Genomic DNA, 55001 nt, shown 5'->3' with positions numbered 1-55001 from the left:
TTGAGATATGAAAGCCACCGATCAACTGAATCCCTCCCCGTTTTTTGTGGAACGTTCTGCGCCATGGGGATGTGATATGGAGGAATGGGAGGTGCCCCAAGGGAGCAGCTCAAACCACGAACCCTTTTCCCCTTTAAATACTTGCTCAAAAGATATTCGTTAATGATGTAGGCAGAAACGACTATGCCAATGGCGATGAAGATGGCAAGACTGATGGAAGACCCTGCCTCTAGCACGTAGCTAGACAGTTCTTCTGTTCCATTCCATGAGCCATCAAATAGCCCATAGAGCGTTAGGCAAAACCACCAGAATGAAGTCACCAAGGCAACGGACTGGACAAGTTTGTAGCGCATTCCACACAACCCGAAAAATGAAAAAGGGGGCCTAGCCGATAAACCGGCGCCCCCTTGTCTCAAAACCAACCTTTCTCAAAGCGTATCGAAAAGCGCTTGCGCCTCTGCGTCACTCACTTCGGCCACCGGAGACTGCTTCGAACCGCCCCCGGCCAACAAGGCTGCCTTCTGTTGCTCAATCCGGCGAGCTCGCGCTTCCGCGCGTTGGCGCTGGGAGTCCTGAAGCTCTTGGCGCATCTTGACCATCCACTCCGGAGTGACCTTGATTTCATTCTTGGTCGTTACCCCAGGCGCGGTTGTACATTCAATGAAATGGATTTTCCGTACGGGCTCAATGCCCGTTTCAGGATCAATCGGCTCTCCCGTCCTTTTCACGTCGGCCAGTAGCCGGCCAACGATCTCACATGCGGCGCCGCGCATCACGCGCTCATACACAGCCGATGCCAAACGCCCGTAGTAGCGAACCGGGATCAGTTGAGACTCATCCTCTTTTTGTCTGAGCAGAATCTCGCATCGCGCTCGAATTCCCTTTTCAGGGTTCGGGGCCCGGAAGCGTGTCGCAGCGATGATGCCGGCCAGACGGACCATATTGCTCGAGTCAGAAAGCTTGTCGTCCCTGCCGCTAAAGAGCTTGACGCCGTGGTCCTCGAAGTTCGTCGTCGGGGCACCTGCCACTGGAATCTTGTCAAACGCCGAATCGATCGGCATGTCGAGAACGGTTGCCACATCGAAGCCGACTGCGGTCGCAACAACAGTCCGAATCGGCTCCTTCGTCACAGGGTCTTCGCCGATGATCTTACCGGTCAGGTTGCAGATCGCTCGAAGCGGCTTCAGATCGTGAAACTGAGGCGGGATCTCGTCGTTCTTTCGCAGAACAAGGTCGAGGTTATGGTTATCCAGGTTGGTCTGCTGGATCTGGAAGTGACGACCATCTCCTGCCTTGCGTCGCAGATACCCAGCGAACCACCCCACATTCAAGAAGCCGTCAGGGTACTGGTACAGGGCTGCGATACGTCTGCGCTCTTGTGAAAGCATGATGATTCCCTATTTCGTGGCATCGGAAGTGTTACATCTAGGATAGATGATAACTCGACGCCACCAGATTGCAAGCAATCCAGGGCATACTCGCAGGAACCAGTTGCAAACTGTGCGTATCTGTGATAATCGGATCGGCGCCGACGTCGTAACCAAACGCTACAAGCTGAAGAAAAATCCTTCCTTTCAGACGAAGGAAGGAAGCACAGAGCGCCTTTTTTGCGCATACAATGACCATGCAGAACGCAAGGTGTGATGGAAAACAAGGAACCAATGCAAGACCGTACAGGCCGTTTCCGGACGGGAGCCTGTTTTTTTGCATCGGTACTACATGCATCCCAATCCACCAAGAGAGAATTCGACCCAAAGACTTAACATCGGAAATAACATGACCAAGGATATCCCCAAGGGGAAGCCGCTGATTGACGCCATTCATAAACGTAAATGGGAGTTGGGCGTAACAACACAAGACGCCGCAGCTGCAATCAATCTTTCTCCGCCTTATTTCCAAGCAATGCTTTCAGGAACAAGGCCGATTCAGAGCATGTCTGATGAAGCCAAGCGCCTTCTTGCGGAATGGCTTGGAGTAAGTACGGTCGATGTTTATATCCTGGCCGAGATTTTGGAACCCAACGACTTCCTGATTGAGCAGGATCTTGGGGATCGGATGCGTCTTACTATTCAAAAGATAAGTGAAGACCCAACCGTAAGTCAGTTTGCTCCAAGCAAGGACGAGTGGGACATCCTTTCGGACAGAACAAAATTCTTTATCTGCATGATCTACGAAAGAATGTACGAAACTGAGATACTTAGAAAGATACAGCGAAAAGAGTGGGTTATTGAAGAGCCCAAGACAAAGAGATCTCGGACGAAGAAGAAAGACGCCGACGCAGAACAGAGCTCTTCCGGCGAATGAACCGCATATAGTTTTTATCGCGGTGCAACGAGATACCCGCAGAGCAACAAAAAACCCCGTCACAAGCAATACAGGCTTGTGACGGGGTTAGGTTTCTAGAACCAAGCTTCCTCTGCTGCACTCTGAAGCATTGCATCAGCGATTTCAATCTCAGCCTCTGTCGTTCGCTTCGTAGAAGCTTTTGCCGCAGGAGCCTTCTTCTGCAAAGTGATCTTGAATCGCTCAGAGTCATCCTTGCGGAACTGCTCAGCAAGCATAACGAGATCGATGCCGTGGTGCTCCTTCACGCTCTCGAAAAGCGCGCCGTAATCCACCGCTCCCTTGCTTGAGTACTTGGTGGCGACGATGCCGCAACCTTCGTACGACGACTCTCCATTAGCTGCAAGAAGGTTCTCGATGTCTTTTGCACGCGCATCGAGGGTTTCTTTTGCCATGTCGTACTCAAGCTTCGCTTGACGCCATGCACTTGCTGCATCGATCCAAGCATCGGTCGCAGGGATGTCATCGTTGATGACAGCCTCCCTGAAAGTCTTTGCTTCAGCGTACAAACGCTGCTGCTCCAGCGGATCAGACTGCACGGGGATCTTGATCCCCTTCCCCGCCCAATAGACCCAGAAGTCCATCGAGAGGATCTCGCCATTCGATGCAAACATCTGCCACTGCATCTGGGCGAGATAGTAAGCAGGGATTTCACCGGCTTGCGCGGAAACCCATAGCTTCGGCGCATCCCCGTAGCGGGAGTATGGGCACTTGATCTCAACGGCTTTTGTGCCCGTCAAGGTCAAACCATCGAGACTGGCAGCAACCCACGGAATGCCATCATGTTCGATGCAGCACGGCTGGGCATAATCGCCATGATCCTGAATCCAGGCAGCCAAAGCCTCATCTTCCGTCTCTACGCCATGCGCCATAGCAGGGTTCATCTTGTCTGGCTCCCTGCGGCCGGTCATCTCTTCCCACAACTGATACCTCGACTTGAAGGGCGAGATGCCGGCGATCACGGCGATGTTGCTTGCAGTGATTCGCGGGCCGTCAATGTCCTTTCCTGCCCTCCAGTCGTGCCACTCCTGGCTACGCTGGTCGAGTTTAACGATCTTCATAACGATTTCCTCCTATTAAGGTCAGTGATGCGGGGAGGAAATGCGGGTACTAAAGGAAGAAAACGTGCGGGAGGCGTCAACGCGCTGCAGGCTGGCAGGAGGCATCGCACGGAATGAGGTATTTTCCCTTATCGTCTTTGGCAAGGATGTACCACCGTTTTGTCTGGAGCTCGGGCATCCCCTCCCAGACAGGCCGAGAGAAGTTATGTCCCACATTGGCGAGGCTGATCTCACCTTCCTTTTTCGAATAGGTGATGAACACCTCAGGAACTTCCTTCTTCGCCTCAAGCGCCGACGCGACTTTTGTCCCAGCAAACGCACCGACTCCAACCTTGACGACCGCATCAACCGGCACCTTGAACCAGGGAACAAACAGTCCGAGATCAGGGTTACTTACGTCGAATTTCACCTCTTGCAGATAGACCAGGTCGCGGCCTTGTGTGTCTTTGGTCATCGAAGCGCACCCCATAGCAAGCGCAGCCAAGGCTAAAGCCAGAGCCGCTGTGACCTTAATTTTCATTTTCTGCTGCATCTCAAAATCTCCAGACGAAAAAAAACGCACACACTCAAAGAATGAGCATGTGCGTTTTGGTTATTACATCGGAAGTGAATCAGCAGCAACTTGCTGCTTTGCACCACCTTGGCGTTCAGCCTTCTCTTCACCAGTCTGAAGACTGATGAACTTCTCGCCCTGGGGACGCTCTTTGCCGGCGCCAACTTCGCGAACGAAGCCGGAAAGCCAGACTTTGCGGCCGCCGCCGACCTCAAGGTCGCCGTTGTAATACGGCACGTCGGAGTCAGGCACTGCCTTGTTGCGCGCCTTCTCGAGACGCTCCTTCGCTTTCGATCGTTCCTCTTCAGTCATCTTGAAAAGGGTTCCACGAAGCCCGCCTGCGACCGAAATAATGTAGCGGCCGTCATGGACGGCACATTCGATTGGGAGCCGACCAAAAGCACCCGGCGCGTAAGATCCGTCCTGCTGCCTCACGTCCTGAGCCGACAAATGTCCAGCCAGAACAACAGCGGCTTTGACGCCCTTACCGACAGGGATCTCGCGGGCCTTGGATTTCTCCTCAGCATTGAGGGTGAACATGGCGCCCTGAAGGGCCGAAGTGATGGTGATGATGCTCATAATATTCTCCTAGTAGGTAGTTGGACTGCACGAGTGAGATGCAGTCCGTCGATTGGTAAAAATTGAATTTCACATGCAACGCTGCATGAACCTACTTTAATCCTATCAGAATGTACAACCGAGCTAGGCACCCTCAAGGCTTTGCTCTTTCGCGATCTCCTCCATCAGCTGCTGCTTACGAGTCAGCAGCCACTCCTGAACGCCTTTCTCCAGGCGCACGGCAGCCGCGCCCCCTCTGTACCTCTTGATGAGCTCGAAAGTCGATACCCACCATGCCTGAACATCCACTTGCCCCTCGTTCTTGAGACGAAGCGCCTTCTTTGCCCACGACTTGCACTCGCAGACGTGCCTGAAGTCTTCCGAATAGGTGTCGCCCTTGTTTTCCATTTTTCGCTCCTGTTGAGACTGCACAGGAGAGATGTCAAAGGCCAGTAATGAAAAGCCCGCCGCTCACAATGTGGTTTGTGAGGGCGGGCGAGTGGGTGCTAGAACCAGGCTTCGGACACAGCATCTTCTGGCAGCATATAGTCCTCTGCCGTGTACTGAATCACTGATGACTCATCCAGGTTCCGCAAGGTGGAAAAGGAGATCTCCGCCTCGGTGCCAGCATAGTTCGAGCGGATGTTCTCGCTGAAGTACTTCCCCCTACTGGAGGACTTCTTCCAAGCGGCCCATACGTTTTGAGATACACCATCGTAGACGTAGCCGCTGCCGCTTGAGAACACAACACCCAGCCTTTGCTTGAGGACGTCGTATCCGGCAGTGGCTACCGAGCTCGAGGCCATCTTGTAGCCCTTGCTGAACTTCACCTTCATGCCACCCTCCGTCGCAACGAAGCCAGCAGCACGTCATTGATATCTCCGTCCTTGGGGCAATCGACCCATGCACGAATTCCCTCAGACTGAAGTTCACTTGATAGGTCTGCTGCTGCAGTCTGACCTGGTCCATCAGGGTCGAACTTGATGATTACAGTCCGATCTGCAAGGAGCGGATTCCATGCATGGTTCCACTGCCGGCAACCTGGAACAGCAATCACCTCGTCCTCGTACCCCATTGCCACAAGTGACAACAGGTCTATCAGACCTTCCACCAGCGCAACCGTACCCCTGCCTTCGTTCCATCGCCACGGCATGAGTACGCTCCCATGTCGCAGCGCCTTTGGCCCGTATGACTCACCAGGGAGGCGACGGAATTCAACCGCATCATTACCGGGAAACCCGAACATGATCGGTCGATAGACGATAGCAGGGAGCTTCTTTTCCGGACTAAGCAACCCGCTTGCCAACAACAGTTTATTCCCGACAGTGCGGGCCACCTGGCTTGCTGCGATTCCCACATCGGACGAGAGCATCCGGAGATACCCTTTATCGTGAGCCTCCCTCAACAGTGGCATTGGCAGCCCTCGCTCCTGAGTGAGGTAGGTGACTACGTTGTAGTCCCAGTATCCAGCCTGAGCATCCAGTAGCTTCTGCATTGCCTCAGCAACCAAGCCAGCGTCCGGAGACGAAGGAATGGCCGCTCTCCTACTATGGCGAAACGGGACAACAACCCGTGCGTCTCCGGCAAGCTTAGCTGCTGCTTCCTTGTGAGAGCAGCGGTAGTACAAAGCCGCTGCCTCAATCACATCTCCATGTGACCCACACGCGAAGCACCGAAAAAACTCTCCTTTCCCAGAAAGAGTCGTCTTTCTGGAATCGTGCTCACTTGGACCGCAGTGAGGGCAGCTGGACCAGCGAGGCCCAGTTCTTGTCTCCACCGGCTCCCCCAGTATTGATGCCAAGAACGACGACAGCGGAACTTGCTTCCTGACTTCTTCGTACATGTTTCATCTCCTTATTCAGGCGTTGATCTGCACGAAGGTAATGCGACCTCAACGATAAGAACTCGACAGGTGTGTTGGCGACCACGGCCGCTAGAGGTGAGAAACAGTTCACAGATAGCAAAAACAAGCAATGGTAAAATTCAGTAAAAATGACACCAAAATACTGATGCATCCAGCCCAGGCGCGTCGGCGCACCGACCCATTCATGAGTGCCCTTCGCAAACTGCGGTACATGCAGTCCGAGGCGGAGGTTGAGGTATTGGTTTCTGCTGCGCTGACAGTCGCCGGAATGCGTTCATGGTTCTTGATGATTGGGTCCAAGGAAACAGATGGCCTGTTCGGTGGAACCAGCGTCCTAGCCATGAGTTCAGACGCGACCGGATGGATGCCCCGGTACGCGAAGAACAACTGGGCGCTCATTGATCCGTTCGTTCTGCATACTCAGCACTCAAACACCCCAATCTTTGTGCCGTACGACGTTGATGGTGTGTCAACTGGCCAGAAAGAATTCTTGAAGGAGTTCTACGGTTCCCTGTTCCCCTACGGAGTGGTCGTCCCGATTCATCTTGCTCAGGACCGTCTGGCCCTCTTGTACGCTGGGAACAACCAAGAGCTATCACGCAAGACTCTCGAAGAGGCGGTACCGATCGTTGCAGCAATCGGGCAGGAGGCTGCGATCTGGCTGGAGGCGCAAAGGGAAGCTGAAGAACGAAATCGAGTTCTTCCCCTAACGGAAACTGAGCTTGAGCTTCTCAGCCTCGCACGGAGGGGGTTCTCTACGAAAGACATCGCGGCCATGCAGAAAATGACTACAACCACCGTGAACAACATCTTCCGCAGAGCCAACGAAAAACTTGGTACGCGCTCTAGGCAAGACGCAGCGGTCACAGCAGAGCGGCTTGGCCTCTACCGCGCCGCAATGATCTCAAAACGCATCGTCTCTATGACGAAAGTCATATAAGCTACTGTTCTAGCAGTACTTTATATAACACTTTCCTACCAAAGCACTGCGCGCAAGTCAAGAAAGGAGGCGTTGCGCTGCGCTGCAAAAATGCCCTTGTGTTTGCTGGACGAAATCCTCTGCGCATGTAAAATTCCTTTTACTAGGTACGAATTGTGCACACAGAATTTCATAGTAAAACCACAAGAGGACGACCATGCATCAAGAAGCATCGCTCACTGACGCTATCGGCAAAGCCCTCCTTGGCTTTGAGCCAGGGCAGACCGAAATGGACTTCGGCACGCTCTGCACCAGGAGCGTTACTGCGCTCGAGTCTGTTTCTGAACCTGTTGAAGCTGTCGATCTACTGATCACAGTGATCTCCTGCCTCTCGAATCGCAGCCTTGACGCAGATGAGCACAGCAAGTTCCGCGAGATGGCCGAATCCCTGGGGCGTGTCTGGACCAAAAAGGCCAACTGCTCACACTAAACAGAGATGCCGAAATTTCTCACAGCAGTAGATGCGATCAAGGCCTATCGCGCGGGAAGCCTTACTGCAGACAATTTTCTCTGCTACCTCTATCAGGATTCCCGCGCTCGTTACATCGTCAAAGTAGTCGTACGTAAAACCGGAGTGCGACCATCGCTCTCCGAAGAACTGTTCCAAGAGTCAGTTCTGGTCATCTACAAGCTCCTTGACAAGATCGACGAGCCTGAAGGCTTCTACAGCTTCTGGTACACCATCGCATGGCGTTCATCCCAGACGATACGGCGCCTTTACCCCAGCCGCGAGATCCTTGACTCCCAACGAAGCGAGAACCAAGAACCAGGGGAAGAGGATAGAATCAGCGCCGAAGAGGCTGATACAAGCCTTTTGCCGCTTGACGAAGGCAGCGCAACAGCTTTCGCGCGCTCCAAGTTTTCTGAAAAACTTGCGGAAGACCTCTTGCACAGGGAAATCGTCGCAATGACCACCAAGACCAAGAAGCCTCGACAAGTCGTCGGCTTTGTCTCTAATAGCGTCCAACAAGGCGTCATCAAAGTCGAAACGAGCGAGAAAAAACCAAGAACCGACCTCTCCCCTGAGCAGGCGGAACTAGCGGCTATCCGCGGCGAACTTGGTATCAAGATTGACGACTACGCTCTCGCCCTGAACATCCCGCGTGATCGCTTGACGAGCTACTTGTATGGCAGAGCCAATGTTCCTGCTGAGGTGCTCATCTCTGCTCGGGAACTGCGATATGCCAGCAGCGCAAACTCCGATTACCCTCAGAAGATCAAGACCCTGTTTTCAGACTGGCGTCATCGCTTGTCGATCACTCCGAACGATGATGTGAAGCTTGCAGCAGCACTTGGGATCACCGTTGAGCGCCTGAAGGCGATCGAGTCCGGCAAAGAGCCAATAACATCCCTTCAGACGGATGAGTTCAATAAGCTGGTTGAGCGTTTTGAAGTCTTTCTTGCCTGATGATTGCTCATCTCTTGGGCCTGACACCACTTCCGCAGCGCCCCTCCGCAGCTCCAGTTCGAAGAATCCTCGTTGAAGATGCCGTCCGCACCCCGCCCAGTCCAGCTCGGGCAAGTTTCAGAGACACTGTTCTTCGCGTTTTAACAGAACAGCCGCTTACGGTGCCGGAGCTCGCTGACGAGTTGAAAGTCAGCGTCAAAGTGGCCGCAGCAGAGGTCAGAAAACTGAGCCACTCCGGGTTGGTTGCAGAGGAAGGCGTTTTTTTCACAGGCAAGCGCTCTCTTCCCCTCTTCAAGGCAACGAAGACCGCTCACCTGCCCAAGAAGTGAGTTAGCGCCCTATCTCCTTCGCGCTCTCGATGTCATCGGCCCCTGCTGTATCTGCATGTCGAGCTGCGTCAGGTCGATGCGCATAGATCTCCGTTGTTGTCACAGAACTATGGCCAAGCTGGTCTCGCACTGAAATCAAGTTAGCTCCCTGGCGAATCCACCGGCTCGCGGCGGCGTGACGATACAGGTGAGGGTGCAGATTCGCCGACAGTCCCCTCGGGCTATTTTCATCGAATACAGCATCAAGGCCCGCCGCAACGATCCGCTTATGCATAGCCCGTCGCGTGATGGGTTTTTTAGGGTCCCATTTCGAACCTACAAGCGGCCAGTCTTCACCCCTGGGCTCGGGACTCAACCCGACGTCCAAGCGGTACGCGGCAAGCAACCTCAAACAGACCTTGCTCACTGCAACGTCGCGCCGCTTAAGCCCTTTCCCGACCACCGCCAAGAACCAGGCACCGTCTGACACAAAGAGATCGCTCATCCTGGCTGAGCACAGTTCGCTTACACGCAACCCGAGAAAATACAAGGCCCCAACAGACCATCGATCGGAAATACTGGCTCCTGCTTCATCATCGAGCCACTGCCTGACCGCGCTTTCGACAGACGACTCCAACTGCTTCCGCGTTCGCTGGCTACGGTTTTTTTTGCGCGCGTTCTTCTGCCAAGCACGGTAGAACTTAACCGGGTTCATGCTGACTCGCCTGCTTTCATGCAGGAACGAGTAAAGGTTCGCGATCACGCTCAGCGCCCTCTCCACCGAGGTAGAGGAAAGCCCTGCGCTGGCAAAGGGACGCCAATCTGGCGAGCCAATCGGCCGTCGAGGACCGATCAGATCGGCAGGAGGGTTCCGGAGCCACTCTTCGAAATCCTGGAGATCTTCATAGACAAGTCCATCAAGCGAAATTGACCGCGTCTTCATCCATGCCAGAAAGCGCAGTGTTTCTGCCTTGTACGCAGCCATGGTGTTTTCAGAGGCGGCGCCTACGGCGTCGAGCCAGAGGCGAATTAGCTCTTCGTCGCTGTTGGCGCGTACCAAGGCTCGAGGCAGACGATCGGGAGCGGCCTCCTCCAGCCTTGTAACCTGCCCCTTCTGAACCAGATCCACATCACCGATCATCAAGCACCTTCCTCCCGGCCGGTTTCGACCATGCAGGACCACAAATCCTCTTCCGATTCGAACCAGACCAGATCGTCACCATCCCATCGTCGCACAGCCACCATGCACCCGCCGGCGAAGAGTTTTTTTACTTCCGCAACGACCCACTCCTCACCCTCCTCGATCTCCCCTCTCGACTCCGTGGCAATCAGGATCGCTCCTGGACAAAGGAATGAGTAGAGCGGCTCGCCAGAAACTGTTTCCTCAGCCGGTTCATCCTCGAAGATCCCAGTGGCACCTGGGCCCACCTCGAGATCGGGCTTGGTCTTCTGCTGTGCAAGCCGACTGATCTTCATGAACCGCGCTTCGGCCCGCGTAAGAACAGGCAACCCATTAACCGCATCGACCCATCGCTGCTCAACTTCATCTCCCGTGAAGACGCGGCTCAGATGACGGACCGTAACCCCCCATCGATACGCAAGGTTCGAGAGCGACCAGCCTTTCGCGGAAGCTGCTTCGCGCAGTTCGTTCCTGGCCAACCGTTGCGTGCGCTCTCTGATCATCGGCGATCAACCCGCGGGTCACTGAATTCTGAACTTACGGCCATCTGTGTCACTGAATCTTGAAATCTAGGCCTCTATTTTAGACATCGGCGTCTATTAATACAAACTTAAACATTTGATTTTAATTGATTCATGGGCAATCAAAGGCCACCGCCTTAAGTGTTTTAGAACCGCCATCTTCCATGCCCCCCCCTTCCAAAGTTCCCATAATGGGGGGTTATGGGAACCAACTGACCATAACTAATAAGTTTTGGACGTTTGACGTCCGAAAAACGTTTGGAAAAATCCGATACAATCAGAGTCCTTAGCACTACAATCAGATCGAGAATCCAGTGAGCGCACTGACGCAAAATGCAGCAACCGACGAACCCAAGGGGCGACAAGGGCTGCCGGCCCTTTCCCACACACTTATCCACACAAATCTGAGGACAACGGGACGTGCGCAGCGCTTTTTCCGCTTGGCTCAGGCTAGTGCGAGCCTTCCTGCATCACGGCGCCCTGCTTTTGGCTGGCCGTGCGGTCTCGAGGCGTCCACCGACCGCTCACCGAGGCCTGTTCATCCACCTGTTCACGCTCAACGTGCTGACGCTCGCACTTGGCTCAGCCCTTCGATCCTGGCCCCTGACGGTGATGCAGCTGGTGGCCACAGTCCTGCTCGCAGCTTTGTTCCTGGTGGCGTGCGTTCGCCTATGCGAGTACCTGTGTCGCTACCTGGCAGGCAGCTCCGCGTTGAGCGATGGCGCTTCATGGCTGCTCCTGCTCACGCTCCTCCCTGCCACGACGATCGAAACGATCTCGTCAGCGCTCGGCGCATCAGTCTCTCCGCTGCTGACGGCATTGGCCCTCACCCGGCTGCCGCAGCAAATACGTGAACTCCAAAAACTCAAGGACAAGGACCCAAGCCATGACCTCTGAACAGACAGCAAACACCTATAGCGGCCTCACCGTGACATGGCACTTCGTGGCAGCCACCGTATTCGTCTTCTTGAGCACGATGCTGGCGGCGATGGCCGTGCGCGGTTACGCCCCGCTCCTGAGCGGTAGCCTCTCTGCTGCGTTCCTCGGGACCACCGTCCTAAGCGCCTTTGCGGGCTACGGCCTGCAACAGAGGAAGCGCTGGGCGGTAGGCCTGAGCCACATCCTTACAGGAGTGATCGCCATCGGCGCTTTGGCCCTGATCCTGATGCCGCACTACGCGCCCGAGATCGCCCCGCGTACCAACCTGCCCTTCTGTGCGGTAGTACTCCTCACCTCGATGGCCTGCCTTGTCTCAGGGCACCTCGCCATTCGCTCGAAAGGGGCCACTCGATGAGAGCCACCGCAGTTTCCTTCGAGGACGTTCGGAACGCCTTCTTCGAAGTTCTCGCCGAAGGAGGAAATCCAACATTCGAGGCGATCTACACCAAAATCGGCCGCAGAGGCGGCGCAGATGTGGTCAGGAAGCTCATTGCCGAGGTCAAGACAGAAGCGGCAAACCTGCACGAAAAGCTCACGCTCTCACGCATGCCAGGAGTGCCTGACCCCTTGGTCGATCTGCTCAATGAGTTCGCGCGTACATCATGGGATCTGGCCCTGGACGGAGCCACCAAGAATCTCGAGGCAGCTCGGGCTGACCTGGAGCGTAAGGAAGACGCGCTCGAGGAAGAAAACAAGGCCCTACGGGCGACCGCAGATGACTTCGTACAGAAGGCTCTACTGCTGCAGAAGGAGCTTGCCGGCCTCGAGCGTATGTGTGCTGAGCGCACAGAGCGCATCCAGGCGCTCACAGAAGAGGTCCAGCACCTCACGGAGCGCAACGAGAACCTGCACGCCGAGATCGCCCATTACCAGAGACGGATTGGCGAACTTGAGGGCAGCGTCCAGGCTGAACGCGAGCGTGGTGATCGCTTGCTCGCATCAGCGACGGAACGTCACGAGGTCGCGCTCGCCTCCCTGACTGAGCGTCACCAAGCCTTGGTTGCCGAGCTAAGGGCGGAAGCCGAGCGGCAGATGAAGCTTGCCGATGACCGAGCAGACGGCGACCGAAAGCATCTTTTGAAGCAAACAGACGACCTTCGACAGGAGTTCGTCAGGAAAGAAAGCTCGCTTAAACAAGCGCTTGAAGGCGCTCAAATAAATGAGAAAAAAGCACGGGAAGAACTGCGAGATTGCCGCAAGGAGAGCGCCGGACTGAGAGAACAGCTTGCGGAAGCCAATGGAAAAATTACAGCGCTATCAAGCATTGAGGCCTTGATCGGGTCGCTTAGGACAGCAAATAACACACCGGAACGTAAGGAGCAGGACTGATGAGGTACGACGAAATTGAGCGTTCGCTAGGGGTAGGCTCTGAGGACAGTGATCGCGTTATCGATGCCGAGCTCGTATCACCCGGGCGACTGAGGCTGATCACGATTGCATCGTTGGTCATCTCCATGGTAGCTGTGGCTACCGCTGCATGGTTTGCAGCCGTCGCCACGACTCGGCCAGCAGAGCAGAGTGCTGTCCATCAGTCCTCGCAACCCCTTGTTGATGTGGTTCGTCAGGATGCATTTGATGCGCTACACGCCTCAATTGATGACCGGGAAGAAACATACAAGGCCCTGTTCGAAGCCAACCAGGATCGCGTCTCAAGCCTCGAGGCACGCACGAAGCAACTTGAAACCGCGCTTGCCGCTCTGCTGCCGCTGATCGGGAACGCAATGAGTGCGATTGAGGAGTCTCCACGCTCCGAAGCCGCGACGAAAACAACACCTCAGAAACCTGTTGAAAAAAAACCGCAAGTAGCGATGCCTGCCAGACAAGCAGCTCCTCAACCGTCCGTAGCCACAATCGCTCCTCCTCCCCCGCGCCCGGCTCAAACGGTCGTGCCGCCCATCGCCCCTACACCAACGCAGACCTCAACAATCGACGAGACCTCGCTGCCGATGCGCGTCATCAGCAAACAGGCTGCTGGCATTCAATTCAAGGGAGAAAGCGAGATTATGGACTCGAGTGGCAAGTCCGTACGAGCTGGGCAGACTGCAGCAGGTCTCGACGGAAAGGTCCTACGAATCAGCCCAGAAGAAGGCTTGGTCATCACCGACCAACGAATCTACGTACTCGAGTGAGGCGCCCCATGTTCAAACTTCCAGGCAAAGGGAAAGACCGTAAGCAAACTTCTCATGAGACAGCCCAAGGTCTTGGCATCACTTCTCTGATCGCGAAGGGTGTGACCGTCAAGGGAGCTATGGACCTCCAGGCGGGAATCAAGATTCACGGCCGCGTGCTGGGCGACGTCACGATCGCGGACGGATCAGGCGTCGTTCTGTTGCACGCAGAATCAGAGGTCTTTGGTTCAATCCTCGCTGAGCGCGTATTTGTGGCCGGAACAGTTCAAGGTGACATTCGCGCTCGGGAAGTTCACCTGTACGGGACTGCCAACGTCACTGGGGAAGTGAGCTACGGCACGATTGTGATACACGATGGTGCGATCCTGAATGGCTATGCACATCACAAAAATGCTGACCGGTCCCTACTTCGCGAAAAGGTGCAAACCAAAGTCGTTATCGACGCAAAATAGATTCAATTTCCTTCAAAGAAGATTGCTTTGTAAAAGGATTCCGTCGACATAAGCTAACTGATAGAATCGGTAACGCGCCTTCTTAGGCCAAAAGAATACAGAAAATCAGACCGATTAGAATTTCTGCGAGAAACCATCTAGCGAAGAAAATCAGACATTGAAAACACAAAGCCCTGGGATCGAGGTACGAACTCGAGCCCAGGGCTTATGTGTACAACTTGCGATTACGTGTGATACGTGATCTGTACTTGCTAAGAAAAATCGGTTGGCGCCGATAAATCCAATCCCACAACGATGGAGCTATCTTAGCAAGTGCAAATTACGCGTCAAGGGCTTCTGTCGACTTTTTGCCAGAAAAAGGGAAAAGTCGAACTCTTGGACCGTCTTTTGTGGCCTCCTCATACTCTGCTGCCCCGCTGTCTTCACAGCCACGGCGGCTTCCCAAGCTCCTCGTCGACGCTAAAGCGCGCGTCTTCGATTCGCTCAAATTTCTAGACCTGAGCACCCTTGCCCGGCGCACGCTGTCGGGGCTCCTCACTTTCCTGAATATCAGGAAGCTCGATCAGCCTTTGTGGCCTGAAAGAGAAGTCCTACGCAAGGAGTGCCATCTGGGCAGCGTTGAAACGCTAAGTCGCGGCATTCGAGAACTCTCCGATCGCGGCTACCTGGTCAGAGAGCAATGGCGACGACGCGACGCAGCTCGCCATGGACAGTTCGCTTATTCCAAAACATGGCTGACGAATCGTTGCCTGCTTGAACTTGACCTCATCTGCCCTGCCCCACAGATCGACCCCTCGCAAGACCAGCTTGATGCTATCGAGGCATGGGAGGCCATCCAAGCAGCAGTCCCCGTCACCGATCTGATTCTGGACGCAGAAGAAGGCGCAGGAGACGACGAAAAGCATTTAGACAGCCCACCCTATCCCGACGAACCATTCGAGGCGCTAGCCGCCCCAGAATCGCGTTTTGCCACGGAAGTGCGCGACGACAGCGACGCACATTCCCTCGAAAAATTTTATCCACAGGCGCCGTCGGTCAATTTGACCCTCGGTATACATGAGAGTGAACGTCCCACTAAACCTCAACTCATAAGAGAACAACCCAGAACCGCCAGTGCAAGATCAACCGGCAGGTCATCAGGGGACTTTTCTGAAAAACTTCAAAACCAGATAGACCCGTCAAGCCGTTTACCAGTCGAGCTGACCGCCTTGTTTGACTATGGCTTGAACAAGCCGACCATTGCTTATCTCATGCGACTTGCCAGAGAGGCCGACAAGACTGGAGCCCTTGGGTCGATCTGGAAGCTTGCGAAGTCTCGAATCGATGCGCTGAAACTGCAAGGCAGATCTGTCTTCAAATACCTTCGTGCCATGATCAACAAGCCAACTGACTTCGCACGGGTCGCGTCGAATAAGGCCCAAACTGAAGCGATCAAGCGGGCGCAGTCTGAAGCTGCGCGACACGTTGAGATCAAGTGCGACGAGCTCGAGGGGCAGCTTTTCAGGGGCGAAGGAGGGACGATGATTCAAGTCGAAGCAAACGGACTTCTGCGTGTTCATAGGCCGGGAGACGTGGTGCGATACGGCCGGATGAACGCAGAGTTTCTCGAAGCACTTGCAGCCGGGCACTTACGTCGGATCGTAGCGGCTTAATTGAGAGCCAATAAGCCTCATGCATGAATCTATGTGGCGGAGTTGATCGATAAAGGCCAGTTTTCGGAGACACAGTTAAATGACGAAGAACTACCGCAGTGAAGCACTCGGCGCTATCCACGAGACAATGGAAGCGCTCTCCGAGATTGGCGCAGTCGACAAGCGCACCATGCGCGAGTTTGACGAAGCGTGCCTCACGTCCGTTGAGGCTTTGTCGCCCGATGAGATTCGTGCGTTGCGCGAGCGTGAGCACCTGTCTCAGCCGGTTTTTGCCCGCTACCTGAATGTCAGTAAGAATTTGATTTCGGACTGGGAGCGTGGCGTCAAGAAGCCGGGTGGACCGGCGCTGCGGCTGCTCACAGTCGTCAAGAAAAATGGAATTCAAGCCATCGCCTGATAGTTCGAGTTGGATCAGCACGGGCGCAGATGCAAGCGACCTTCTTCCACTGCCTGCATAAAGCGCAGGTTAGCCGGCAGCGCAACGCGGCCGCGCTTGGGATCAAACCCCTCCACGTATCCAGTTTCACCGTTTGCGCGCAGCGTCCCAATTGATTGACCTTCGGCGTTGCGAACCTGGAAGCCGTCCCCGCGTGCAAGCAAGACCGCCAGCTTCTCCGACAGCCGCGCAGTGGCTGAGGCAGTGAGTACGCCATCGATTTCGTTCGCGTACTGCTGCTTGAGCAGGTAGGCGTAGTCGCGTTTCTGGCTGAGGACTTTGCGCAGATAGGCAAAGACCGATCTGCCTCTTAGCCCATGGATGTGCTGCCAGAAGAGCTTCACTGCTGCGCCAAGCGCACCTTGCTGACCTTGGCGCTTGGCGTGGGCCATCAGGGTGCAGATCAGCGTCTTGGAGACACCAAGCTTCATGAGTGGCGTCACGTCGTGGGGCAGACGGGTGTGGGGATCGATGTTTTCAGAAGAATCCTTCAGCGACGACGGGTCGGGTAGGGATTCGCGCGTGGGAAGTTGTCCTTTTAGCTGTAGATCAAGGGTAGGTTCACTCTCTTGTATACCGTGTGTCACTGTGAGACACGGCTCCTGTGGATAAGTGGCGTACGGGGTGACGGTCGTTGGCTCCCGGGGGGGCGTGTCTGCTTCCCAGCCTGTTTCGTCATCCTCCCAGTCGGCGCGACCGTCTTCCCACGCCTCGAGGATCTCTGCCTGGTGCTGTGCCTCGCAGGTTTCAAGCGAAGCATCGATCTCGAGCAGTCCGGCGGCACTGGAGAGTGAATCGACAGAGGAGGGGAGGGCGTCGAACTCAGCGGAGGAGGATGGGGGTACTCCAACTTCTGTGTGCTGTTCGTCCTCAATCGAGGAGGCCTGCGTTGATGCGGGCGAGGTCGAGAGTATCCGAGAGCCTGCCAGCCCGAGCATCAACAATGTCTTGTCGAGGACGTAGATGTGACTTCGACTGAACTGCCCATAGGATCGACGGCCCCAGTTGCGGACTTGCTCACGACGGATGTAGCCCTTGTCTTCGGCTTCCTGAAGGCCACGAAAAAGTTTGGAGCGACTACTGAGCAGGGTTTCAGCTTGAAGCGTGTCACGAAAGGCAAAAACAGGTTGCTCAGGATGGCCAAGCTTAAAAAAGGCCAGCACACCGTAAAGCACCTGGCGCGCGGTCTGCGACAGGTCCTGGCAGTACAGGCGGTTCATCACCGCGGCTCGTGCGTTGATCAGGGGGGCAGGGAGAAAGCGCGGACGTGGTCCGTCGCAGTCCCCTCGGCCCGCATTGAGGCGAATTGGAGTAGTCACGTGAAAAAGTCCGGGTTCGCCTTTTTCAAGGCAATAGAATCCCTTGACGTTTCCCGGCTGTTTGATACCATTCACCTCAGTTGGCGGTGAGGTCTGACCGGTTGGCCCCGGTTTGGTATCAGACACCAGAAAAGCATCACCCTTTTCAAGAAAGCCCGGCTCGGTTGGCCCCGAGACCGGGTTTTTCTTTTGTCAGCAGGATGTGTCTTTGTTTTGGTCGCTACATCGCGATCTCCAGTCTATAAACGTGCGAAACCCCGCTCGGGGGCGGGGTTGCGTGATGGTCAGCAGGACTTTAGAGGCCGGGTGATGCGGGCGTCCGCTGGGGGGCGCCGTAGTATCCGATTTACCATCTCTGCTAACCTAAAAATAAAAAATCGTTAATTATCATGCAGTTGCTAGTAGCAACTCAGTCACCAGTGGCTTTTGCGTGTCTTTTGATCAGATCTTCGATCTCGGCCATCAGCGCCTCCGTGACTGATCCATTAGCGAAGTCCAGTCGAAGCGAAGATCCGGCCCTCCGAACAGAGCAGAATGTTGTATTGCCTCTTCGAATCGTGATGATCTCTGGGTCTGCTTTCTTATTTTCTTTGATCTTCCCTGAAGCCTTGATCAGAGAGATCGCATGTTTCATCGTGATCTCTTCAGAGGCGACTTTTTCAAGGGCTTGTGCGATCGCCTCAGGGGGATGGCTTTCAACGAGCTTCGACAGCTCCGAAATCGCGTTGACGCCGAATTTCTCTGGGTTCCTCTCAATGACATTCAATGCCAAAGACGGTAGTGATGCGAACGCCATGAGGCGAGAAACAATACTTTTGTTGATCCCGGCCTCTTCAGCAATCTCCGTTTGATTCTTGCCTGTCGATGCCATCCGTCCCTTGAACCCAAGATATCTGTGGTAGTCAGGGAGTTCGTTCGATAGCAGGTTCGAGTAGAAGGCTGCCCGCTCGACGCCGTCATCATCGAGATCGACGACGTGAACGTCGATCTCTGTGCGCTCGAGCTCTCGGTATGCGGCCACACGGTTGTGGCCGGCGATGATCTCGAAACGGCCGTTATCGATTGCGCGGACAGTTACCGGCGTCGCAAGAGGATTGTTCGCCAGGTTCTCCACGAGTTGCTGGTACTGCTCGTCGGTGAGCTTCCTGCGTCGGCCGGGCACTTCTTCCAGGAGGTCCAGGCTGACCTTTGCGGTTACGGCAGGGAGTCCTTCCGCGGGCCTTCCGAACTCGCTATCGGCGGGCATAGTGCGAAGCACCAGGCCGACTGGATCGCGTTGCCGCGTTTTCATTTCCTATCCCCTTTGGTTTTCGAGAGCCTGTCGACAATCTTTTCGCGGATGTAAGCCGCGAACGCCCTGTACTCGCAAGCCGATGTTGATGTCGGTTTCGTGATAGAGAGCGGCATGCTGCGCTCTTGAGAGTTTGGCAGGTCTTCACTTACAGAGATCACGTAGGGCGAAACGCTGTCGCTGTAAGTCTCGAGCTCACGCCGCATGCGGCTGATCCGACCGACATTTGTAGAGTAGTGCGTCGGGAGAATGATGAGTTCAGGCTTCAAGCTCCATTCATCCTTAAACACATGAATCTCGGAAATCATCTTGCTGATGCCCTTGATCGAAAAAACATCCATCCGTATCGGCGCAATCAGCAGGTCAGCGGCGACCATTCCCGAGGATGTGGTAGTCGAAACGGTAGGTGGGCAGTCGAGAATGATTGCGTCATAGATGCTGGTGTCAAAACCGGGGATCGCACCCTTTGCAGCTTCATCGAGCATGTTGCGCAAGAACCGCTCACGGTTTCCTGTCGCGACAAGAAGAGTCCGTTCGATGCTGCTCAGGAATGTGTCGGCGGGGACGAGATGAGGCCCGTGTTCCCCAAAGGGCTTTTTGATGAGACTTTTCAGGTCATAGGGCATCTGCCTAACGCGGCCGCCTTGCTGCGAGCTCACGTATGCCTCAAGGACATTCGCGAGCGTTTCGCGGACCACTGCCTTCTCACTCAAGCCGAAACTTTCGGCTTCCTCCATCATGATGTCAGGTTCGTAACCCATGATTTGTGTTGCGGAGGCCTGAGAGTCAAGGTCGATCAGCAGCGTCCGAAAGCCCAGTAGTTGAAGCTCAACGGCCAGCTCAACAGAGGTGACTGTTTTGCCTGTCCCGCCTTTGCACACGGTCACAGCAATGACGAACGGCTTTCCATGAGTCTGAGGAACCTTGAGATAACCCTGCATCCGTCGCCAGAGCGCAATCTCGAAAATCTGCGAGGGCTCATAGATCCGGATGGGGGGTGCCCCAGGGTTCGTATCGGAAGCTCTCCGAATGTCGAAGTTCTCCGAGTAACCCCGGAGCGTGACATCTGTGACGCCAAGCATCGCTGCCGCCTGTCGAATCCGATAGGTCACGCTTCCGATGTCTGCAAAAGTGTCTCGAGGTTGGCTCATGGTGTGTTTGTTGTCGTTGAACTATGGTTGCATTTATAGCCAAAATCGAGACTTGATGCAAATACCTTCTAAGTGAATGTTAGCAGGGCGACCTTGATCAAGGTCAGAGTGGCAGTCCTGCAGTAGCGCTTGCCCTACTGGACGACTGTTGGGATCTGCGTTGCTCGAGCAGCTTCGCCCGTTTGTTCTTCACGAGCTCCTTGTCGCCGACGATCGCCTTTTTCCCTACGGAGTCACGCACGTCGTCGACGAGCTGCTTGCACATACCCCTGACGCGCAGCATGTAGTCGCCCGGCTTCATCCCTCCGGCCGCAATCAAGCCGAGCGCATCTTCCCAGAGCGCTGTCAGGCAAGGGTCCGTCAAACGCTCGGGGAGACCATGAACCACGGCACGGCCAAATGGGGTCGAGATGAGTTCTCGGTTCTTCACTGCGACGTAGCCCCGTTCCTTGAGCGTCTCGATGATCTTCGCCTGAGTCGCAGCGGTCCCGATCCCTGAGGTTTCCTTCAGAATCGCCTTGAGCTTGGGGTCCTCGACGTACTTGGCCACGGAGCTCATGTCGTCGAGTAATGTCTTCTCGGTGTAGCGCTTCGGAGGGGTCGTTTTCCCCTTCACTACCCGGAGGCCAGCCATCTGCAGCGTTGCGCCATCCGCGACCTGAGGCAGCGGCTTATACGTATGAGGGGCCAGTGCTCGCCAGCTCTGCGCCATGTTGAGCGACACCTCGCCCTTGGCGGAGAACTCGATCTCACCGTGAGAGAACGACACCACTGTCTCTTCGATTTGGTGCGAAGGAAGCAGGCTCATGAGGAACCGTTCAGCCAGGAGCAGCCAGGCCTTCTGTTCGTCGGCGGTGAGCGTTTTGAAGTCGGCCGATTTCACGGTCGGGGTTAACGCGTGATGTTCCGTGACTTTCGATGAGTCGTAAATCGACGCTCTCGGTACTGCAAGAGAAAGCAGGGGAGCGAAGGCAGTGAACGAAGTCTGCTTGACGATGTGTTGAGCGATTGTCAGCGCGTCGTTTGCCTGCCCTGCCGGCATGTACTCACAGTCGGTCCGTGGGTAGCTGGCCAACTGGTGCTTTGAGTCGTAGAGCGACTGAGCAAGTTCGAGTGCTTTGGAGGCTGACCAGCCATAGCGCGAGTTGCACTCGCCCTGGAAGGTTCTGAGCATGAACAACCTCGGAGGGCTCTCCTTTTTAATGCCTGTAGTTACCGTTACGGTAACGGATTGTCTTTTCTTGACCTCCTCGACAATCCGCTTTGCGTCAACCTCGCTCCAGATCCGCTTGCTCTCGTCTGAAGGGTTGTAGGTCAGAACGATCGGGCCTTGAGGTGTTTCGAGGGTCACTTCAAGTGAAAAGAACTGGCGGGCGCCGAATTTCTCGATCGCTTCATCCCGGCGGACGACCAGTGCGAGAGTCGGTGTTTGAACACGCCCTACAGAGACGAGCTCGTCATTCGCCAGGAGCTTAGTCGCGGCAACGGTCAGGTTCATGCCTATGATCCAGTCTGCCTCGGACCGACATTTTGCTGCCTGGTAAAGATTGAAGAACTCCGAGTTCGGCCGCATCGAGCTCAACGCCTTCTTCACGGTTACCGGGTCTGTTGCGTTGATCAGCAGGCGCAACGTCGGCCCCTTCCACGCGCTCGACTCGAGAATCTCGTCGATGAGCATCTGGCCTTCGCGATCGGGGTCGCCAGCGTTGACGACCTCGGTAGCCTGAGAGAGCAACGATTGGATGACGCGGAGCTGCGCCTTTGAGTCCGGCTTGGGCAGGAGCTTGAAGCACTCGATAGGGTAGGGCAGGACATTGACCGCGGTGTTCCAGCTCTTCCACGCGGGGTTATATGCTTCTGGAGGCGCAAGCTCGAGGATGTGCCCGTGCGCCCACGTAACCACGTCGGTGCCTACCCGTATGAATCCGTCGTCGCGGGACTTTACGCCAGGAAGATTCTCTGCGATTGCCTTGCCCAGGGACGGCTTTTCGGCGATGTACAGGCGCATAGTCGATTCTGTTTAGTCGTGGATGGTTCGAGATCGGTCTTTGCCAAGCATCTTGGAGACCAACTCCTTTGTCTGCATGGGACGGCTAACGGACTTGAAAACGATCTCCGACTCGTCGCTGCCTGCCGAAGAAAATTCCAGATCGCCGTAGCCAAAGAGCCGGCCGACTAGAGACTGCGTAACGGAGATCGAGCGTACATGGGCGACTTGGATCTGGTGAGATTTGCGTGCGATGAGGCCGTATCGAGCGGTGATCGCATCGGGCGTCACCGTGTAGAGCGCCGAAAACTTCAGGTAAGCGATCCTGAGTCCCGCGAACCCTACGCAAGCAAAGCCAGCTGCAGCGAGGACGGAGGCCTCAACATCCGATGCCTCGGACAGCGCAGGCAGGAAAAGCACAACGGCGACCGCGAGCATGGCCAGGCCTGCCAGTAAAAGCGCCCACAGCGGGTAGATCGACCGATTGGCGACCCGTAGGGCAAGAAAACGCCCGTCGATCACTGACGAATCCATAACTTTCCTCCTAAAATTTGACTAGCATCCTTCCTTCGGTTAGAACTAACTTCGTACACCGAGGAGCCACGGGAAATGCTGCCTCGGGATCATCTCGACTCCGAACAATCAAGGGCAGGTTCGGTGAGGAGACTTTAAGTGGAACTAAGCACGGTTTTGTCCATTGGCGCTATTGCGCTGTTTTACTACTTGATCGCTAAAGTGCTAATCGCTCTTTCGAACACGTGGGTAGGTGATCTTATTCTCGGCGCAACCAATCGAAAGCCCAAACACTGGACACATTACGTCGGCGAAACCCCAGAAAACCAAGCTTTTTACGACACGCGTCACGTAACAAAGCTGGGGGTTGGCGCATTTACCCTCACCACTGACGATGATGACCTCTGAAACGAGGCCGCCAATTGGAATGGCGGCCTCGTTTTGATTTAGCGGTCAGTATTTCCTGATGGCGACGATTCGTTATTCACGCGTGTGTTTGTGAAAAAATCGTTGACGAAGTTGGAAAACGGCACACCGATATTCGAATTGTAGGCGTCAGCCGCAGATTTGATTGCTCGTTCAGGCAGGCTCAACGTCTCGTCTACCATATAACCTCCAACGCCCAACGCAGCTTGAGTAGCATTAATATCTGCACCGTGAGCAAAAACGCGGGCCTCTTCTGCTGTAAATACGCGTGCGCCCTCAGGCTTAGCGGGGGATTCATTCGCAGGTCTTGAAGGAATTTCATCGATCGGTGCAGGCATCTCTCCAGATGCCATTTTTGCAAAAGTAGGATTAACCTGCGGTGCAGACGGGCCTGCAGGGGCAGTTCCATGCCGTGCCTTGAGTTCTTCTACTGATTTTCCTTCAAGGGTTGTAACAGGACTGCCAACACCCTTGTTGCTGCCAAGCTCAGGCGTATCGAGACCTTGGGCCCCCGTGATCTGTTGTCCTACGCTCATAACGTTGTCGTACTGGCCGGACGAAAGCATCGCACCCATCACCCAGCCAAGTTGAGCATCGAATGCTTGCACGCCAAGACCTTTCTCATGGCCTTCGATTTTGTTGTAGGCCTCACGGTATCGATCGGACGCCTCTCCTGTACCGTTATAAAGCGATGCATGCATTCCCATCACTGTTTCGTACATTCCGGCCGCCATCAAATTCCTATTGATTTCACCCGCATGGCCAGAATAAGTTCCGGAAATACTCGATGCGACTTGCGTTGCCTCCTCATAGGCACGAACGGTGGAAGCCTGGCGGGAAACGCTCTCACGAATCCCCGCTGCCTCATCCTCCGAGTACCCAGCTTTGGTAGTAAGAGAGTCGGTACCCTGAAGAGATGAGTACTGTTGTTTGCTGAATTCGTTGCGAATCGCGTTTGCCCAATCCTTACCCTCCTGGGTATTCTCAACCCACTCACGCGCCTTCTGACTTACTCCAGTCATGTTTCCTGCTGCAACCCCAGTCACGCCGGTGCCCATAATGGCCCCATTTACTGAAGTCTTTAGCTGAGCACCAAGTTCGCTACGGATAGCGTCAGACACCTTGTCACCAAAAGCGCTGTTCTGGGACATCTTGTCCGCAAACGAAACGGCTTGCGCCCAAGTTTGACCAACCTGCGATACATCTGATCTAGCGATTTGTACGGCGCGATCCCATCCGCTGCTAAAGCGACCGCCTTTCGACCAGTCTTGCGTAACTTCAGACCCCACCCTAAGGGCTTCTTGTTGCTTGTCAGCGACGGACTGAGAGAGGCCATCTTGGAGGTTGTACTTGACGCGTGCGGCGCCTGTCATTTGTCCGCCGGCACCAAGCGAATAATCCCGTACTGCCGCGTTGCTACTAACCGCACCCACATTCGATAGGCTGGGGGCGGCCATCTTCTCGTCTGAATAATCCTTGCCACTCCAGCGCTCACCAAGTTTGGCTAAGGCGAAATACGAGCCTGTCATGGCAGCCAGGGTGATCAACGGTACTGCCGCAAGCAAGTCGGAAGCCACCGCGATCTTATCCATCGTCTCGGAAAAGAAGAGCGGCACCGCTTCGATGGGGAGGGCCGCGTTAGCGGGAGCTGGAACTGGAAGAAACATTTTCTTCAGGTTAGCCATGCTTTCCGTCCAGGTGTACACGATGAAGTAATTCACCATGTAGGCCGCAGGCAGCCAACTCTGCGTCCAGGCACCGAAGAGGATGTACTTACCCAAGAGAGGAAGGGCATTGGCACCGGACATCAGTGCCACGATGATTACTAGCGGTGCCAACCCAATAAAGATCGCCAGCAAGAACCCCATGGATGTGATCACTGTACGAGTGAAACCCGCGCCCGAAGCCGCTGAGTCAACCGTGAACGCTTGCTGTTGGCCCGATAGCACCTGGGTGCACTGGAAGTAAGCAGTCGGATCGCTAGAGTTGTTGCCACACTTGAAAACATCATTTGTCGTTTGGTGCATCATGATGTTCGCGCTCGTCCGCTGGGCGCTAAGGCCAGCAAGAGTGGAGTTCGTGGCGTAGAAATTCGACAGATCAGTCCACGTTTTATCGGTCGACGTAGAGTTCCTTCCGGTAGCGTCACGCATAGCGCGGTTCAAAGCCGGATTCGTTTCATTGAAATACGCGATGAAATCAGATTGGATCTGAGGGCCTGCGTCAGCGCAACTCATGACAGTCGGACTAACCGCATTGGCTGCGTAATAATTCGTGTGCCGATGTGCAGTCAAATTAGCGGCGTTAGTCAAAGCGCCATAAACACCGTCGGTACTTGATAACAGTTGCTGCGGCGATGAGGCTCCAATCATGCAGTTCCGGACAAAGCCCCCCCAGTTCTGCGTCATGTGGGGACTGTAGGATGCGGCCTGACGAACGGAAAGCATCAGCTTGAGCGGATTGACAAAGCCATCCGTCGTCAGCTCCGTAGCATTGGCGTCAGCTGCTTGAAAAGCGGTCTGCGAAAGACGGCCGAGGTCCATTGCTACAGTGGTGATGATCGAAGCGGGTACCGCTACCATTAGAGGTACATTGGCAACAGCTCGAGAACTACCTGAGTAGATGTCCTCGATCACCACAGTTGCCTTTGTGTAACCCCCAACCATCCATACGATGAACAGAACGAGCAACATCGTTGGGTTGTTACCAGATCTCCATTGACTCATCAGGCCATTCATCAGAACGGCAATCAAAGCAAACAGAAAGGCCAGGTAGATGAGGGTGCCACCGAAGTCGTCAGCATCGCCCCTGAATGCACCAGACCCAAAAATCATGGCGATGGCGTTGAATAGCCCGGCAAAGAAGCCAGCGTCGCCCAGTGTGTAAACCATCCATGATGACATGGCTATTCCTTAACGGGGGGTCGTGAACGTCAGAATCGAAGGGTCGCGCCTGGCGATCGTTCTGACGTATTCGTCAAGCGCAACAAATTCCTGAGCGTTCGCCTTCCGGTTAGTGACGATTCTCGAGTACTGATTGCCAAGCTCTCTCACTCGATCATGGATCTCGCGCGGAATGGTCGTTGATCCTTTCGTTGAAAGAACCTGCCTCGCTGCACGCAAAACCGCTTCCGATAGAACGATGTGCAGCTCCTCAGCAATCAAAGGGGCCGCTTGTGCGGCAACAGCCGAGGCTGCTCCTTCTTGACTCTGAACCTCGAGCATCATGGAGATGAAAGGAACAGAGGTCGCATTGACGAATTTCTGTTGTGTCGGAGACAGTGTGCAATCAACCGCGCATGCAGGGCTCATCTTTCCAACGATCGAATCAGCCGTGGTACTGGTTCCATCAATTGACCCAAAAAGCATACGATTGGTATAGCCAACCGTCCCCTCCCAGTCCCAAGCGACTTCATCCATCGAACGGCAGCCGCCGCGGGCCGGCGCCGAACTGCACGAGTACTTGATCTTCTGGGCACCGCTTGACCTTCCTGTCTTGAGGTCATGAAGATCAATTTTCCCTGGCCTTTGCGCCATGCGAGGAGTCTCCGATGCACTCGGAGCCGACTCAGGGTCGTAGATTGCGGTCCCCGTCATCGTCATCACAAGCTCTGCCGCGTATTTCGTTGAAAGGCCGGCGAAGTATCCTCCCCCGAGAAGTTCACCAACCCTGTTGTCGGCCATCAAATCCCAAACAACGTTGCCGCAGAACTCGATCGAGCCGGCCTCGCAAGCCTGCTTAATCTTTGCCTTAGGGGATGCTTTCACTGCTTCTTGAGACTCGAACAGATCGCCAACACCCCCCGCAATCGCTTCAAAAAAAGCAGCTCCACTTTCGGCGCTCGTGGACGCACGTTCAACGCTATTGAACACGGTGTCTACGGACTGCTTTGCGATCGCACACGTATTAGAGCTAAGTTGGTTAAGAGATTGAAGCTTCGACTGAATTGTGCTGACGAGGCTTTGAAGCTTCGGATCAATCGCAGCGAGCGCGCGCATGAAAATGAGCCCGAGCGCATTTTGTGCGATTGACCGAAATACCGCGATAAGCTGATCGGAGTCGATGAACGAGAAGCTTCCAGCAAATAGGTCGATTCCCCCACAGCCGGCAGACATTCGGGGCGGATCGAAGGACACGATGTTAACGTTCCGAATAGGACTTCTCATGGCAACGTTGCCTCCGACGAAGCCGCGTCGCGTTTGTGATTGATAAGCTACCGGATCTGTTACGTTGATGAGCATTCCATCGAGTGCTCCACCCAGACTCGCGTGCGTCGGAGTCATCATGGTGTAAAGACTCAAGCCGACAGCAAGGGCGGCGATTTTAATCTTTGGCATTTTTAGTATCTCCCTTGTAGTCGTTCTTTCAACAAGTTAACCCATTCGGCTGGATCATCAGACGCACCATCAACCATGTCTTCAAATCGTGCGACGCCCCGCATGGCAGGATTGACCGCTGCGATCATTTCATCTGATATCAGCTTCTCAGACTCAGCCACAACTAGAAGGCGATCAACGAGCCCACTTGCGGACATGGCGCCTTGAGCAACGACGTAAAAATTGTTCGGCGGGACAGCATAAACAACGGTCGGTGTGAGTTTTAGGTTGAGTGACTGAAACTGCCCTGCGTCTGGTATCCAGTTATCCATACCTGGAAGGGGCTTGCCATCAACAGATACAAACCGAGTTTCAAAACCATACCTTTCTTTAAGCATGCCAATGACAGGAAACTGCTTCTCGCAATGAGAGCAGGACGAGTCGAAGAACATGAAGATGCCACCCTTTGATGCAAGGTGCTTCGTTACTTCGTCTTTTTGTTCCTTGTTCGTAGCAAGTACTGTTTGCCTGATGAACGTATCAAGGGGCATCCGGTTATTTTCATCGAGAATGGGGTCAGTCTTGACGACGAGTTGTTGAAGATGTGCAAAATTCTGCGCCTTGTCGAGCGCGATTCTTTGGGCGTACAGATACGCTTCCATGTCTTCACGCTTTCCTGAATCCATCGCTTTCTCAAGAAGAACCGGCAAGTTATCTCTGAGCCACGCTGTAGAGAAAGGCTGAGTCCCCGTATTAGCTGCTGTTTCAGTGGCTGGAGAGGCCGAAGCTGGAGGTTCGGGTTCTTTTTCCAATTGAACGGGTTCAGCCGGAGGGGGAGGGGTCTCATACCAGAAATAGCCTTCTCCTCCCCGCTTGAAGAAGCTTTGAGCGTGAACGCTCGAGGTTGCGGCTACGATCGCTAAAGAAACAAGAATCGCCCGTACAGGCTTACCAGATCGGATAAACGACACCGACGACCTCGTCAACATTGATTGGACCCCAATATCTCGCATCGAAACTTCTCGGCTCAGTACCCATCATTGCAAGCTGTCCATCGACCAATACTTGGGTCCGGTCATAGCTACCTGGCGCGCGATTTAGCTTTTCCAGCAGATCGAGATCACCGAATTTACGCCCAGCTACGGTGACTTCATCGTTTTCTACCTTGATGATGTCGCCTGCGACACCTGCGAGATATTTAACAACAAGTATCGAGCCGTTTCCATCAAGTAGGCGTTGATTCAATTGATCAGTTAGCCTTCCGTATGGAAGGAACGCGAGTAGCTGACCCCGCTCGAAATCAATGTTCTCTGGACGGGTCATTTTGACGACAACGAGTTTGTAAGGGATGCAGCTGAGATCACCAACCAGAAGAAGAAGGCGATACTTTCCAGAGACGTGTGACGTCGCTGCAAAAAGCAAAGCGAGGAGTACCGACGCAAGGAAAACCACCCTTATAAAAAGAGTGGCCTTTTCCGGGCGAGTAGTCTCATTCGAGATTGAGGCCGAGTTCATCTGCGACGAGCTGTGTGATTTCCAACTGGGGTGCGTAACCAAGAACTGCCGTCCGGTGTACGACGACGTAGCCTGCATCGACGTATCGCTGCGTTGCGGTCTTCAATTGGTCAGCAAACCTAATGGCCGCGTCCCTTGCTGCACTCTCGTCGAGGCCCTTTCCTCGAAGGTCGTTCATGGAAGCAGTAACAAGTTTTCCAGAGTCGATGACAACGAAGGGAACACTGCTCTGCTGAGGTGCAAGGTAAGGGCTCGCTACAAACAAAGTGCCAGCGGTCAGGACAGCAGACAGTACTGCTGCCATGATGACTGGGCCAACGTTGGAACCGTCAGCTGTCTTTAAGGAAGCAGTACTGTCGCTCATTTCGATGCCTCGGCCGCGACTTCTACGCCAGCGGGACGCTCAATCGGGCGACGCGCACGACCGAAAAAGAACATGCTCCCGGAACCGAAGCAGACGCCGGATATGAGAACCAGTGGATCAAAATTGCTGAAGAACGGAATCAGAAGGATCGCACCACAATAAAGAGCAAAGACCAGGATCAAGTCTTTCTGGGTCAGGGTTTTCTGTTTGGACATTTTCAGTTTCCTTTTTCGAGACGTTTCTGCGTGTAGAAATCAATTACTTTTTCAGGGTCGGCTCCTTGTTCAATGGCTGCGATTGCTTCATCACGTTCCTCACCGTTACTTGCAAACAACGTGAACATGAATGGATCTGGCCTGAATCGAACAATCCCATAGTCTGAATCCGAGCGTTTGATCATCAATTCGGAATACTCACCAGGCACAACATGAAGAGACTTGACCTGATGAATCCCGAACGCATCCATAGAAAACTGTCCGGACGCAACGGCCGCATCGACGGATTCAGCACGCTGCTCGAGAACAATCTGCCATGCGCTATTGGCGTAAATCGCTCGGCCGTTCGGTGACTGGAAGAGATCGCCAACGTCCTGGGTGATGAAGATGACTGCCCCTGAATTTTTCCGCACTTTGCGATAAAGCGCTTCGATCGCTTTCGCCATCAGGGGGTCATCCATAAGCTCCCATGCTTCGTCCAGCACGAGAATCTTACGACCCGGGGTCGTGTACATCTCGGTCGCGATGCGGTTCATCAGTTGCAGGAGAACGACCTTTTGAAGAATCGGACGTGACTTGAGATGCAGGAGATCAAGAACGGTAAAGCGATTACTGACATCGATTGTGGCCTCACCCTCGAACCAACGCCCGTAGCTGCCGCTAACGGTGAATGGGTAAAGCTGCTGACCAAGGTCACGAACGCGCGGATCAGGCTGTTGCATGCACCATTGAGCGACAGCGGTCACGGTCGAGTTATGGGCATATCGGTCCCACGTGGCCTTGATCCCTTCTTCGAGAGCCGCCATTTGATAGTCATCAAGACCGTCCTCTGGTGCAGCCATCTTGGCGATCGTGGCCTTGATGATGTCGATGTCTTCATCAATCTCGCTGACGAAGGTAAAAGGGTTCAAGATGATCTGCGACTCTTCGGAGAATTCGATGTAATCCCCCTTGAGGGCACGGTTGAGCTTAAAAAATGACTTGCCAACGTCAATGACCCACACCTTGCAGCCTTCAGCAAGGTTATCGACGATCAGAAGCTGTGCCAGGAAGGATTTACCCCCGCCGGTGCCAGCAAAAACGACTACGTTGTATCCAGTATTCGAGTCCCAAACCGAGAATGCGGACACCTGACCACGCCTCGTTACAAAGAGACTCGTAGCGTTCGCGCCGCTGCCTTTGTAGTCAGCGAACAGCGGGACCAGCGGTGCAGCCTGTCGCGCACTCATGGTGTTGGTGCGGAAGGTCCGGGTCATGGCATCAGCCGACGCGTTCATCGGCAGGGCGTTGTGCCAGAGGAAATCCAAAATGCGCTTGTCTTCGCGCATGTCGAAGCTAAGCGTGGAAAGGTAGGAGTTCAACGAAGCGGTTTGACGTGCCAGTCGATCCCTGTTCTTCGAGAAGATCATCAGGCTAAGGTTGACCTCGAGAGCCATCCCTCCTTGACCGTCAATTTCATGAATGAAGGTCTCGATGCCTTCCTTCTTGTAACCGAGGATGGGGAACCAGTTTGCGGAGTTTCCAATGCATTGCTGGGTAATCCACATGTGACGCTGTCGAACCTCACCTTTCTTCTTGACCTGGTCGGGATAGTGGGCCGTGAATTGAAAGAAAAATGGCTCAGTGATTTGGTTTGCTCCGCCCATCTGATCACCGATCAGAAGATTGGCAACACCAAAAACAGTTCGTTTTGGAAACAGCTTCGGGCTCATTACACGCACAAAGAATTCTTGATCACTCCCTTGGTGAAAGAGGATCTCTTTTTCTTTGAACTCAATATCGTCGCCCGGATAGAAGGCTTGCTCTCGAATTGGTATAAGTTCGTCGTAGCTGAACTCAGGCTTCTCCCACATGTGGTAGAACTTCCGAATCAAGTGCAGATATCCATGTGGGTCAAGCATCCTGAACTGGAAGCCAATGGAGCTAAAGCCTTCCATCACACGTGTGACATCAGATCGGACCGACTGGCGTTCCTCAAGACCCGGAAACTGAGAACACGGAATTTTGACAGTGAAGATCAACCGGAAATCACGGTTGAGCACGCCATTTGTCTTGAATTGAGGCTTATGGACGGCATCCTGGAACATCTTGACGCGGGTGCGAACGAGCTTCTCCAGAAGACCCGAAGCCTGTTCTTTCCCATCGGTATAGGCGTCAAGATAGGGCTCAATATCGGGAGAGCCGAGAAGACCTACTTGTACGAAGGAGCCTGCCGGAAGCGGGCAAGCTAATGCAGCTTTGAATTTCTCAAAAACTGACCCCCCGCCCCCAAGGAGCGGGGTGGTCATGAACGTGGCTCCAAGATGTCTTTCGCCAGACGGCGAAACGCAGTAAAACAGGCCGGTTTCGTCGTCAAAACCCTCTGCGCCAAGATATTGCCAAGGAAGGCGCCTCTGATCCGCAACGGTACCGCGGACAGGGGTTTGCGAGGACTTCGTGAAGCCAAACATGGGCTAACTCCGTGTTAGAGGGTGGCGGTGAACATGGAGTCGAGGATGCCCGGGCCCATGGTGGCTGCCAGAGCAACGCCGACGGCCAGGACCAACCACATCAGCGAGTGCTTGACGATGGTCATAGCCAGGCCGGTCGCCAGAACCCCAAATGCGACGAGCAGACCGAACGTTCCTTCAGTCCAGTCACGAACCTGCTCGGATGCGACCTCGAACGTGGTGTCGGTAACGGCCATCGCGAAAATGGCGTACGCAGCGAGTGCGATCAGCAGGTAGGCTTGCTTTTCGAAACGGGCGAAGCCGGCGGACAGGTTTTGAGCGTATTGCATGTGAAACTCCTTATCGTTACTCGAGGGTTAAGGTGCTGAGGTCGGTCGAAGGCGCGTTACGTGACGCCTGCGGCCGGGTCGGGGGAGTGATCGTCTGCGATGCAGCAGACTGACCATTTTGCGCATCACCAGTTGGCGATCCCGAATGCGCAACACCGGTAGTTACACGGTGAGGAATTCTTGCATTACGCAAGGTGCCTTCCTCGTGCACTCCAAAAGTCCATTTTCTTTGCTCGATTTCTGTATATACATACCCTCCCGAGTGCAAATTGTCGTTCTTGTCAGTCCATGGGAATACCCGAATCCGCATTACTTGAGCGGGCATCCGCACCGGTGCAACGCCATCCGAATGGATTGCAAGTTCAGGCGGCATTGTCCCTACAGAGGAGCTTGTGGCCGTAGAAGAAATAACCGATGGAAGCCTTTCGCCTTCTTTCTGCTTGCGAATAACGGCGTCAACATCGATCTTGTTCTCGGTTGTGTGATTGGCAATGCGCTCCTCGAATTCATCAATGCTTCCGCTCGTGATCGCATAAACATCACCAGGAGATGCGCAAGCCCCAGGACCGATGCCAGGGCAGGACGAAGAGTCGCGGCCTGCAGTGTTAAGCGCGGAGGCGCAGCCGGTTAGTGCAATTACCGAAAGAGCAATAGCCAAGGCATGGGGTTTCATTATTGAATCCCCCCCGGAATCCGGCCTTCCGAGACAGCCAGAACTGCGCCCGTCCGCGCATCGACGAGTCGATAGGAAACCACCGTCTCGCCACCCAGATGGTGATAGGAGCCAAGTGCGATCACTCCAGCGTTTGCGGCTTCGGCGCGTCGTTTGACAACTGCATTAACCGGGTGGCCTGAAGTCCAACCGGAAGACTCGGTTTGCACGACCGGCACACCCGAATTGACAAGTGCGCCGGAGATGAGCGTCGCAAGGCTTTCGCCGTAATAGCTTGGGCGCAACTGTCCGTCATGCTTAACAGCCGGTGCAACAACGACAGTTGCTGGCATTGGCGTGTTCTTGAGGTAGAGTCGCCCGAGATTTGTACCAAGCTCGGAAACCGTGCTCGCCACCCACGGAGTTGGAGCTTCGATTTGAACTTGGGTCGCAGTAGTGCAAGCTCCGACAATGGAGGATGAAATTGCGATTGCGACCAAAATGGACTTCTTCATCATCACTTAACCTCCAGACCCTTCGTCAGCACGATCGTCGCGCGTCGGGCTGCATCAATTTCAACTACAGGGAACATCTCGCGAGCCATTTCCAGATAAAAGTTGGCAACCTGGTTTGCCGCGGAACTTGCACCGCTCATTGCTCCAGCTGTCAGTACGTCACCCATTTCAAAACGCTCGGCCTGACCGACGCTCGTTTGGGTATTGGCCCATTGATCCGGGGTACCCCATGGCTGAAGACCCTTCGCAATGCCGCCCAGGAATCCCGCAGTGAGTGATCGGGCGATCATCTGGCCTTGTTTGGATACCAGTTCGCCTTTGATACCTACGCGACCATCGTCACCGACGACATACCCTTCCATCGGACCTTCGATAACCGCACCGTCGTCCTTGATGCACGAGAAACCTTCGGTGCGCATAACGGCTCGTTCGCTCGAAAGGTCACCGAATCCGGAAATGATCACGAAGCACTCACGAACGTCATGAGTGAAGTGATTGGGGAGAATTGCATCGGTTTTCACACGAAGGACTGCCGGAACGGGATCTTTGCTCTTCGCGTTGGAGGTCGGAACGTCCATACCGTTGAGCAAGAAACCTTCGAACTGACTTCCCATTGGCAGGTAGGCAATCCGCTCCTTGTCGTCTTTTGACTTCTTTTCCTCTTTGGGGGTCGCTGCCCCTACTACACGCAGAGTTGGGGGCGGTGGTGCGAACACTGGCGCCGCACTGACTGAAGGTTGAGGAAGCGCTGCAGACGAGAAAGCATCTGCAGGGTTGTCGGCAGAAAGCGGTTTCCCATCCTCACCAACAACAGGCAGGCCATCAGGTCCCACGAGGCCTTGTGCCACTGCGCCGCCACCGGAAAACTTCAGCCTTTCGAGCTCGCGGCTCAACCGCTGGACCTCATCCACAAGGTCTACGGTCACACCGTTTGAACCCTGAGTGCCGCGCATCTCCTGAAGCTGACGGAACAGCAACTGGCGATCGGCCTCCATCTTCTTGACTCTGTTATCCATGCCCACGGTGCTCTTCTCGATACTTTCGAGCTTCGCAGCGAGGTCATCGACGCCAGTTTCCCGAGCAGTAGGGACACGGAAGTTCGCGGGCTTGTTTGCACCGATAGGTTGTCCAGCAATCTCTCGCGTCGGGCCTCGAGTTGATTGAACAACTGCGGCGAGCGCGATAACGCTGACAAAGATCCCGCCCACCATAATGCCCAGCCGAGCGTTCGATGGAAGCTCTTGCCATTTCTCTTTCAGACTCATCGCGCACCATTCTGGAAGGCGGTTTTATCCGAAATCACGTAGACGTAGGCGTGATCACCTTTACGAAGACGCGTACTCGGAAGGATGGCGACAGCACGAACGCCTCGTTCCCAAAATGCTGCTTCATCGAGTTCGATTTCTTCGTCACTAATCGATTCAACTCGGTAACGCCATTGATCCATGGTGGCGCTCGAGTACCGCATTTCCGGCCGGATCAATAAAGGGCCACGGCGACCCACAGCGCGAGGCAGGGCTGCTTCGGACATGCCGACGGGAACCTGATTGACGGCAGCCTGGCGCATCATCTGGATCAGCCGCTGCTGGTAGTTGTCGGGTTCATTGTTTTGATCTGGCTGTAGTCCAGGCTCCGGAACATCGAACTGAAGAATCGCTGTCTGTGACGGGATCGCCTGGGGAACCAGAATCAGTGAGATAACCGGATCGTTCGGACGAGATCCGGTCACAAAGAGTGACTGCGGGTCCGTGCTAGTGCTGGGCATCTGAATGTAGAGGCTCTGCCCGACAGCCTCCACGATCATCCCTTCGGGGATGATTCCAACGGCCTTAGGTGCGGCAAATGGAGTGCCGACTCGGTTGGCCTGAACCATTGAGACGTTGACGACTTCGTTCTGCCCAGGCGTTACGCGGATTGTCTGCGCTTTAAGCGCATTAACGTCGCCCGAGAGGCTCGAACCGAACCCCGGCATGGGCAAAGGCGCAGTTGCGCGGGGCTGTACATCAAGTCGCGGTTGCGGCGGAACTGTCCCTGCCACAAATGGAACTGCGGGCGGCTGGTCCGGAGTCGGCGGACGAATTGTCGTCTGTGCAAGAACCGATGAGGAAATCAGCGTTGCAACAGCAGTCAGTACGAGTCTTTTCATTTTCCAGCCTCCTCGCGGAAGTTCGGATGCTGTTGTCTCCATTTCTGGGTACGCATTTCTCGGCCGTCGTAAGTTTCAATGCTGGTAATCCATGGGCGGCCAGTTCTCATCTCGACGCCCAGCTCGTAAATCATTTCGGTATCTGTCTTTCGCCCTGCAGCATCTCGGTGAGTTGCAGTGCCACCAACGAAAACCTTCATGGTTTCGGGTTCGAAGAGAATTTCGTTCGGCTGGAATACAAGCGAGCTGCCCGTCCCTCTGAATTGAGGGTTTTCGGCAGTTGCTTTTAGTGTTCGACGAACGTCCGGGAAGATTCTTGAATCCACGAAGAGCTCGAGGTTCTGAGCGACGAAATCGATGTTGTTCGGGGTTACGTTCGCAGCCAGAGTCGTGAAGTACATCCCAAACGATTTAAGGTAGTCGGCTGACGCTGCCGACCAACCGAGCTGAACTTGTCGATCCAGGTACGGAGGAATGAGGATGATTCGTTCGCGTTGTTCCATCGCCCGGGTGACGGCTATGCCGCCGACTGCTACAGCGATCACCAATCCAACGGTAAGGACGATGACCATCGCTGTTGCAGCCTGCAGGCTACGAAAAAGCATCGGAACTTTCATAGCCAGAACCTCCGACGCATCCCGTCTGTGTACACTTTATTCATTCCGCCAAAACCCTTTGCATAGAAGACATGCATGATTGCGCCTTCGAGTTCCCCTTCCTTCCAGCGCCTCATTATTCGAATAGAGATAAGCATCACTGCAACGCCGAGAAATAGGCCGATCGTTGATCGCGAGAGAATGCCAACAGAGAACAGAGTAAACCCGACAATAAATTCGTCAAATTCCCATGCGTAAAACTGTTGTTGGGAATCGACATAACGGGGGATATCAACCTCGAGCGCCATTATTGCTTCCTCAATTCAATGAGAACTTGTCGATTCTTTTGGCGACCAGACTCGGTATCAGTTGGAGCAATTGGCGACCGTGCGCCCAAGGAAACAAGTTCCATCTGGGATTGCTTCATGCCTTTCAGCTTAAAGAGAGAGGCAACTGAGGCCGCGCGTTTGTAGGCAAGACGATCGTTGTACGAGTTGGTGCCGATCGGATCTGTACGCCCAATAAGACGAATCTTGGTGTCATCCCCAAACTGGAAGCTGGATATGACCTCGGGGTTCAACGGAACCGTAGAGTCAAAGGCAAAGAAAACGGTGGCTCCAGGAATGAGGTCATAGTCACCCGGGTTCGATCCAGTCCCGTCTGACTTGGCTGATGTCGAGGCGGTACGAAGTGGAGTGCGCTCCATTTCGACCCACTGAGTTTCACCTTTCTGAACGGGGCGCTTAATAAGAGTTGTTGCCGTGTCCTGGCCCACGCCGTAAGAGAACTGGCTAGGTTCGTATTCAGTAGCCTCGAACGGATACACGCTATGCCGGTCTTGTGCGATTACCGATGTCGCGCCGATGAACGCCGCGGCAGCCAACAGAATATTCAGAGGTACTTGGGGTTTCACAGCTTTCTGCCTTCGATCACAGCAGAAGTGATCCCGTTGAGCAGTTGAATAAAGATCCCTTCATGCCCATTGGCGTTGTCGGGAGTAACGAGGTACTGGCCTCCGATCGTGATCGACGGTGTTGCCTGAACCTGATTCCGGAAAAAGATGTGGGCAAGTGGCTCAAGGCTGTCCTTGGTGATCTTTGCCCACGCAGCAGCGTAGGCCGCATGAGGGATACCGGCGTCTCGAGCAACAACAGACCAGGTAGCGGGCTTGACTGGATCGAGCCCCCCGCTTTGCAACGCCTTGTAGGCCGCAGTTTCAAAAGCTCTCAACGATGCTGCGTCAAGAAGAGAAGCTGCAAGCCAAGCTCTCGCGGAAGCAATGACAGACATGTCAGGATAGATGACCGGAACAAACTCGAAGGTCATTGGACTAGGGACCGTCGCACCCCAACGATGGAGCATCTCGTGCGATGCACGACATGCAGGGCAACTGAACTGGAAGAAAGCAAGAATCTTGTTCTTGTCTTCCGGATTTGGGCCGATTCGACGAAACGGTTCAACAGGCGCTTCTTGAGCAAACAAGGTGGGCGCAGCAAGCGCAGCTGTAGCAGCCATAGAACCGTTAAACAGAAATTGGCGACGATTCAAAGTTCACCTCCTCAAGCTTATCGTCGTGACCGAGGGCCCGACGAATTTCTATTTCAGAGCAAACGCCCATTTCAATGAGTACTCGACCAATAGGGCGCAAAACACCGCTACGCTTGTACTCAGTCTGCCTGCTGATGGCCTGTTCAATTTCGGATGAAGTGGCAACACCAGATTCAATCAGGGCATAGCCCAGGCGTTTGTACTCAAGCTTCAATGCATCCGCCGACGAGGTGACGCGTCGAGCTTCATCCAGCGTCGTCAAGCCCCGAGTTGCTTTGGAAGCGGCTTCGAATGCGAGTAACTCGAACTGGGGCTGACGAGAAGCGGCTGCGACGATCTCTTCTGGGCTCCCTCCGCGAGAAATAACCCGCCGGACGGCCTCGTCGCCAACAATCATCTCGACAAGTGGGACGTTCCCTTTGTAGGAAAGGGCGTTTGGAACACGGGGAAACGATTCGCCCTCGAACGGCAATCCATGGATTCGCATCCATTCGAGCTCGATCTCATTCGCCGAGCCCCATGAAGGCTTGAGCTCCGGATCAATTCGACGAACTAGCCGTTGCGCAGTGATTCCGCGCAATGACGCAGCTAGCGTACCTGGATCGACGCCGAGCTCTATCAGTCGAGTGCATCCCATCGCTGCGTTGTTTGCGTGCATCGATGCAATGACGAGGTGGCCCGTATTCGCCGCTTCAACGGCTATACGCGCCGTCTCAGCGTCGCGAATCTCGCCGATCATGATCACATCCGGGTCCTGACGAAGAACTGCTCGCAGTGCGGCCGGGTAAGGCATGTGAATTGGATCGATGTTGATCTGGTTCAAGCCAGCAAGTCGATACTCAACCGGGTTCTCGATCGTGATGATGTTCAGGCTGTGCTCGTTGATCTCGTTGACCAGTGCGTACAGCGTCGTGGTTTTTCCAGACCCCGTTGGACCGGTCACGACAAATAGCCCGTGCGGTTCTTGGAGGATTACCCGCATCGCCTCGTCAACTGCGGGAGGGAGCGCGAGCTCCGTAAGATCCATAGATACGTTCGCCTGATCCAGGAGCCGGCAGACAACGCTTTGCCCGTCGACTGTCGGCACAATCGAAACGCGAATATCGATGACTTTTCCGTTTTCGGGGAAACGAAGACCCATGCGCCCATCGAGAGGGGTGTGGTGGTCAGACAGCGAAAGACGGGACCGACTACGCACTTTCTGGTCGAAGACCCCTGCGTAGTAAGACGAGTACTGCCCAATTTCCATTAGAGCGCCGCCAGGCGCGCGTCGCCTAACGCGAACACCTCTAGAGTCTTCCTGAAAATGAACGTCGGCAGATCGAGTTAGCGCAGCTTCGAGAAAAAGATCGTTCAGTACCTGTACTGCTTCGCGCTCATTCGGATTGTTTGAGATGAAATTGTCTGGCTCTTTCACGGCTGCTGCTCCGGTTCTTGTTTCTTCCGATCGTCTTGATTACTCGCGCCGAGGTCCGTCGCTGCAGAATCCTGAAGAAGTTCCAAGAGACGCTCCCTGAATTCATCTCGGCCATGCCACGTTGAACAGTCGAGGCGGTTGAAAAACTGGTTTGCGACAAAACCCTTGAAACCGTTCTCCGCTTGGATCGACCATCGAATCATGTCGAGCTTGGTATCGGAGCTAACTCTTGGCTCCAGCGTGTCGCGCAATACGTTCCCAATCCCTCTGATGACACTCCCAGATCTTTCGATACGTTCACACGAGTCCTGCGGGACGATTACCCATACAAACCATCCAACCGTTAGGACGAGGCCCGCACCACCAAGAAGACTTTTGATAATCATCAGGATGACCTGTACGCGACCCACACCTTACGGATGTAGATGTCACGCTTATCTCGAGATCGCGCGTTGTAGCTTCCGACGGCTTCCCATGTAGGCCCGTATCGCTGAATCTTTGTTGCCAACACCCACGCTCCCATTCGAACGTTGAAACACGGATCGAACAAATCCTGCCTAGTGATCTGCACCCCAAATCGCGATCTCAGGTCGTCGATGTGGATCGTTCGAACTTGCATCAGGCCCAGATCCTTACCGTCAGGTCCGATCGCCTGGGGATCAAAACCGCTCTCAACCTTTGCAATTGCCCACAACAGCCGGCTATCCACACCGAACTCGCGTCCCGCAGCATCAAAACAAAACGCATGTGCCGGCCCCGACAGGTAGAGCAGGAGCGATGCGAGAGTGAGAGCGGTTCGGCTAGGATTACTAAGCATTGCGGATTGCATTATCATGCGTTCAAACAAGATTATCAACCGACGCAGGGAGAATCACAAATGTTTCTACGAAGACTGCCGACATCCCTACTGGCTGCAGCGCTTACAGTGAGCTTTCCTGTCATTGCCGAGGAGCCCAGGGGTCTTGTGGATCGTGGAATACAGGCCGCTGCCGATGCGGCGAGCTCTGTAAGTTCGTGGGCGACGACAGGGGTTGAGAGCACTGAAGCCACAAGCGCCTGGAGGGCATTCAAGGGACGCAACAAGAACGCACTGGCGCGGCTCGAGCGGCTGGCCGACCGAGGGAACGCTGACGCGCAGAACTACGTGGGGCACATTTATGCAGAGGGGCTTAGCCGCCAAAAGAAAGCGGAAGATGTGGCTGCGATTGCCGCACGTTATTTCGCTCAGGCAGCTCAGTCCGGGCACGCGGTGGGAACATACAACTTCGCGCTCATGCAGCTGAAGGGGTCAGGCATACAGTTCGATGAGAAGCGAGCGATGTACGCGATGAACATCGTCAAGGATCAGATACCCGCAGCTGCCGTCCACTTGGCTCTTTATCATTACAAGCGAAATGAGTACGGTATCGCTTGGCAGAATGCGCAGTTTGCAGCGTCGCGAGGCGAGGCGATGGGTGCCTATATCGCAGGGAAAATGCTTCACGAAGGGACGGCGAGTGGTGGATCGAGCCGTCAGATTCGGGGATACCTACTGGATGCTGCGAAGTCGTACATTTCAGATGCGGCCTGGATCGTGGCCACCACCTATGATGACGATGCATCAACGGCAGACAGCCTTATGCTATCCCGAGCGTACCGTCTTATTGCAGTGGGGATGGAGCGAAGCGGATCGAAACAGACTCCACAGATCCTCGCTGGACTTTCCACTCAGGAAGCCCGTAGGGCTCAGAGCTTTGCTCAGAACTGGTTCAAGCGCTTCAAAAAGCCCGAAGATACGTCGTACATGAGAACGCTTGCGGAGCAGCCCGCGATCCTTCCGCCTCGAACCTACTAAAAACCGCCCCGGCGTCCCTACGCGCTACGATTTTCTCAATCTGCGACGCCCTTCGTCTCTTCGTAGTTCTGCATGAGGCGCTTGTACATATCGGGCGGAAGAAAGCCTGGGGGCGGCAAGCCGTTCTCGCACACGGGCACCCTTATCGGTTGCTCGTACGGGGTAACTCCACCCTGTTGTGTTTTCACGCTCATCTTCAAGCGCACATCAAAAACTCGGCATCCGGCCTCTCTTCCGGCGTCAACGACAAGTGCGTGAATATCACCAACTGCCTGTGTGTAGTCTCGAATATTGCGCTCAAAGCGGCCGGTAACTACGCCTTCTGCCCTGCCCCTCTCCGATGCAATATCGAACAGGTCTGCAATCTCACCAGCCTGGATAGAGGGTGAGAGAAGAAGAAAAGTAATCGCTATCAAGCTCAGTTTCAGTCTCTGCATTATTTTCTCCAAAATGGAGCCTAATCGTCGGATGAGGCTCCACATCAAGGGTTAGTCGTACCCGCTCATTGATTCAATTACGCGTTGGCGAGCGAAGTCTGCCCCAGGCTGCCCCGTCGAATTCATCAAATCGGCGTAGAAAGGACTGAAGTCGATTGCGCCGAAGTTAAGGCTCTGGAACTGGGCAGCGGTAAGGCCTGCGCAGCTTGCGCCAGTTCCCAGCTGTGCTCTGCCCGCGTCACCGATAATCTTCGCCAGCTCTGAGTTGTAGCAGCAGTAGCTGCGTCGGCAGGTCTTTAGAATGCGACCGCTACACCGCCTCCCGACTTGAGTACATAGCCCCGCGCCTTTCTTCATTGAAAGCATCTGCTCGGCTTCTGTGCAGGATGTCAATTCGAAGTAGATGTAAAGCAATACCATCAAGGCGAAGAGGTACGGGTTGAAGTAAAGATTGAAATTGGTTCCAGCGATATTTGTCGCCAATGTCGTTGTGCCAGGTATAGCCCCGCCGATAAGAGGAATGGTCGGCATGTTATAGGCAAAGGTGAATCCATAGAAACTGAAGCTCGGATTGAAAGTGACATTTGTCCAGCTATTGGAAATCCATCCCTCCATACCAACCGCAGAAAGAAATGGTTGAGTCGAGCTGTACATGAAGTCATAAACGTAGGGCGCAGACTTGTACCAGACGTAGTCGATGCCCGTCATTACAGCTGATACCGTAGCCGCCGATACGAACTCAGAGACAACATCGTTATTGCTTTGAGCTCCACCTGAACTTTGGCAACATTTGATTGAGATGCCTTTGTTACGGTAACGGCATCGCTCAGAGCTTCCTGAAAAGAGGCGGAACGTGTCTGGATTCAGATAAGTGCCGGCCTCTTTTGCAAACTCCATTGCTGCGGCAGCCTGCAGGAAATCTTCTTGGTTAGATGTGTATCCGGAGTCCCAGCATTTTGTAACTCCATTGTTATCAGTAACGCAAACTTGCTGTGATGAGCAGTTGTCGACTGGAATAGATGCGCTATCAAGAGGGCACTCATAGTTCCTTGCGAAGGTTTCACACTGGCTCGCGTATGGGTTTGCGACAATTACTCCATCAAGTCCACGCTTCGTCGTGGGGAATGTCTTGGCACATGTCCGCTCTCCTTGCTGCCGGCAAGAGAGCGCCTCCATCGCGCCGCAGCCTTCCTCGAATCGATCAGTGATGCATCCGAAGGGTAACGATTGCGACCAGCACCGTGTTATTGCACGGCCGTTGATAATTCGTGTGCCGTAATCGCTGCAGTGCGCCTCAGGGACAAGGCCAGGGTTATCCGGGTCAGGCTCATTCTCAAAGTCGCACCGTGGATTTGACTCGAGGTGGCCGCAATTATTCACCCATGTTTCGGAGGAGATAGTCCTGCAAACGTAGGTGTCTTGCTCGGTCGTACATACCCAGGTTTCGCCGACTTGAACTTGTTCAGTACCGGTAACCGCGCCAGTTTCCGGATCGACGATGTTGCGCGTTTCGTAGATCGGGTCCCAATAGCCGCCAACGCAGGTCGTGCCAGTTTTGGTACAAACCGGGCTTTCCATACGGCATGTCGTTTCAAGGGGTTTTTGCCACGTGTTCGTGCATACCTGTATCGGGGCCGGGGGCGTAATCGAGCATGAACCCCCAACAGGGCGGGTGCAGCTACGATTAACGCTCGACACGGTGACATTCAGGTTGTAAGAGCACCAGGCTTCATCAACGATCCGCCCCTCATTACATGTCTCAGTCCGGAAAGTAGCTCGTTCGAAATCCTCAGCAACACATGCGTTCGGCGAAGCGGTAATTCCGAAGCCCATCGTGCTCAATTGCGAATTCGGACTCTGTTGGATTACCCTAGATTGCGTAAAGATTGGATCGGTTGGAGCCGGCCCTGTAGACATGTCGATATTGGCTTGCGTTGAGGTATTTACCGCAAAGCACTCCATATGCGCGGGATTGTTGGGGTCGAGTGTTGCAGAGCCGCATGCGTCGATACGGGCTTGTCCTCCAGGGCCCGGATCAAAGTTCGAACTAAAGTTCAGGGCTTGCGGTACGTCCGCTGTTGCGTCCGGAAAAGACAGGGCTTCTTCGGCTTGTTGATAGATGTCAAAAGTTGATCCGGGGCGGACGAGATTCGAGAGGTTACTTGCTTCCGAGTATGGATCGACTGCATAAACAACAGACGTGAAGCAAACCCAGAAGGCCATGAACCTTGCCAAGAACTTGAAGAAAGCACTCTCTATGAACACGGCTATTTCTCCTTGATCATCGCAAGCCGCTTAGCTGCAAGTTGTCGAATCTCTGGCTTGGTTGCGCTCTGGGATATTTTCTCGAGAGAACCGATGATCGATATATCTCCAAAAACGGAGGCGTACTCGCCAACTGGAAAACAGCCTTCGTCGTCGACATTCAGATTGTCACGGGACAGGACTAACGCGGGTACAGCGTCGATCTTGTAGCCGGTGAACACCTCGGGATTGATAATCCACCCAGCACCGCCGGCGTTTAGTGCGCCGGCCTGCTCCGTGGTGCGTCGAACCGTCCCGCCCTTGTAGTTACCTCGAAGCACGAGCGTTGCCCCAGCGGCTTGTGCCTGCCGCGAGTACTCGCGGATAACGTCGGGTGGCATTGAGAACGAGACAAACAGCATGAGGGTGCCGTCGGAGTTTGTCGGCGCAGCCTCGGAGGTGCGTGCACTCTCGTACCGCTTGACGAGTTCGTTGAGGTCAGAGAAATCCTTTTCCCCTGCAGCCTTCTTTGCTGCTGCGTCGGTTGTAACGCCGAGCTGATTCGTGCCTTTGAGGGCCCGTGCTGCCCGCATGGCCTTATTCATTGAGTCCATGCCTTCGACACGAAGCTGTGCTTCATCGTCTTTAAGCTTTACGTCGGCTTTGTCAAAAAGCTCTTTCGATTCCGTTCTGATCCTGTCGTATTCGGTAGATGTCGGATGGAGATTCTCTGAGAACGCATAAGCAGAAAGCGTTGAGAGAAATAAGGTCGCGAGTTGTTTTTTCATTGCAGGTCTACAACTCCCTGGCAGCAATGACGTTTGCGGAAAATGGTGTAGCCCATGTCTTTGCCATAGACGGGAACTTCTGCTCCTATTTCGGCAAGATCAGTCATTCGGCCCAGAGGATCGCAACACCGGCCGGCAACCTTTCTTTGGGGAATGTAAAAGGTGCGGGACACCTTATAGGCACGCTTATCCATCATCAGCATCGGATACCCTACACGGCACATCGCGTCGCTACCATGTGTGGCCCAGATCATTCCAGATGCATGCATCTTTGCCAGCAACCGCTGAGTCAGCAGTCGTCCCGTTTGCTCGGCGGAAAGATGCGATGTGTTATCGCCTGTCAGTGGATATGTTCCGCCGTTGCAACCTGCGCACCAGAACAGACTGGAGATCGGAAAGCCCACCGCGGCAGCCCCACAGTCGACTGCGCAGGCATTTTGAGCAGCAGTGTCAGCGAAGGCATACATGTATGGGGTGATGATTCCCGCGAGCTCCGGATCGTCCCACATAGGGTCAAGGTTCGATGTGTAGGCCAGGTCGAAGTTGAGTTTCTCCATGCAATCGTTGTCCATCACCGTTTGCATGATGAACATGAAGGGCGAGACGTAATAGTTGATATTGCGGAACGACTTTTCGCCGGAACGGATGGCACCTTGGTCATAGTCTGTAGCGGTTGTGATCTCTTCTGTTGTTCCGCCAATCAGGCCTCGAAAAGAGATGTCCAACTGCATACCGCCAAGCATCGGGTAGCAATAAGGCTCGTTGACGACCTCTGCAAAGCGCGATTGCTCCCAGAATTCCACTGGAACGCCAAAAACCGTACTACCCCCTTTATCCAGACAGCTGCATAGCAGAGAGCTGTCTCGAGTCAGAGCATCTTCTTGTCCCATAGAAAGGACGTTTGCATTGAAGATGCGAATTGGAAACATGCAACTCCAACAGATATCCGTTAGTGGATTGGGAAATTTACCGGGGCAGGTTTGCGCGAAGGACGGGAGAGGCGTCAACAGCGCAAGAACGAATGCGATGAGGGGCAAGAGACGCTTGATCATTGGGTTACCTCATCGACGCGTATCTTCATTCCATCTTGAGAGAGGACTGCTGGAACGCGCTTGATACCGAAGTGCTGGGTCAGTTTTCCGTGCTGGTCGTAGTAGATCTTCACTTTCCAGCGGTCTTGGAGCTCACGCCAGGAGCCTCCGACCAGCACCACTCGATTGAGCGGATTTTCCTCAAGGTAGCGAGCAGCGATAGAAACCTGCTTCTCATCCCGAGCATCGATAAAGACGAGTGACTTGGAGAGGGCGATGTAGTTGAAGGGGTTGTAGACGACGCCCGCTTTTGCTACGACCCGCCCTTGTTCGTCGACTACATCCTCGGAAAAACTGACAGACGGATCGAAGTGCCAAGTCTTGTTCTCTGTGGCGTAACTGATCCCTGGAACTGGGGGAGGGTCAGAGAATGCCGCAAGCGTTTCTTCTTGAAAGCGCCGTTGCATTGCATTCATCTCGCCATTCGACTGAAGCCGTTTGATGAGATCCTTGATCTGTTCAACCATGTCTGGCTCAGCGATCGGCCATGTTTGCCCATACGTTGAGCCGATGCGCTCGGCGGAAGCTGAGGAGCACATTAGCGCGGTCAAGCAGGCGAGCAGGATCTTGGTTCCTGGCCGCACTGGATTCATCGTTTCGCGCTCGAGTCGTTAAGCCATGCGTCCATGGCGGCCACGGGCATGTAGCCGGCCTTGAAGGTGCCGTCGTCGCGGACCAAGGACGGGGTTCCGGAAACACCAATTTCGCGTGACAGGCGCTCGATCTTCTCAAGCGGGTTGTCGCACGTCGCGACGGGGGGCGTCACCCCTTCGACCATCATTGCCGTCCAGGCCTGTGCTCTGTCTTTGGAGCACCACACGGATTCAGCCTTCTCTTTGGCGCTCGGATGCAAGGACGCGATCGGACTCAGGAAGACATGCATGGTGTAGTTGTCCAGCTTCATGAGTTCCTGCTCGAATCGCTTGCAGAACGGACAATCAGGGTCGGTGAATACGGCGAACTTCCTGCTTCCGTCGCCCTTGACCACCTTGAAAGCAAGATCGAGCGGAAGCGAGTCCCACTTGGCGCGTGACAGGTTGTTGCGGGCCTCTGCGGTCAGGTCGACTTGTTCCTTCATGTCGAACATCGGGCCAAAGATCAAGTAACGCCCCGATTTGTCTGCGAAAGCGACCGTACGCCCCATAGTCACTTGAAAGATCCCAGGCACCGGAGAGTGCTTGACTTCAGCGATCGGAGTGTTGGGATAGGTCTTCTCCAGGTAGGCCTTAAGTTCTGCCTCTTCGGTGGTTGCAGCAAACGCACTGCCCACCACACAAGCGGCGGCCAGAGCGGTAACAGACAGAGTTCGAGCGAATTTCGAAAGCATCGTGTGATAACCTTACAAGAAAAGACAAATGGAATAGTAACTGTCACCCAGAAGGATATCAAATGCTTCCACGACTTGGCGGATGCTCTGATGCGGTTGCCCTTTGCAGTCTTGGCGCAGCAGTCGCTGCAACAACTCCGTTTGTAGGGGTCGATCCCCAGCATGCGGCTGCGCTGGCAATGGCCGGTACTACGTGGCTGGGCTATCGGGTGCTGGAGAAGGTGTCTTTCTCAAAGGCTGCGTTCGACTCGAACGTAGCGATCTCGTCGTCAGCCAAAACCCCTGATCTGGCTGGAGGAGCGGGAATGCTTATTGGCTACAAGGTCGAGGACGGAAGGCCCGTGTATGTGCCGGACGAAGACCTCATGCGGCATCTGTTCATTCTGGGTCAAAGCGGCGTTGGCAAGACCGTCCTGGGCGCCAACCTGATCTTTCAGCAGATTGCACGCGGGGGCGGGCTCACGTTCATCGACGGCAAGATGACGGACGAGGAACTGCAAAAAATCTGGCAGATGTGCGCCTGGTGCGGTCGGGAGCGTGACCTTTTCATCATCAACCCCGGCCGGCCCGAAATGAGCAACACCTACAATCCGTTGCTCTATGGTGATCCAGACGAGATTGCTGACCGGCCGATCTCAACCATTCCTCAGAATGACTCCAATCCGGGAACGGACTACTACAGAAAGGCCGCGCACCAAGGCATCGTGACTCTGGTTTCAGCAATGAAAAAGGCCGGATTGGCCTACAACTTCATTGACTTCGCGGTCATGCTGATGAACTCCAAGGCTCTTGAAGAGCTTGAGCGCAAGCTCATGGAGGTCGCCCCAAACTCCGATGAGGCTAGAGCCTTTAGTCTTTTTGTCGATCAGTTTCGGTATTCGGCTAAGCCTGGCGCAGATGCCACCATCGACATGAAACGGCTGAAGGAAGTGTTCGGTGGCATTGGGCAACGCATGTATCTGTTGGGAACAGGAAAATTCGGTGAAGTACTGAACTCGTACACGCCAGATTTGAACCTCTTCGAAGCAATTATGAACAACAAGATCATCTATGTTCAGTTGCCTACGATGGGGAAGAACGAAGCAGCGATGAACTTCGCCAAGATGTTCATCTCTGATTTTAGAACGTCGATCTCGTGGCTTCAGGATCTACCCGAAGAAAACAAGCTTCAGATACCTCACTTCTTCTTCATGGACGAAGCAGGCGGGTACGTTTCCATGAACATGACAAGGCCTTTTGAGCAAGCTCGCTCTGCCCGAGTGATCCTCTGTCCGGCCGCCCAGACCATGGCGAACTTCAAAGCGATCAGTGAAGAGTTTGCCGAGATGGTCATCGGAAACACCTGGACGAAGCTGATTTTCAAGGTCGGAACGCAGGCGTCTGCGGAAGAGATGGCGGAAGTCGCGGGAATGCACATCGTCAACGTACGGCAAGTTGCGGAGGCGCGAAATAAGGGGACCAGCTCCCAGCTTCTTCGTCTCGACCCCGCAGCCAGCGAAAGCGAGGGTCTCAGCGAGACGGTGACCTACAAGGAGCAAGAGGAAAACCGGGTTAGCGCCGATCAGCTCAAGGCGCTTGGGAAAGGTGAGTGCGTGATGCTCTATGGCGGTGATCAGGTGCACCACCTCAAAATACCCATGCTGAAATTCGATTCTCAAGAAGCGAAGAAGTTCGGAAAACCACGTGTGCACAGATTCAGGAAGCGTGCCGTCAAAGGTGCAGACTTCTTCAAGAACGCGGAAAAATATCTCTCCCGGAAAATGTCATGAACGAATGGTCACTCGGAGAGATGTTGGTTGACGGAATTCGCAAGTCACTTTTCTACGGTCTTGCGATATTCCTCATCTTGATGCTCATTCCGGCAACTCGTGAAATGTTTATGAAGTTTGTCGGAGTCGTTGGGGGCGAGACCGGTACTCGCGTCTTCAATACAGTCATCTATCTGATAAAGGGAATTTACAAGGCGCACGTTACGTTGATCTGGCATCTCTTTAATAGCAGAAAGCAAGTCTTTTTGTCTCCCGATGAAAGCCAGATAGGTGGGGCAGCAAAAGAGAAGATCAAGACTTGACCGATGAGGATGGATTGAGACGTGAGCAAAATCAAGAAGGATGCCCTTGAAGAGGCTATTGAAGTTGCAGACGAGGTTGTGTTCAGCGATAAATGGCTTGAAGAGAATAGTCTTGAAGTCTTGAAAGGTGACCCTCCCCCCTTTGAGCAATTTTTTGCAGAAGGGACCGACCTTGAGGAACTGGATGTCGCGGATTCTCTTGACGATTTCGCGGCAGACTTCAGTTTTGATGACTTCGCGGAAGCGGAAGCTGAATCATCTGCAAGTCAGAAGATTCAAGCGGCCCTTAGTACCCTGAATATCAAGGACACAGAGGGCGTTGTTACGGCAGAAGACTTCGAGGAAGGCCCTCCACGCCAGGCATTCCAGATCATCATGCACTACGCAACTGCACTGTTGCCAGAGCTTGCCTACCCAACGAAGCGCCCGAAGAACATCGTCTACTCGCACGAAAGAGTGATGCAGGCGGTTCGTTTCATCTTTGGCAGAGAAGAGCATGAGGGTGAAGGACGGGAAGGAATTAATTTTGCATTGTGCTGCGAGACGATTGGAGAGTATGTCCGGCCTGATGTAATAAGACTTCGGTTCCACTACGAGTTCTGGCTAAGGCAACTGCGCTTCCAACACGAGTTTCCGTTTCTGATCGACCCGGTGCCAGCATTCATCGAAAATCACGCATATTTCTTGAATGGAAAAAGTGCAGCGATCATTTGCGATTTGCTCTGGTCACACCCCGGACTCAACGTGCATGAGCTTTACCGGCGTGCAATCGATATGGAGCCGACAATCACGTTGAAGGATTGGGAAAAGAGCCTGGTGATGCTGGACGAGGAGTACATCGTCAGCGATTTCGTCGGTCACTGGTATCTCACAGGGAAAAACCCGGTTCGCTCGCATCAAGACGACGTTGCTGCGGGGAGACGATATCTATCTAAGTACGGCCGACTGAATTGGTCCGCCCACTTTGGGACTCCGGCGTGATGAATCGTCGAGATTTCCTGTTATTTGCAGCCAGCGCTGCTGTTGCCACGGCGCTACCTCTCCCTGCTCACGCGCAACAGTTGCCGCGAACGCTTTGGATCGCTCGCGACAACCCTCAGGATGGCGTGCTGCTCGATATCAGCACTGGGAAAGGGATTGCCTACCTCCAATACCTTTTGCGTGACGTTCGTGCAAACCGTCAGGGATTGGTCCATCCCCAGATCGTCAGCAACCTTGCTTGGGTCCAAGCGTGGCTCGCGCACTGGGGGCTGAAGGCGCCGATCGTGGCGACGTCCGGCCTCCGAACGGAGGTGACCAATCGTGAGGTGGGAGGAGCCCATCAGTCTCAGCATCTCCCTGACAATAATGGCGTCTTTCGCGCTGTCGATTTCTGGGTTCCCGGCGCAAACTCTGAGGACGTTGCCAGAATGCTCGAGTGGGCAAGAACGGGAGGTGTCGGCTTCTACCGGTCCTCAAAGCACATTCACCTTGATGCCGGTCGTCCGCGTTCGTGGGGACTGGCTAGAAACTGAAGAACACCATGCTACGAAAAGTCAGACTGTGGATTTCTAAGAAAGCAGCTGGAGATATGGATCTCGACATTGCAGGAAACAAAACCGTATCGGAGGCAGAGCTCCACAATACGATGGCGAGCATTCTGCTGGCAGATATTTTGAAAGAACGGCGGTCCGAACGCAGATGGAAGCTGTTTCGGCGCTTCATGATCGCATCTTTCTTTATCGGTGGTGCTGTGCTGTACGCGATGTTTTACACAAGCACCCTTGGCATAAAGGTGAACATATTTGAGAGATTCAAAGAACGCGAGCCTGAGCTGGCAGTGGTGCGTATCTCTGGGACGATTGGTGAATTGGTGACGGCGGACACGTTGATTCCTGCCATTCGATCGGCCTTTGAAGCTAAGACTACGAAGGCCGTGGTGCTTCAGATTAACTCACCAGGGGGGGCGCCCGGGGACGCCGAACGCATAGGTAGCTTCGTGCGCGAGATGCGTCTTTCCAGTGAAATCCCGATCCATGCAGTGATCGAAGGGATTGGTGCCTCCGCGGCGTACTTGATCGCGATGGAGACAGACAGCATCTACGCTGGTCGTTACAGTCTCGTAGGCTCAATCGGCGCAGTTCTGTCTGCGTGGGAAGCTCACCAGTTGCTCGATCGCATCGGAGTTCAGCAAAGGACGTTCTCGTCTGGCGAACTCAAGTCGATGTTGAATCCGTTCGCCCCACCAAACGAAGAGGGTAATGCCAAGGCTCAGAGCTTGGTTGACGAAATGGGCGAGATGTTTAGGGAAGACTTGATGCTGGCAAGGGCAAAGAAGCTTACATCGGGTATCGACTATGGGACCGGGGAGGTATGGAATGGTGTGGTGGCACAAGAGATCGGGCTAGTCGATGAGATTGGAACGATCGAGTCGATCCAGTCTAAGTACGGACTCGAAAAGCTGCGCGTTTATCGCCCGTTCCGACCCTACAGTTTTATGCGAATGATGGCAGAGTGGGCGCAGGACATGGGTATGGCGTTACCCTGGATTGCTGAAGGTTACAGTTACGAGTTGCGCTGAGAGAGTGGAAGGTCATGATCGGTTTCATCATTCGTCATCCAATTTTGTCGACAGCAGCAGTGATAATTGCGCTTAATTTTACGGATGCTCCGCTGTCACATGCTTTCGAGAAAGCCAATGTGTCGGAAGTCATTGGCTTGGACGCGAACGCAAGTGGCTTGCGTGATGATGTTGAGAGCTGGATTCAAGGGCTTTACCCAGAGGCAGCCCACCCGATCCGGGTGGCCGCAGAACAGCTTGGTAAAGCGTATCAGCTTGGGATGCAGGCTTTCCACGAGAACTCGCCAGCGCTTAAAAACAATGCGATACAGGCCTATGGGATTGCGCAGGCCTGTGTGGGAAAGCATTTCTCACCCGAATCTGCTGCGAAGATCAATGCTGGGATTGAAAAAGCTATGGGAAATACATCGGAGCGAGCGCAGTACGTTGTTGCACTCAAGGCCCAGCACGCGCGGGTTGTGAATAGCAACCCTGGCACTTACAGCTGCCCGTATTGAGCTCGGGGCGGCACTGGTTCAGGCTTTGCCCGCACGTCAAAGGAAAAACGGTTCGCCGTGAGGAAACGTGATGGCAGGCAAGCCAATTTCCTTGCGTCCCTTGAGATAGGTATCCATCTCAACAAAGCCAAACTTTGCAATTCGCGGCAGATGAATAAAAACGCCGTAAGTAAGGTGATACTGCTTCAACAGTATTTCGATTCCATGATGAGGCGGAAGGCCCGTCTTCATCCAATCTTTGAGCAAGTTGACCTCATCGCTGTCCCAGCAAGGGCAGCCAGGTTTCTCATAGAGGTGCATTTCGTTGCAACGCGCACAGACGGTCGCTAGGCCCCTGACCAGAATAATTTTACCCTGCTCGCTCTGGACAAGAAGGCGCTCCTGGTTGTAGCCCCGAGCAAAGAAAGGGTCCTGTATTGCTAGATCGAAAGGCGCGACGAATCCTTCGCGAGCAGCCCTGCGGCCTTCACGAAAATTTTTCAACTCTTCTTCATCAAAGAGTTTTACGGGCTTCTTGTGCGCGTCGATGGATCTCAACCGTAATCTCGAGATTGCTCATTGCTATATTCAACGGAGCCTGCATCCTTTTTGCAGCGATGAAGCTTTATAATCGTCAGAAATCCAAGAGCAAACTCTTCGTAGTTCATTCCTTGGTATGGCTCTGTGCGTTTGAATTTGCGACACCAGAAAGCGTAATAGCGGAACCCTTCCTCAGTGAAAAGTGCGCCACCCTCTGTGGTCCTGGATACTCCTTCGCGCCAAAAGCCTTTCCAGCGGAATTGGTCGAAGCGGATAGGATTGCTCTGCGTCATTGAGTAAGGCTAACACTGGGAAGGTTTGCCTTCAAGGATTCTTCTTATACAAAAAACCCGACCTCATGAGGCCGGGCTGTGTGTCATCGTTTAGAGATCCGCACGTAGTGCCGACAACGTAACGCTTGGCGGACAGCTGCAGCAGATCCACCGGCATGGGCTACTGCTTCCGAACCCTGGTCATGCAATCCCCGCACTCTCAGTCCAAAGAGTGCATTCGTCGCTTCACCCGTAGTTAGAAGACAACTTTGAATCATCGTCTTGATAAGTCGCTTGTAGCGATTCTCGATTCCAGGAAGATCGATAAAGAATCGACATCCATTCAGTTTGCTCCGTTCGATCTGATGTTCGGAAAGATCGCAAGGTGAAAAGAGGCTGACGACTTCGGAACTGACTCCGCAGATCTCGAAAACCATTCCGTCAATAATGACGCTGTCACCAGAAGCCCAATTATTTAAGTGCATCGCTGTAACTTGCATCGTATCTCCCGTTCGATAGTCCTGCCTGCAGCAATGCAACTTCTTGTGTGAGAAAAAAGGTTTAGGGCTAAACTGTGCCGCAGAGGGCTGCGGAACCCTCTATTCCCGCGTTTACAAGGAAAAACAATGATGGACCTGAAGAACTTTTCGCTTCCTGAACTGAAGAAGCTCTCTGTCGTCGTCCAGAAGGAGTTGGACCGGAGGACACTTCAGTCGAAGAAGGCACTGATCAAGCAAGTACAGCAGATGGCCGCCGAACATGGCTTGGATGCCGACGAGATGCTTGCTGAGGTCGGCTTGTCCGGCCGAGAAGGGTCGAGCGTGAAGTCAGGTGCCGGAAAAGCTGCTCCTGGACGCAAGAAAAAGGCACCTGCCGTGAAGAAGGAGAAGTTGCCGCCGGTGTACTGGAATCCGGTGAACGCCCAGGAGGGCTGGAGTGGTCACGGCCGGAGACCTTCGTGGGTGATCACGTACCTTGAGAACGGGGGTGAGCTCGAGTCGCTGAAGAAGCGCCCCTGACTCTGGGGTAGTGAGGGGCTGGCTTCAGTGCAATGCTGAGCCAGCCCCTGTTCTTTGAACGGAAACGCGAAACCTCAAGCCCATTTCCCTAAGTCGCGCCAACGTCTCCTCCTCGGTCGGTCTCGTCCGCCCAAGCTGGTCACAGCAGGCTTTGGCGATCTCTAGCAGTAGCGGAACTGCCGTCACAGGGACACCAGAAATGGAGCTAGTTGCGGGGAGTAGGGAGAAGTAATCCTGAGCCGTCTTCCCAGTAAGCCACTGCAGGGCCGAGACGAGAGTCCATCCACGCCCGAGCTGGGCGCTTACTTTTGCGCTTATTTCAGCGACGCTACAAGTGTCGACGAGGGTTGCAACGAGCACCGCCTCAACGCAGGCTTCAGCTTTTTCGCGAACACCAACATTTTTCTTGGTCATGTCGTCTCCTAAGGCAAGGGGTGCTCCGTCTTCGTAGAGGTCACAGGCGGAGCTTGTCTTTCGATTCCATGGTCACAGGCTCGCGCACGTCCTGCGTTTCACATGGATTCTGCCGCATCTCCAGTACTGCAGACGCAGCCTGATGGTCAGGCGCTAAACCAAGGAGATGTGAAATGGATCAGTATCAGTTCTACCCCACCCCCGCCACGCTTGCTTCAAGGGCGTGGTCGCTCTTCAAGAGCAAGGAATGGGTGCGTGTTTTGGAGCCCAGTGCCGGAAACGGTGACCTGGCGCTGGCTTGCCCCGCATGGCGAGACGATTACAGGCGCCGTGTACCTGTCGATTGTTGTGAGATTGACCTGAAGCGGCACCCTACCCTTCGGGCCAAAGGCTTGAATGTGGTTGGGACGGACTTTTTGCAGTTTAAGAACGGGCATCTTTACGACGCAATCGTTCTCAATCCTCCGTTCCGGGATGGTGTGAAGCATGTGTTGCATGCATGGGAGATTACGTGGGACTGCGAGATCGTCGCAATCTTGAACGCCTCGTCGCTCAAAAACGCCTACAGCACCGAGCGGGATCATCTTCTCAGCCTGATCGAGAAGCATGGCAGCGTGGAGTTTCATACCGGGGCCTTTGCAACGGAGGAGGCCGAACGCAGGACAGAGGTCGAGGTTGCGCTCATCTACCTTCGTAAGAAGGCTCAGGTGGAGGAGATTGTCGGCGACATTCTCAGTGAGTGTTGCCGGCTCCCTGATTCCGCACAAATCTGGCGTCGTTAAACGGCGTCGTCGA

General features: G+C 54.3%; 64 protein-coding genes (1 of these 64 running past the window's edge). 22 read left to right on the top strand and 42 right to left on the bottom strand.

Features of this window, described 5'->3' with window-relative positions:
• Positions 1-353: the 5' portion of an HD domain-containing protein gene (locus V7Z75_RS11675; protein ID WP_334108848.1), read on the bottom strand. It extends 1777 nt beyond the left edge of the window; 353 of the gene's 2130 nt are visible here — the first part of the coding sequence; its start codon is at positions 351-353; the stop codon falls past the left edge of the window.
• A gap of 75 nt (positions 354-428) precedes the next feature.
• On the bottom strand, positions 429-1388 hold the full coding sequence (locus V7Z75_RS11670; protein ID WP_048704727.1) for a hypothetical protein: 960 nt from the start codon (positions 1386-1388) through the stop codon (positions 429-431).
• Positions 1389-1776: 388 nt separating this feature from the next.
• Between V7Z75_RS11670 and V7Z75_RS11665 the strand changes: the two genes are divergently transcribed.
• On the top strand, positions 1777-2304 hold the full coding sequence (locus V7Z75_RS11665) for a hypothetical protein (RefSeq protein ID WP_048704725.1): 528 nt from the start codon (positions 1777-1779) through the stop codon (positions 2302-2304).
• Positions 2305-2399: 95 nt separating this feature from the next.
• Here the strand turns inward: V7Z75_RS11665 and V7Z75_RS11660 are convergent, their stop codons facing one another.
• The 6 genes from V7Z75_RS11660 to V7Z75_RS11635 all read right to left on the bottom strand — a co-directional run bounded on the left by V7Z75_RS11660 (position 2400) and on the right by V7Z75_RS11635 (position 6358).
• Complete coding sequence (locus tag V7Z75_RS11660) at positions 2400-3404, bottom strand: YqaJ viral recombinase family protein (RefSeq protein WP_334108847.1); 1005 nt, start codon at positions 3402-3404, stop codon at positions 2400-2402.
• Positions 3405-3480: 76 nt separating this feature from the next.
• On the bottom strand, positions 3481-3936 hold the full coding sequence (locus V7Z75_RS11655; RefSeq protein ID WP_334108846.1) for a hypothetical protein: 456 nt from the start codon (positions 3934-3936) through the stop codon (positions 3481-3483).
• Between the two features lie 63 nt (positions 3937-3999).
• Positions 4000-4536 (bottom strand): hypothetical protein, encoded by a 537-nt coding sequence (locus tag V7Z75_RS11650; protein WP_334108845.1) that lies wholly within the window; start codon positions 4534-4536, stop codon positions 4000-4002.
• Positions 4537-4659: 123 nt separating this feature from the next.
• On the bottom strand, positions 4660-4923 hold the full coding sequence (locus V7Z75_RS11645) for a DUF7696 family protein (RefSeq protein ID WP_334108844.1): 264 nt from the start codon (positions 4921-4923) through the stop codon (positions 4660-4662).
• A gap of 98 nt (positions 4924-5021) precedes the next feature.
• Complete coding sequence (locus tag V7Z75_RS11640) at positions 5022-5351, bottom strand: KTSC domain-containing protein (RefSeq protein ID WP_334108843.1); 330 nt, start codon at positions 5349-5351, stop codon at positions 5022-5024.
• The gene (locus V7Z75_RS11635; protein ID WP_334108842.1) at positions 5348-6358 is read right to left on the bottom strand and encodes a toprim domain-containing protein; all 1011 of its coding nucleotides are present in this window, start codon (positions 6356-6358) and stop codon (positions 5348-5350) included. Before V7Z75_RS11635 ends, V7Z75_RS11640 begins: the two co-directional genes overlap by 4 nt.
• A gap of 130 nt (positions 6359-6488) precedes the next feature.
• Between V7Z75_RS11635 and V7Z75_RS11630 the strand changes: the two genes are divergently transcribed.
• From V7Z75_RS11630 to V7Z75_RS11615, 4 genes are all read left to right on the top strand, one after another.
• Positions 6489-7319, top strand: a complete 831-nt coding sequence (locus tag V7Z75_RS11630; RefSeq protein ID WP_334108841.1) for a helix-turn-helix transcriptional regulator — start codon at positions 6489-6491, stop codon at positions 7317-7319.
• 196 nt (positions 7320-7515) lie between these two features.
• Positions 7516-7788: a hypothetical protein gene (locus V7Z75_RS11625; protein WP_334108840.1), complete on the top strand. Its 273-nt coding sequence runs from the start codon at positions 7516-7518 to the stop codon at positions 7786-7788.
• 6 nt (positions 7789-7794) lie between these two features.
• Positions 7795-8766 carry a hypothetical protein gene (locus tag V7Z75_RS11620; RefSeq protein WP_334108839.1) on the top strand — a complete coding sequence of 324 codons (972 nt, stop codon included), beginning with the start codon at positions 7795-7797 and terminating at the stop codon, positions 8764-8766.
• Positions 8766-9095, top strand: coding sequence for a hypothetical protein (locus V7Z75_RS11615; RefSeq protein ID WP_334108838.1), 330 nt, complete (start codon positions 8766-8768; stop codon positions 9093-9095). Before V7Z75_RS11620 ends, V7Z75_RS11615 begins: the two co-directional genes overlap by 1 nt.
• A gap of 1 nt (position 9096) precedes the next feature.
• Here the strand turns inward: V7Z75_RS11615 and V7Z75_RS11610 are convergent, their stop codons facing one another.
• Positions 9097-10215 (bottom strand): tyrosine-type recombinase/integrase, encoded by a 1119-nt coding sequence (locus V7Z75_RS11610; RefSeq protein WP_334108868.1) that lies wholly within the window; start codon positions 10213-10215, stop codon positions 9097-9099.
• The gene (locus tag V7Z75_RS11605) at positions 10215-10757 is read right to left on the bottom strand and encodes a hypothetical protein (RefSeq protein ID WP_011254845.1); all 543 of its coding nucleotides are present in this window, start codon (positions 10755-10757) and stop codon (positions 10215-10217) included. Before V7Z75_RS11605 ends, V7Z75_RS11610 begins: the two co-directional genes overlap by 1 nt.
• A gap of 438 nt (positions 10758-11195) precedes the next feature.
• Here V7Z75_RS11605 and V7Z75_RS11600 point away from each other — a divergent pair, with 438 nt between their 5' ends.
• From V7Z75_RS11600 to V7Z75_RS11570, 7 genes are all read left to right on the top strand, one after another.
• Complete coding sequence (locus V7Z75_RS11600) at positions 11196-11672, top strand: hypothetical protein (protein WP_011254843.1); 477 nt, start codon at positions 11196-11198, stop codon at positions 11670-11672.
• Positions 11662-12069, top strand: a complete 408-nt coding sequence (locus tag V7Z75_RS11595; protein ID WP_011254842.1) for a hypothetical protein — start codon at positions 11662-11664, stop codon at positions 12067-12069. The genes V7Z75_RS11600 and V7Z75_RS11595 overlap by 11 nt, the downstream gene beginning before the upstream one ends.
• Positions 12066-13043: a DNA-binding protein gene (locus V7Z75_RS11590; RefSeq protein WP_011254841.1), complete on the top strand. Its 978-nt coding sequence runs from the start codon at positions 12066-12068 to the stop codon at positions 13041-13043. The genes V7Z75_RS11595 and V7Z75_RS11590 overlap by 4 nt, the downstream gene beginning before the upstream one ends.
• Positions 13043-13843: a hypothetical protein gene (locus tag V7Z75_RS11585; RefSeq protein WP_334108837.1), complete on the top strand. Its 801-nt coding sequence runs from the start codon at positions 13043-13045 to the stop codon at positions 13841-13843. Before V7Z75_RS11590 ends, V7Z75_RS11585 begins: the two co-directional genes overlap by 1 nt.
• Positions 13844-13851: 8 nt before the next feature.
• Positions 13852-14295, top strand: coding sequence for a bactofilin family protein (locus V7Z75_RS11580; protein WP_048704633.1), 444 nt, complete (start codon positions 13852-13854; stop codon positions 14293-14295).
• Positions 14296-14684: 389 nt separating this feature from the next.
• Positions 14685-15947, top strand: a complete 1263-nt coding sequence (locus V7Z75_RS11575) for a hypothetical protein (RefSeq protein WP_157866768.1) — start codon at positions 14685-14687, stop codon at positions 15945-15947.
• A gap of 79 nt (positions 15948-16026) precedes the next feature.
• The gene (locus V7Z75_RS11570) at positions 16027-16344 is read left to right on the top strand and encodes a helix-turn-helix domain-containing protein (RefSeq protein ID WP_334108836.1); all 318 of its coding nucleotides are present in this window, start codon (positions 16027-16029) and stop codon (positions 16342-16344) included.
• 14 nt (positions 16345-16358) lie between these two features.
• On the opposite strand, the gene V7Z75_RS11565 is transcribed toward V7Z75_RS11570, so the two are convergent.
• The 5 genes from V7Z75_RS11565 to V7Z75_RS11545 all read right to left on the bottom strand — a co-directional run bounded on the left by V7Z75_RS11565 (position 16359) and on the right by V7Z75_RS11545 (position 22665).
• Positions 16359-17828 (bottom strand): hypothetical protein, encoded by a 1470-nt coding sequence (locus V7Z75_RS11565; RefSeq protein ID WP_334108835.1) that lies wholly within the window; start codon positions 17826-17828, stop codon positions 16359-16361.
• Positions 17829-18111: 283 nt separating this feature from the next.
• Positions 18112-18993, bottom strand: coding sequence for a ParB/RepB/Spo0J family partition protein (locus V7Z75_RS11560; protein WP_048704623.1), 882 nt, complete (start codon positions 18991-18993; stop codon positions 18112-18114).
• Positions 18990-20144 (bottom strand): ParA family protein, encoded by a 1155-nt coding sequence (locus V7Z75_RS11555; protein ID WP_334108834.1) that lies wholly within the window; start codon positions 20142-20144, stop codon positions 18990-18992. The genes V7Z75_RS11560 and V7Z75_RS11555 overlap by 4 nt, the downstream gene beginning before the upstream one ends.
• 103 nt (positions 20145-20247) lie before the next feature.
• Positions 20248-22152 (bottom strand): DNA topoisomerase 3, encoded by a 1905-nt coding sequence (locus tag V7Z75_RS11550; RefSeq protein WP_334108833.1) that lies wholly within the window; start codon positions 22150-22152, stop codon positions 20248-20250.
• Positions 22153-22164: 12 nt separating this feature from the next.
• The gene (locus V7Z75_RS11545) at positions 22165-22665 is read right to left on the bottom strand and encodes a PH domain-containing protein (RefSeq protein WP_011254827.1); all 501 of its coding nucleotides are present in this window, start codon (positions 22663-22665) and stop codon (positions 22165-22167) included.
• A gap of 138 nt (positions 22666-22803) precedes the next feature.
• Here V7Z75_RS11545 and V7Z75_RS11540 point away from each other — a divergent pair, with 138 nt between their 5' ends.
• On the top strand, positions 22804-23052 hold the full coding sequence (locus V7Z75_RS11540; protein ID WP_011254826.1) for a hypothetical protein: 249 nt from the start codon (positions 22804-22806) through the stop codon (positions 23050-23052).
• 38 nt (positions 23053-23090) lie between these two features.
• Here V7Z75_RS11540 and V7Z75_RS11535 read toward each other — a convergent pair whose 3' ends face one another.
• The 19 genes from V7Z75_RS11535 to V7Z75_RS14200 all read right to left on the bottom strand — a co-directional run bounded on the left by V7Z75_RS11535 (position 23091) and on the right by V7Z75_RS14200 (position 39950).
• Positions 23091-25973: a conjugal transfer protein TraG N-terminal domain-containing protein gene (locus V7Z75_RS11535; RefSeq protein ID WP_334108832.1), complete on the bottom strand. Its 2883-nt coding sequence runs from the start codon at positions 25971-25973 to the stop codon at positions 23091-23093.
• A gap of 9 nt (positions 25974-25982) precedes the next feature.
• A complete protein-coding gene (locus V7Z75_RS11530; RefSeq protein WP_334108831.1) occupies positions 25983-27407 on the bottom strand; it encodes a conjugal transfer protein TraH in 1425 nt (474 codons plus the stop codon).
• Between the two features lie 2 nt (positions 27408-27409).
• On the bottom strand, positions 27410-28357 hold the full coding sequence (locus V7Z75_RS11525; RefSeq protein ID WP_334108830.1) for a thioredoxin family protein: 948 nt from the start codon (positions 28355-28357) through the stop codon (positions 27410-27412).
• The gene (locus V7Z75_RS11520; protein WP_334108829.1) at positions 28335-28901 is read right to left on the bottom strand and encodes a S26 family signal peptidase; all 567 of its coding nucleotides are present in this window, start codon (positions 28899-28901) and stop codon (positions 28335-28337) included. The genes V7Z75_RS11525 and V7Z75_RS11520 overlap by 23 nt, the downstream gene beginning before the upstream one ends.
• Positions 28876-29265 carry a hypothetical protein gene (locus V7Z75_RS11515; protein WP_011254821.1) on the bottom strand — a complete coding sequence of 130 codons (390 nt, stop codon included), beginning with the start codon at positions 29263-29265 and terminating at the stop codon, positions 28876-28878. Before V7Z75_RS11515 ends, V7Z75_RS11520 begins: the two co-directional genes overlap by 26 nt.
• Positions 29262-29480, bottom strand: coding sequence for a hypothetical protein (locus tag V7Z75_RS11510; protein ID WP_334108828.1), 219 nt, complete (start codon positions 29478-29480; stop codon positions 29262-29264). Before V7Z75_RS11510 ends, V7Z75_RS11515 begins: the two co-directional genes overlap by 4 nt.
• 2 nt (positions 29481-29482) lie before the next feature.
• Positions 29483-31930, bottom strand: coding sequence for a type IV secretion system protein TraC (gene traC / locus V7Z75_RS11505; RefSeq protein ID WP_334108827.1), 2448 nt, complete (start codon positions 31928-31930; stop codon positions 29483-29485).
• A 14-nt stretch (positions 31931-31944) separates the two neighbouring features.
• Positions 31945-32259: a TraA family conjugative transfer protein gene (gene traA, locus V7Z75_RS11500; RefSeq protein WP_334108826.1), complete on the bottom strand. Its 315-nt coding sequence runs from the start codon at positions 32257-32259 to the stop codon at positions 31945-31947.
• Positions 32260-32275: 16 nt separating this feature from the next.
• Complete coding sequence (gene traV / locus V7Z75_RS11495) at positions 32276-32932, bottom strand: type IV conjugative transfer system lipoprotein TraV (protein WP_334108825.1); 657 nt, start codon at positions 32930-32932, stop codon at positions 32276-32278.
• On the bottom strand, positions 32932-33429 hold the full coding sequence (locus V7Z75_RS11490; protein ID WP_011254816.1) for a hypothetical protein: 498 nt from the start codon (positions 33427-33429) through the stop codon (positions 32932-32934). The genes traV and V7Z75_RS11490 overlap by 1 nt, the downstream gene beginning before the upstream one ends.
• Positions 33429-34691 carry a TraB/VirB10 family protein gene (locus tag V7Z75_RS11485; RefSeq protein ID WP_048704596.1) on the bottom strand — a complete coding sequence of 421 codons (1263 nt, stop codon included), beginning with the start codon at positions 34689-34691 and terminating at the stop codon, positions 33429-33431. The genes V7Z75_RS11490 and V7Z75_RS11485 overlap by 1 nt, the downstream gene beginning before the upstream one ends.
• A complete protein-coding gene (locus V7Z75_RS11480) occupies positions 34688-35572 on the bottom strand; it encodes a TraK domain-containing protein (RefSeq protein ID WP_011254814.1) in 885 nt (294 codons plus the stop codon). Before V7Z75_RS11480 ends, V7Z75_RS11485 begins: the two co-directional genes overlap by 4 nt.
• Positions 35569-36189, bottom strand: coding sequence for a TraE/TraK family type IV conjugative transfer system protein (locus tag V7Z75_RS11475; RefSeq protein WP_334108824.1), 621 nt, complete (start codon positions 36187-36189; stop codon positions 35569-35571). The genes V7Z75_RS11480 and V7Z75_RS11475 overlap by 4 nt, the downstream gene beginning before the upstream one ends.
• Complete coding sequence (gene traL, locus V7Z75_RS11470) at positions 36186-36476, bottom strand: type IV conjugative transfer system protein TraL (RefSeq protein WP_048704588.1); 291 nt, start codon at positions 36474-36476, stop codon at positions 36186-36188. Before traL ends, V7Z75_RS11475 begins: the two co-directional genes overlap by 4 nt.
• Positions 36476-37081, bottom strand: coding sequence for an OmpA family protein (locus tag V7Z75_RS11465; RefSeq protein ID WP_334108823.1), 606 nt, complete (start codon positions 37079-37081; stop codon positions 36476-36478). The genes traL and V7Z75_RS11465 overlap by 1 nt, the downstream gene beginning before the upstream one ends.
• Entirely contained in the window at positions 37078-37716 is a 639-nt protein-coding gene (locus V7Z75_RS11460; RefSeq protein WP_334108822.1) for a thiol:disulfide interchange protein DsbA/DsbL, read from the bottom strand. Before V7Z75_RS11460 ends, V7Z75_RS11465 begins: the two co-directional genes overlap by 4 nt.
• Positions 37691-39133 (bottom strand): GspE/PulE family protein, encoded by a 1443-nt coding sequence (locus V7Z75_RS11455; protein ID WP_334108821.1) that lies wholly within the window; start codon positions 39131-39133, stop codon positions 37691-37693. The genes V7Z75_RS11460 and V7Z75_RS11455 overlap by 26 nt, the downstream gene beginning before the upstream one ends.
• On the bottom strand, positions 39130-39384 hold the full coding sequence (locus tag V7Z75_RS11450) for a hypothetical protein (RefSeq protein WP_334108820.1): 255 nt from the start codon (positions 39382-39384) through the stop codon (positions 39130-39132). The genes V7Z75_RS11455 and V7Z75_RS11450 overlap by 4 nt, the downstream gene beginning before the upstream one ends.
• Before the next feature lie 134 nt (positions 39385-39518).
• Entirely contained in the window at positions 39519-39950 is a 432-nt protein-coding gene (locus V7Z75_RS14200; protein WP_442919913.1) for a lytic transglycosylase domain-containing protein, read from the bottom strand.
• 108 nt (positions 39951-40058) lie between these two features.
• Between V7Z75_RS14200 and V7Z75_RS11445 the strand changes: the two genes are divergently transcribed.
• Positions 40059-40967 carry a tetratricopeptide repeat protein gene (locus V7Z75_RS11445; protein WP_334108819.1) on the top strand — a complete coding sequence of 303 codons (909 nt, stop codon included), beginning with the start codon at positions 40059-40061 and terminating at the stop codon, positions 40965-40967.
• Positions 40968-41002: 35 nt separating this feature from the next.
• Here the strand turns inward: V7Z75_RS11445 and V7Z75_RS11440 are convergent, their stop codons facing one another.
• The 6 genes from V7Z75_RS11440 to V7Z75_RS11415 are packed head-to-tail and all read right to left on the bottom strand — an operon-like array spanning position 41003 to position 46854.
• Positions 41003-41404 (bottom strand): hypothetical protein, encoded by a 402-nt coding sequence (locus tag V7Z75_RS11440; RefSeq protein ID WP_048704571.1) that lies wholly within the window; start codon positions 41402-41404, stop codon positions 41003-41005.
• A gap of 51 nt (positions 41405-41455) precedes the next feature.
• The gene (locus V7Z75_RS11435) at positions 41456-43669 is read right to left on the bottom strand and encodes a conjugal transfer protein TraN (protein WP_334108818.1); all 2214 of its coding nucleotides are present in this window, start codon (positions 43667-43669) and stop codon (positions 41456-41458) included.
• Between the two features lie 2 nt (positions 43670-43671).
• Positions 43672-44436: a type-F conjugative transfer system pilin assembly protein TrbC gene (gene trbC / locus V7Z75_RS11430; RefSeq protein WP_048704567.1), complete on the bottom strand. Its 765-nt coding sequence runs from the start codon at positions 44434-44436 to the stop codon at positions 43672-43674.
• Positions 44433-45488, bottom strand: a complete 1056-nt coding sequence (locus V7Z75_RS11425; RefSeq protein WP_011254802.1) for a TraU family protein — start codon at positions 45486-45488, stop codon at positions 44433-44435. Before V7Z75_RS11425 ends, trbC begins: the two co-directional genes overlap by 4 nt.
• Positions 45485-46120: a type-F conjugative transfer system protein TraW gene (traW, locus tag V7Z75_RS11420; RefSeq protein ID WP_334108817.1), complete on the bottom strand. Its 636-nt coding sequence runs from the start codon at positions 46118-46120 to the stop codon at positions 45485-45487. Before traW ends, V7Z75_RS11425 begins: the two co-directional genes overlap by 4 nt.
• On the bottom strand, positions 46117-46854 hold the full coding sequence (locus V7Z75_RS11415; RefSeq protein ID WP_334108816.1) for a DsbC family protein: 738 nt from the start codon (positions 46852-46854) through the stop codon (positions 46117-46119). Before V7Z75_RS11415 ends, traW begins: the two co-directional genes overlap by 4 nt.
• Positions 46855-46916: 62 nt before the next feature.
• Here V7Z75_RS11415 and V7Z75_RS11410 point away from each other — a divergent pair, with 62 nt between their 5' ends.
• Genes V7Z75_RS11410 through V7Z75_RS11385 form a run of 6 tightly spaced genes read left to right on the top strand, consistent with a single transcriptional unit; the run spans position 46917 to position 51982 of the window.
• The gene (locus V7Z75_RS11410; protein ID WP_334108815.1) at positions 46917-48623 is read left to right on the top strand and encodes a type IV secretory system conjugative DNA transfer family protein; all 1707 of its coding nucleotides are present in this window, start codon (positions 46917-46919) and stop codon (positions 48621-48623) included.
• Complete coding sequence (locus tag V7Z75_RS11405; protein ID WP_041647820.1) at positions 48620-48925, top strand: hypothetical protein; 306 nt, start codon at positions 48620-48622, stop codon at positions 48923-48925. The genes V7Z75_RS11410 and V7Z75_RS11405 overlap by 4 nt, the downstream gene beginning before the upstream one ends.
• Positions 48926-48946: 21 nt before the next feature.
• Positions 48947-49906 (top strand): hypothetical protein, encoded by a 960-nt coding sequence (locus tag V7Z75_RS11400; protein ID WP_334108814.1) that lies wholly within the window; start codon positions 48947-48949, stop codon positions 49904-49906.
• The gene (locus V7Z75_RS11395; protein WP_334108813.1) at positions 49906-50439 is read left to right on the top strand and encodes a D-Ala-D-Ala carboxypeptidase family metallohydrolase; all 534 of its coding nucleotides are present in this window, start codon (positions 49906-49908) and stop codon (positions 50437-50439) included. Before V7Z75_RS11400 ends, V7Z75_RS11395 begins: the two co-directional genes overlap by 1 nt.
• Before the next feature lie 8 nt (positions 50440-50447).
• A complete protein-coding gene (locus V7Z75_RS11390; protein ID WP_334108812.1) occupies positions 50448-51485 on the top strand; it encodes a S49 family peptidase in 1038 nt (345 codons plus the stop codon).
• A gap of 14 nt (positions 51486-51499) precedes the next feature.
• Positions 51500-51982 (top strand): hypothetical protein, encoded by a 483-nt coding sequence (locus tag V7Z75_RS11385; protein ID WP_334108811.1) that lies wholly within the window; start codon positions 51500-51502, stop codon positions 51980-51982.
• 36 nt (positions 51983-52018) lie between these two features.
• Here the strand turns inward: V7Z75_RS11385 and V7Z75_RS11380 are convergent, their stop codons facing one another.
• Together V7Z75_RS11380 and V7Z75_RS11375 are read right to left on the bottom strand one after the other, a co-directional pair.
• Entirely contained in the window at positions 52019-52519 is a 501-nt protein-coding gene (locus V7Z75_RS11380) for a hypothetical protein (protein ID WP_334108810.1), read from the bottom strand.
• A 358-nt stretch (positions 52520-52877) separates the two neighbouring features.
• The gene (locus tag V7Z75_RS11375) at positions 52878-53273 is read right to left on the bottom strand and encodes a hypothetical protein (protein WP_334108809.1); all 396 of its coding nucleotides are present in this window, start codon (positions 53271-53273) and stop codon (positions 52878-52880) included.
• A gap of 126 nt (positions 53274-53399) precedes the next feature.
• On the opposite strand from V7Z75_RS11375, the gene V7Z75_RS11370 reads away from it, so the two are divergent.
• Entirely contained in the window at positions 53400-53792 is a 393-nt protein-coding gene (locus tag V7Z75_RS11370; RefSeq protein WP_048704546.1) for an H-NS histone family protein, read from the top strand.
• 587 nt (positions 53793-54379) lie between these two features.
• Positions 54380-54988: a hypothetical protein gene (locus tag V7Z75_RS11365; protein ID WP_334108808.1), complete on the top strand. Its 609-nt coding sequence runs from the start codon at positions 54380-54382 to the stop codon at positions 54986-54988.
• Positions 54989-55001 lie beyond the last annotated feature (13 nt).

The sequence above is a fragment of the Methylobacillus sp. genome, assembly GCF_036844465.1.
Classification (GTDB): domain Bacteria; phylum Pseudomonadota; class Gammaproteobacteria; order Burkholderiales; family Methylophilaceae; genus Methylobacillus.
This window is presented reverse-complemented; position numbering and strand designations above follow the sequence as displayed.

Excerpts from the sequence above, each read along its gene's own strand:
- V7Z75_RS11605 (WP_011254845.1), bottom strand. The coding sequence starts at position 10,757 with ATGATCAGAGAGCGCACGCAACGGTTGGCCAGGAACGAACTGCGCGAA.
- V7Z75_RS11475 (WP_334108824.1), bottom strand. The coding sequence starts at position 36,189 with ATGAAAGTTCCGATGCTTTTTCGTAGCCTGCAGGCTGCAACAGCGATG.
- V7Z75_RS11655 (WP_334108846.1), bottom strand. The coding sequence starts at position 3,936 with ATGCAGCAGAAAATGAAAATTAAGGTCACAGCGGCTCTGGCTTTAGCC.
- V7Z75_RS11385 (WP_334108811.1), top strand. The coding sequence starts at position 51,500 with ATGATCGGTTTCATCATTCGTCATCCAATTTTGTCGACAGCAGCAGTG.
- V7Z75_RS11615 (WP_334108838.1), top strand. The coding sequence starts at position 8,766 with ATGATTGCTCATCTCTTGGGCCTGACACCACTTCCGCAGCGCCCCTCC.
- V7Z75_RS11535 (WP_334108832.1), bottom strand. The coding sequence starts at position 25,973 with ATGTCATCATGGATGGTTTACACACTGGGCGACGCTGGCTTCTTTGCC.
- V7Z75_RS11645 (WP_334108844.1), bottom strand. The coding sequence starts at position 4,923 with ATGGAAAACAAGGGCGACACCTATTCGGAAGACTTCAGGCACGTCTGC.
- V7Z75_RS14200 (WP_442919913.1), bottom strand. The coding sequence starts at position 39,950 with ATGCTTAGTAATCCTAGCCGAACCGCTCTCACTCTCGCATCGCTCCTG.
- V7Z75_RS11640 (WP_334108843.1), bottom strand. The coding sequence starts at position 5,351 with ATGAAGGTGAAGTTCAGCAAGGGCTACAAGATGGCCTCGAGCTCGGTA.
- traL (WP_048704588.1), bottom strand. The coding sequence starts at position 36,476 with ATGGCGCTCGAGGTTGATATCCCCCGTTATGTCGATTCCCAACAACAG.
- traW (WP_334108817.1), bottom strand. The coding sequence starts at position 46,120 with ATGAATCCAGTGCGGCCAGGAACCAAGATCCTGCTCGCCTGCTTGACC.
- traC (WP_334108827.1), bottom strand. The coding sequence starts at position 31,930 with ATGTTTGGCTTCACGAAGTCCTCGCAAACCCCTGTCCGCGGTACCGTT.
- V7Z75_RS11425 (WP_011254802.1), bottom strand. The coding sequence starts at position 45,488 with ATGATCAAGCGTCTCTTGCCCCTCATCGCATTCGTTCTTGCGCTGTTG.
- V7Z75_RS11580 (WP_048704633.1), top strand. The coding sequence starts at position 13,852 with ATGTTCAAACTTCCAGGCAAAGGGAAAGACCGTAAGCAAACTTCTCAT.
- V7Z75_RS11555 (WP_334108834.1), bottom strand. The coding sequence starts at position 20,144 with ATGAGCCAACCTCGAGACACTTTTGCAGACATCGGAAGCGTGACCTAT.
- V7Z75_RS11610 (WP_334108868.1), bottom strand. The coding sequence starts at position 10,215 with ATGATCGGTGATGTGGATCTGGTTCAGAAGGGGCAGGTTACAAGGCTG.
- V7Z75_RS11395 (WP_334108813.1), top strand. The coding sequence starts at position 49,906 with ATGAATCGTCGAGATTTCCTGTTATTTGCAGCCAGCGCTGCTGTTGCC.
- V7Z75_RS11650 (WP_334108845.1), bottom strand. The coding sequence starts at position 4,536 with ATGAGCATCATCACCATCACTTCGGCCCTTCAGGGCGCCATGTTCACC.
- V7Z75_RS11585 (WP_334108837.1), top strand. The coding sequence starts at position 13,043 with ATGAGGTACGACGAAATTGAGCGTTCGCTAGGGGTAGGCTCTGAGGAC.
- V7Z75_RS11415 (WP_334108816.1), bottom strand. The coding sequence starts at position 46,854 with ATGCTTTCGAAATTCGCTCGAACTCTGTCTGTTACCGCTCTGGCCGCC.
- V7Z75_RS11550 (WP_334108833.1), bottom strand. The coding sequence starts at position 22,152 with ATGCGCCTGTACATCGCCGAAAAGCCGTCCCTGGGCAAGGCAATCGCA.
- V7Z75_RS11595 (WP_011254842.1), top strand. The coding sequence starts at position 11,662 with ATGACCTCTGAACAGACAGCAAACACCTATAGCGGCCTCACCGTGACA.
- V7Z75_RS11530 (WP_334108831.1), bottom strand. The coding sequence starts at position 27,407 with ATGCCAAAGATTAAAATCGCCGCCCTTGCTGTCGGCTTGAGTCTTTAC.
- V7Z75_RS11515 (WP_011254821.1), bottom strand. The coding sequence starts at position 29,265 with ATGAGCGACAGTACTGCTTCCTTAAAGACAGCTGACGGTTCCAACGTT.
- traV (WP_334108825.1), bottom strand. The coding sequence starts at position 32,932 with ATGAAACCCCATGCCTTGGCTATTGCTCTTTCGGTAATTGCACTAACC.
- V7Z75_RS11520 (WP_334108829.1), bottom strand. The coding sequence starts at position 28,901 with ATGAACTCGGCCTCAATCTCGAATGAGACTACTCGCCCGGAAAAGGCC.
- V7Z75_RS11635 (WP_334108842.1), bottom strand. The coding sequence starts at position 6,358 with ATGTACGAAGAAGTCAGGAAGCAAGTTCCGCTGTCGTCGTTCTTGGCA.
- V7Z75_RS11670 (WP_048704727.1), bottom strand. The coding sequence starts at position 1,388 with ATGCTTTCACAAGAGCGCAGACGTATCGCAGCCCTGTACCAGTACCCT.
- V7Z75_RS11405 (WP_041647820.1), top strand. The coding sequence starts at position 48,620 with ATGAACGAATGGTCACTCGGAGAGATGTTGGTTGACGGAATTCGCAAG.
- V7Z75_RS11620 (WP_334108839.1), top strand. The coding sequence starts at position 7,795 with ATGCCGAAATTTCTCACAGCAGTAGATGCGATCAAGGCCTATCGCGCG.
- V7Z75_RS11375 (WP_334108809.1), bottom strand. The coding sequence starts at position 53,273 with ATGCAAGTTACAGCGATGCACTTAAATAATTGGGCTTCTGGTGACAGC.
- V7Z75_RS11365 (WP_334108808.1), top strand. The coding sequence starts at position 54,380 with ATGGATCAGTATCAGTTCTACCCCACCCCCGCCACGCTTGCTTCAAGG.
- V7Z75_RS11630 (WP_334108841.1), top strand. The coding sequence starts at position 6,489 with ATGGTAAAATTCAGTAAAAATGACACCAAAATACTGATGCATCCAGCC.
- V7Z75_RS11485 (WP_048704596.1), bottom strand. The coding sequence starts at position 34,691 with ATGAGTCTGAAAGAGAAATGGCAAGAGCTTCCATCGAACGCTCGGCTG.
- V7Z75_RS11625 (WP_334108840.1), top strand. The coding sequence starts at position 7,516 with ATGCATCAAGAAGCATCGCTCACTGACGCTATCGGCAAAGCCCTCCTT.
- V7Z75_RS11370 (WP_048704546.1), top strand. The coding sequence starts at position 53,400 with ATGATGGACCTGAAGAACTTTTCGCTTCCTGAACTGAAGAAGCTCTCT.
- V7Z75_RS11480 (WP_011254814.1), bottom strand. The coding sequence starts at position 35,572 with ATGAAAAGACTCGTACTGACTGCTGTTGCAACGCTGATTTCCTCATCG.
- V7Z75_RS11490 (WP_011254816.1), bottom strand. The coding sequence starts at position 33,429 with ATGATGAAGAAGTCCATTTTGGTCGCAATCGCAATTTCATCCTCCATT.
- trbC (WP_048704567.1), bottom strand. The coding sequence starts at position 44,436 with ATGAAAAAACAACTCGCGACCTTATTTCTCTCAACGCTTTCTGCTTAT.
- V7Z75_RS11665 (WP_048704725.1), top strand. The coding sequence starts at position 1,777 with ATGACCAAGGATATCCCCAAGGGGAAGCCGCTGATTGACGCCATTCAT.
- V7Z75_RS11510 (WP_334108828.1), bottom strand. The coding sequence starts at position 29,480 with ATGTCCAAACAGAAAACCCTGACCCAGAAAGACTTGATCCTGGTCTTT.
- V7Z75_RS11410 (WP_334108815.1), top strand. The coding sequence starts at position 46,917 with ATGCTTCCACGACTTGGCGGATGCTCTGATGCGGTTGCCCTTTGCAGT.
- V7Z75_RS11660 (WP_334108847.1), bottom strand. The coding sequence starts at position 3,404 with ATGAAGATCGTTAAACTCGACCAGCGTAGCCAGGAGTGGCACGACTGG.
- V7Z75_RS11590 (WP_011254841.1), top strand. The coding sequence starts at position 12,066 with ATGAGAGCCACCGCAGTTTCCTTCGAGGACGTTCGGAACGCCTTCTTC.
- V7Z75_RS11390 (WP_334108812.1), top strand. The coding sequence starts at position 50,448 with ATGCTACGAAAAGTCAGACTGTGGATTTCTAAGAAAGCAGCTGGAGAT.
- V7Z75_RS11545 (WP_011254827.1), bottom strand. The coding sequence starts at position 22,665 with ATGGATTCGTCAGTGATCGACGGGCGTTTTCTTGCCCTACGGGTCGCC.
- V7Z75_RS11440 (WP_048704571.1), bottom strand. The coding sequence starts at position 41,404 with ATGCAGAGACTGAAACTGAGCTTGATAGCGATTACTTTTCTTCTTCTC.
- V7Z75_RS11560 (WP_048704623.1), bottom strand. The coding sequence starts at position 18,993 with ATGAAAACGCGGCAACGCGATCCAGTCGGCCTGGTGCTTCGCACTATG.
- V7Z75_RS11570 (WP_334108836.1), top strand. The coding sequence starts at position 16,027 with ATGACGAAGAACTACCGCAGTGAAGCACTCGGCGCTATCCACGAGACA.
- traA (WP_334108826.1), bottom strand. The coding sequence starts at position 32,259 with ATGCAATACGCTCAAAACCTGTCCGCCGGCTTCGCCCGTTTCGAAAAG.